Source organism: Roseobacter sp. AzwK-3b, from assembly GCF_000170875.1.
GTDB lineage: Bacteria > Pseudomonadota > Alphaproteobacteria > Rhodobacterales > Rhodobacteraceae > Roseovarius > Roseovarius litoreus.
Genome location: NZ_ABCR01000003.1, coordinates 279,222 through 336,892 on the forward strand (window position 1 = coordinate 279,222; position 57,671 = coordinate 336,892).

A 57,671-nucleotide genomic window follows, 5' to 3' on the forward strand; every position below is an offset into this window, starting at 1 on the left:
TGTCGCGAATCTGGCCGATGTTCAGCGCGAACAAGATGGCCAGCAACACGGCAGTCCACAGCCCCACGCCGACAAAGGCGACGACGCTCCACCGGATCACAGGAAGCCTTTCTTCGACGCGCGCGCCACGGCTTCCATATTGGTGCTCACCTCGAGCTTGCGATAGATCGACGTGATGTGATTGCCCACCGTCCCGGCGCTGATGCCCAGGTGTTGCGCGATCTCGTGGCGCTTGTATCCCCTTGCCACCGCCTGCAAAATTTCGGCCTCGCGCTCGGTCAGGGGGGACAGACCCGGTTCCACAGAGCCCGTGCCCCCATCCTTGACCACCGCCAGAAGATGGCGGGCGATACCGGGGCTGATCGGGCTGCCACCGTCCAGAACAGACAGGATATCGGTGCCGATCTGGCCAAGATCAGCGCCTTTGAGAAGATATCCCTTCGCCCCGGCCTGAATCGCCTCCAGAACCCGGGCCTCGTCCCCGAAGATCGACACGACCACCGCATCGACCAGCCAGTCGGCGGCAGCACAGGCGTGCACGGCCTCCACCCCCGACCCGTCGGGCAATCCGATATCCACCAGCAGGATACGCGGCTTTAGATCGAACAGCAGGTTGAGCCCCTGATCCAGCGTCGAGGCGCAGCCCACAAGGGTCAGCCCCTCCGTCACGTTGATCGCATCGCTCAGACGGGCGACGATATCGGCCCGATCCTCGATGATAAGAACGGAATGGTCGGTCACGGACAACTCTTGCACACCACTACCCACATCACTCTAAACAAGCGGCTTATTTCTCATATGTGTGAATCCACACATTCCTACAAGGAAATCATGATTCTAAGGTTCACGTGGGACGAAGGTGAGAACAGGTATTTCAATAGCAGTTTATTTTAACGGAAGCCGCAAGTGAGTGGCGCGGCCGAGGTCAAGCAAATTGCAGTGTATTGGTAGTTTGCCGGGCTTCTCGTCACCTTCGTCCCACCTGCATCGCAGATGACAGGCGCAACCGGACCCGCAACCGGCCCCAAGGCCGAGATCGATACCTCCGGCGGGTCTCCCCATGCGCAGGGGCGGGATACAGATACGCCTATGTCGGACACCGCGAAGTCCGAACTTCAATCCCGGCACCCCCGACAGACCTGGACCTGCCACAAGGCAAGTGATTCGGATGGCGTCCATTTTGTGTCAATATATTGGTGCGATCCGGCCAATTGTGACCACACGAAATCGCTCAAATGTTGGGAGTGCAGCCGGATTGTGATGCTGGAATTTCGACCCGTCGGAACGCCGAGTCGTTTAGGCCACATCTCAAATTTGACATGTTTTGCCGGGCATGGCACCCACTCCTCCGAGACCCCCAATTTTCCGTATTTTTCTGTTTTAATTCATATGCTTAAAGCTATGCACTACTTTTGAATAGCCCCTCTAAATCGCACTGAAATCTCCCTTGAATTTAGCTACTTCCGGCTTGGTTTTTTCGAAAATCGAAACCCCTTGGATGGACTATCGAAGCACTCGGGAGCATCCATTGAGCGTGATGTGGCGTCAGGCCGCCGGACCGATCCGGACAGCCTGACGCAGACGCTAAATGTTGTGTGCAGGTGACCGTTGCAGCTCTGTGAAGGGCTGTTCGGCGCCTTCGGAGGAATGGTATGGCGTTCGCGACTTGCGATATGGAACTTGTCTGTCAAGCCCAAACCCGGTGCTATTGGCGCCGGCGTATCTGTGCGCCCGGCAAAGGTAGTCTGCCGGACAACTCTCGCCATGCGTCCCTGTCCCGGCTCTCGGCCGCACACAGGCTGGCTCATGCCCGCACCCTGGCCCTGCTCGGCCTGACGGCAGCGGTCCGCCCGTCCTTGCGCGGGGGGGTCTGACATGGCGTCGATCAACGGCCGCATCGTCTCGGACAGCAACCTCGACAATACCGAAAACGACGGTTTCGGTGGCTTCGACCTCGGCATCGCCGGTCAGACCATCCAGCTTCTGGATTCCGGCGGGACCGTCATTGCGACAACCACAACCGATCCCAATGGCACCTACAGCTTCACGGGCCTCGCCGCCGGCGACTACCGTGTCGTCTTCCCCACCACCGCAGAAAGCCAGCGTCTTGCAACCGCAAATGTCGGGGATGCCGCCGCCGACAGCGATCCCGATCCGACCACAGGCACCACCCCGGTCCTGACACTGACGGATACCCAGGATCTGTTCGAGATCGACGCGGTTTACGGCAACTACATCGTGGACGGTGCCGAAACGGGCGAGTCGATGCCCCTGGGCTACTCGGATGCCCAGGGCGATCTGATCACCGACAATGCGGACACGATCTTTGGCAATGGCGGCGACGACACCATAGACGCCGCCGGCGGCGATGATTTCGTGTCGGGCGGTACCGGGAATGACGTGGTCGCAGGCGGCACGGGCAACGACAATCTCAATGGCGACGACGGCAATGACAGCCTCAGCGGAAACGCGGGCAACGATCAGCTGTTCGGCGGCAGCGGCTTTGATGCGCTGAGCGGCGGGGACGGCAACGACCTGCTGGCCGGGGGCGGGGACAATGACACGCTTTTTGGCGATGCGGGCAATGACGACCTGCGCGGCGAGAGCGGCGACGACTTCCTGTCGGGCGGCATCGGCGACGACTTCCTCGAAGGCGGCACGGGCAATGACAACGTCAACGGCGACGACGGCAATGATGACCTGCGCGGCGATGCGGGCGACGACCAGATGTTCGGCGGTGCCGGTATCGACACCCTGTTCGGCGGCGATGGCAACGACCTGCTGGCCGGTGGCTTCGATAATGACGTGCTCTTTGGTGATGCGGGCAATGACGACCTGCGCGGCGAGGATGGCGACGACTTCTTGTCGGGGGGCATCGGCGATGACTTCCTCGACGGCGGCACGGGCAATGACAACGTCAATGGTGACGACGGCAATGACGACCTGCGCGGCGATGCCGGCGACGATCAGCTGTTCGGCGGTGCCGGTATCGACACCCTGTTCGGCGGGGACGGCAACGACCAGCTATCCGGTGGCTTCGATAATGACGTGCTGCTTGGGGACGCTGGTAATGACGACCTGCGCGGCGAGGATGGAGATGACTTCATCTCAGGCGGCACAGGCGACGACTTTGCCGAAGGCGGTGCGGGCAATGACACGATCAACGGCGATGAGGGCAATGACGACCTGCGCGGCGGTGCCGGCAACGACCAGATCTTCGGTGGCGATGGCAACGACACGCTTGCGGGTGGCGAAGGCGCGGATTCCCTCGTCGGCGGCGCGGGCGCGGATTCTTTCGCGTTAGGCGCGGATGACACGGCCAGCGGCGGCGATGGCGACGACATCTTCCTTGTCGACCCGAGCCTGCCCACGGGCGGCAACGCCACGATCACCGGCGGCGAAACCGGCGAGACGGCTGGCGATACGCTGGACCTGCGGGGGCTGGGGCCGGTCGACGTGGTCTACAACAGCAGTGATCCGACCTTCAATCCTGTCACCGGCATCAGCGAAAGCGGCACGGCGACCTATACCAACACGGGCGGCGATCCGGTCACCATCGCCTTCTCCGAGATCGAGACGGTCCTGACCGACGCAGACGGCACTGTGGATGGCACATCCTCGGCAGACACCATCAATGTCGGGTTCATCGACGCGCAGGGCGACCGGGTCACCGAAGGCGCCGATACGATCGTGACCGTCGACGGCAATGACAGCGTCGCGGCGGGCGGTGGCGATGACAGCGTTGATGCCGGCACAGGCGATGATTTCGTCGAGGGCGGCGCGGGCAATGACACGCTGATCGGCGGAGACGGCAACGACGCGTTGCGCGGCGATGACGGGAACGATGTCCTCTCCGGCGACGCGGGCAATGACGACCTGCTGGGCGGCGCGGGCGACGACCAGATGTTCGGCGGCGCCGGTGACGACTTCATGGGCGGCCAGGACGGCAACGACACGCTCGATGGTGGCGACGGCGCGGATTTCGTCGCTGGCGACGACGGCAACGACCTTGTTCAGGGTGGCGCGGGCAGCGACACGCTGGTCGGCGGTGCCGGCGCGGATACGCTGGTGGGCGGTCTTGGCAATGATTTCTTCACCGCCGACAACAATTTCGTCACGACCGACGACCCCACCGCCGATGCGGCAGGCGATGTGGTCTTCGGCGGCGCCGAAGGGACAACGGATCTCGACACGCTCGATCTGCGCGGCGCCGATGTCGTGCAGATCCAGAAAGAGGACGACCCGAACGATCCCGGCGCCGTGCGCGGTGTCGTTACCTTCTCCACGGGGGAAACCCTGACCTTCGAAGGCATCGAACTGATCCTCACCGACGCGGTGGACGGCACCGAAGCCGGTCAGTTCATGCCGGTTGGCTTTGCCGACGCCGAAGGGGACGCGATCACCGAAGGCGCCGATACGATCCTCGGCAATGGCGGCGATGATGACATCCGCGCAGGTGGCGGCAATGACGTTGTCGACGGCGGCGCGGGCAATGATTTCGTCGATGCCGGCGCCGGCGACGACACCGTCACCGGCGGCACCGGCAATGATGATCTGCGCGGCGGCGACGGCAATGACAGTCTCGAAGGTGGCCTCGGGGATGATTTTCTCGATGGGGACACAGGCGATGACCTCGTCTTCGGCGGCGACGGCAACGACGACATGCGGGGCAGCGAAGGCAACGACCTGCTGCAAGGCGGCGCCGGCAATGACACCCTGTTGGGCGAGATGGACAATGACACGCTCGATGGGGGGGCTGGCGCTGACTTGCTCGAGGGCGACATAGGCAACGACAGCCTGATCGTCTCGGCCAATGACACCGCCTCGGGCGGCGACGGCGACGACATTTTCACCATCGATCAATCGATCACCGACGGCCCCGGCACCATCACCATCACCGGCGGCGAAGGCGGCGAGACCGCAGGCGACACCCTTGTCCTGACCGGGCTGGGGCCGGTGGACATCACCTATACCGGCGACGATCCTGCCAGCGAAAGCGGCACAGCCACCTATTTCGACGCCAATGGCGACCTCGTCACCATCAATTTCTCCGAGATCGAGAATTTCGTCGTCTGTTTCACGCGCGGCACCTTGATCGCGACAGACCGCGGCGAAGTTCCCGTCGAAGAGCTGACCACCTCGGATCGTGCCATCACGATGGATGACGGCTATCAGCCCATCCGCTGGATCGGCTCGCGCAAGCTCAGCGGGGCGGAACTGACCGCCAATCCCAAGCTCCGGCCGATCCGCATTCGCGAAGGCGCGCTGAGCCCGAACTTGCCGGTCCGCGATCTGGTGGTCTCACCTCAGCATCGGGTGCTCATGCGCTCCAAGGTGACGCGCCGCATGTTCCAGACCGACGAGGTGCTCGTGCCAGCCAAGGCGCTTGTGGCGCTGCATGGTGTCGAGGTCGATGAGGCCCCGGATGGCGTCGAATACTGGCACATCCTGTTCGACCGTCATCAGGTGATCTTCTCCGAAGGCGCCCCGACCGAGTCGCTGTTCACAGGCCCCGAGGCGCTCAAGTCCGTGTCTCCCGCCGCGCGCGAGGAAATCTTCACGCTGTTCCCCGAACTGGCCGATCCCGACACCTACGGCGCCCCCCTGCCCGCGCGGCCCCTGATCCCGGTGCGCCGTGGGCTCAAAATGGCCGAACGCCTGTCGATGAACGGCAAGACGCCCCTGGAAAACCGGGTCTGACCGCCCGGTCACCGCTTGGATGCCAGCGGCTACACGGACTTGGCGCGTTTTGTCATCTGAACGAAGACAACCGGCGCCCATAGCAGAAGACCCACCGCCATCGTGGTCAGGCCCGGCGCGATGAAGAGCAGCGACACGAGCCCGACCCACCAGCGTTCCAGCCGCGACATATGCGTGAGGAAAAACCCCGAGAACGCCACGCCAAGCCCGGCGATCCCGATCATCGCCCCCGCCAGCGTCACCGTGAACGCAGCCCAGGTGAACCCGTCCGTGACGATCAACAGCGCCGGGGAATAGACGAAGACGAAAGGCACCAGCGCCTTTGCGATGCCCAGCCGGAACGCGGTGTTGCCGGTCTTGAACGGGTTGGCCCCCGCGATCCCCGCCGCCGCATAGGCCGCAAGGGCCACGGGCGGCGTGATATCGGCCAGCACACCGTAATAGAACACGAAGAAATGCGCGACGATCGGCTCCACCTGCAGCAGGCCAAGCGCCGGGGCCGCCACCGCCACAAGGATGATATAGGTGGCCGTGGTCGGGATGCCCGCGCCCATGATGATGCAGGCCACCGCAATCAGGATCAGCGAAAAGAACAGCGTCCACTGACCGATCGTGAACAGGCTCAGCGGCCAGACGCTCCCGGCGACATTGCCGATATCGGTCGCCGTCTGCACCACCACATAGCCCAGCCTGAAGCCCACACCCGTCAGCGTGACGACACCCACGACGATGCCCACCGTCGCCGCCGCCGCCCCCACGGCAAGCGTGTTGCGCGCGCCATCCGCCAGCGCCGTCCACAGATCATGCAGGGTCAGCCGGTTGACCGGGTTCAGAAACCCGATCACGACACAGGCGATGATGCCATAGACCGCCGCGAAATCCGGGGTCTTGCCGCTCAGGATCATGTAGACCAGAACGATCAGCGGAATGACCGACAGCCAATGCTGGCGCAGCACGATCCCCATCTTGGGCAGCTCATCCGCCCTCAGCCCGCGCAGGCCCAGCTTGCGGGCTTCCAGATGCACCATGATGAAGATGCCGAAATAATGCAGCAAGGCCGGGAACAGGGCGGCTGCCAAAACATCGCGCAGCGGAATTTCCAGGTATTCCACCATGATGAAGGCCGCAGCCCCCAGAATGGGCGGCGTGATCTGCCCGCCGGTGGATGAGGTCGCCTCGACCGCGCCCGAGAAATGCGGCGGATATCCCACCTTTTTCATCGCCGGGATGGTCAGCGCGCCGGTCGTCACCGTGTTGGCGATGCTCGATCCGGATATGGTGCCCATGAAGGCCGACGAGAAGATCGCCACCTTGGCCGGCCCACCCGCATAGCGCCCCGCCACCACCATGGCCAGATCGATGAACAGCTGCCCCAGCCCGATCCGAGTGGCCAGCACGCCGAACAGAATGAACAGGAACACATATTGCGCCATCACCCCGATGGCGATGCCATAGATCCCCTGATTGGTCATGTAGAGATGGTTGATCAGCCCCTCCCAGGCCACCCCCCCATGCTTGAGCGCCCCCGGCGCCCATGGCCCGAAAAGCGCAAAGGCCACGAAGACCAGCGCGATCAGAGGCAGCGTCGAGCCGACCGAGCGCCGCGTGGCCTCGAGCGTCAGCAGCAGCAGGGCCGTGCCCATCACCACATCAAAGGACGACGGATTGCCAACCCGCACCGACACGATCTCGGGCGGCAGCAGCGGCAGATACAGCGACGCCCCCACCGCCAGACAGGCCAGCAGGATATCCACGACAGGCACCCCGTTGATCCTGTACCACGCAGGTTTCGGCAGATCGGTGCTCAGGGATCGCCGCCATGCAAACAGCAGGAACACCAGCCCCAGCACGAAAGACAAATGGATCCCGCGATGCAGCAACTCGCGCACCAGCGCAAAGCCCGAGGCATAGAAATGATAGACCGACATCGCCACAAGCGCGGCGCTGATGGCGATCCCGATGACCTTGCCCGTGGGCCTGAAGGCCAGTTCGGGATCGAACTTGCGCTCGATCTCGTGAAGCTCTTCGGGCGTCAATTCATGGTCGGGATCATACTGAGACATGGTCGGGTCCGTCAGGGCTTGAGATCATCGCAATATCAAAGACAAAACCCGGCCGCCCATGGGCGACCGGGTCGGGAACATACCGTCCGAAGGCTTATTCCAGCAGGCCGGCCTCACGATAGAAGCGCTCGGCGCCTGCGTGCAGCGGAACGCCGACGCCGCTCAGGGCGGTATCGGGCGTGATTGTCTTGCCCTTGGCGTGACCCACATCCAGCAGCTTGCGCGAGTTGTCGTTCCAAAGCGCCTTGGTGATCTGGTAGATCAGCTCGTCATCCTCTTCCGCCGAGGTGAACCACTGCGCCCCGACCGCGACGGTCGATGTCGCCTCGACACCCTCATAGGTGCCCGCGGGGATCTCGCTCTGCGCGAAGAAGCCGTATTTGTCGGTGAGCGCCTTGGCGCCCTCTCCTGCGATCGGAACCAGCTTGATATCCTCAGCCGAGGCCAGCTCGACCAGCGATCCCGTGGGATAACCCGCCACCACGAAAAACGCGTCGATCCGCCCGTTGCGCAGCGCGTCGGATGCCGCATTGCCCTTCAGCGCCTCGGCGGTGAGATCGTCGACGCCCAGACCGTTGGCCTCGAGGATCAGCAACGCATCGACATAGGTGCCCGAGCCCGGCTCATCCAGCGACACGCGCTTGCCCGCCAGATCGGCGACACTGTCGATACCGCTGTCGGCCTTGGCGACAAGGTGGATATGCTCTTCGAACAGCGCCGCGATCGTGCGCAGGTTCTCGGCGGGGGGCTGGCCCTCCATCGTGCCGGTGCCGGTATAGGCCCAATAGGCCACGTCCGACTGGGCAAAGCCCGAATTGCGCAAGCCCGAGACGATGGCATTGATGTTGTCGACCGACCCGCGCGACGACACCGCCGACGCAATCAGACCGTCCACACCACAGCTGCCGCCCTCTTCGCAAGGGCGCGATCCGGGCGGTTTCGAGATGGCATTGGCGATCACGCCACCAACCGGATAATAGGTATAGGCCGTTCCACCCGTACCGATGGTGAAGAACTTCAACTCCTGTGCAACAGACGCACCTGCCAGACCAAGGCTCAGAACGGCCCCCGCGACAAATGTCCGTGCGATTTTTACCATAGTATTCACTGGGTTCTCCCTGCAGTTTTGTGAAACATTTTCAGCCACCCTACCGGGCCGATCCTGCGCTTACAACGCATCTCTTGCGCTCTTTCGTTGCTGCGCATGCGTCAGTTCGGGCTTTCCTTCGGTCAGTCCTGCGATTGCAGCCCCCATCGCTGCGCCAGCCGCGCGGTGACGTCGATGATCGAACTGGCAAAAGGCAGGATGATGAAAATACGCACCACGTGAAAGGCCGTGACCACCGCCAGACCATCTTCGAGGATCTTCGCGGTCAGGGCCATTTCCGTCACGCTGCCCGGCGCCGTCGACAGCATCATCACCTGCCATTTCTCACCTGTGATCCAAGTCAGAGCCATTCCCATGCAGGTGCAAAGCGCGATCAGCAGCAGCGACGCCATCACCGCCCCCGGGATGAACCCGCGCGCGTGTCGCACCAGATCACGGTCGAACACCGCCCCCAGCCAGACGCCCAGAAACACCTGCGCCAGCACCAGCACCGGATAGGGATAGGCAGTGATCGGCAGGCTGAACGCCGCCGCCAGCGCCGCCCCGCCAAGCGATCCCACGAAAAACGGATTGGCCAGCCGCACCGCGCGCGCCGCATAGGCCCCCGCCACGCCCGCAAGCGCCAGAAGCATGGCCCCCGATGCCGTCCACTCCATCCGGCTCAGCGCCGCGACCGGGTCTTTCACCGTGCCGTCAAGCGCCACGATGGCTGGCGGAATCAGCAGCACCAGCAACATGATCCGCAACGTCTGCGCAAAGACCACCGGGCCGGGCCGCACCTTGTGCTTGACCGCCAGCGTCGCGCTTTCCACCGGCCCCATCGGGATCGAGGCCAGAACCGCAGTGATGATATCGGCCCGAGTGACCCGCATCAGGAATGCCGCCACCACGAAGCCCAGCCCGATGGTCAGGATCGCCGCCCCCACCATCGGAATGAGCAACGACACCATCGCCCCCACCGCCTCGGGCGTGAACGATAGCCCCACGGATGTCGCGACAAGAACCTGCCCGATCTGGCGGGTCTGCCCCGGCACCGGCAGCGGTCGATCGAGCATCCGCACGCTCGAGGCAAAGACCATTGCCCCGATCATCCAGGGCAGCGGAAAACGCAGCCAATGCGCCACCAGCCCGAAAAGCAGCGCCCCCGCATAGATCGCCACCAGATGCACAAGGCGTCTGAGCGACCAGTCCGGTGTCATCTCGGGCATCTGCCAGCCGCCTCAGTCCAGCGGCACAAGGCCGGGACCAGAACGACGCGCGGGGCCTGAGCGCATCGCCCCAGCCTGCCCACCCTGCCGTGTCTGCCGCCCCCGCGCCATGCGCCTGCGCCTCACTTCGGGCACTCCCCCTCGCCGATGTCCCAGAACAGGCCCGCCATCAAGCGCAGCGCATCCCGGCAGACCGGCTTGAGAACATGCTCATCCGGCGCATGTTGCGAACAACCCCGATAGGAATGCGGCACCCAGACGGTGGGCAATCCAAGAATATCCGCGAAGACGTCATTGGGCAACGAGCCTGCCAGATTGGGCAGGATATGCGGCGCCTGCCCGGCGGTCTTTTCCAGCGACGCCGCGACGAAGGTGACCCACGGGTGATCCGGCGACAGCCGGGTGGCGCGGAAAAAGCCGCGCTCATGCGGCACGATCTGCACCTTTTCGAACCCCTTTGCATCCAGATGCCGGCGCAGCGCGGGCACGATATCCTCGGGGGTCGTGCCCACCACGTAGCGCAGCTGGCACGTGGCGCGCGCATGGGCCGAAATCGCGTTGACCGGCGCCTCTGGCACGCCGCTCTTCATCGCCAGCACCGCAAAACTGTTCCAGCCATAGGCGCGCTCGGCCGGGCTCAGGCTTTCCTCGCCCCAATCCTCGTCGATCGACGGCCCGTCGCCCCCTGCGATCGGCAGATCGCGCAGCGCCGCACGCACATCATCGCTCAGGCTGTCGGGCCGCCATTCGGGGATCCGGATCTGGCCGCGCGCATCGGTGATCGTGGACAGCGCCTGCGCAAGGATCATCGCCGGATCCGCCAGAAGCCCGCCCCAATTGCCCGAATGATGCGCACCCTCGCGCAGATCCACCACCAGATCGAAGGTCACGCCCCCGCGCGAGCCCATGAACATCGTCGGTGTCTCGGGCTGCAGGCGCGGCCCGTCCGAGGCGATCAGCACATCCGCCGACAAATCCGCCTTGTGCACCTCGAAAAACTCCGCCAGCCCCGGCGAGCCGGTCTCTTCGCCGGTCTCGATCACCATGCGGCAGTTGAAACCAAGCTGCCCGCGCGTCTGCAGCACCGCCTCCAGCGCCGCGATATTGATCAGATGCTGGCCCTTGTTGTCCGCGCTGCCCCGCCCATAAAGCCGCTCGCCCTCTTCGATCAGGCGAAAGGGATGCAGCCCCTCGCGCCACTGGTCGGCCTGGGCGCGGATCACATCGCCATGCCCATAGCTCAGCACGGTGGGCAGATCTTCGCCCTCGTGGCGCTCGGCCACAAGGATCGGCCCCGCGCCCTGCACCGGATTGGGATGGATCTTGCAGCGAAAGCCCATGCCGGTCAGCCGCTCGGTCATCGCCTCTTCAAGATAGCGCGCCAGTTCAGCCGCCTGCGCGGGGTTCTGGCTTTCGGTCTCATAAGCCACGAGATCGGAAAGGTCGGCCTGAAAGCGGCCCTCGTCGAAATAACTGGATACGGTTTCGATTGCGGAATTGCGTGTCATTTCGTGTCTGTCAGGTTGTCTTCGCAAATGGCGTCGCCCCAGGGCGACAGGATTTCGGTGCAGCCGCTGTTCCGACCCTTGCCGCGCATCACGCCCACCGGTGGCCATTAATTGCCTGTCGGAACAAACAGCAATGTCAGAACAGCCATAGTTATGCCAACCACACAACCGGGAATCGAAAAAAATCAATAGAATCAACACCTGAAATTTTATGATCTCAAAATCGGCGAGACTATTTGTCCAAGCAGTCCAGTAATGTTTTGCCAAACAAATTCAGGATTAGCCTTGCCAAACAGGCATCAGGCAACAAAAAAGCCGCCCGGTTGGGCGGCTTCATTCAGCAAGATGAATCGCCCCGGTTTCACCGGAGACCTTTAGCTTCATTTTACGCGACCATATCGAGTGGCTCGCGCTGCGCATAGAAGTACTCTTCGACCTCTGCTGGCGGGATGTTCCCGATGGGGCCAAGCAGGCGTCTGTTGTTGAAGCAATCGACCCAGCCGAGGGTGGCCATTTCCAGATCCTGCATGTTGCGCCACGGTCCCTGGCGGTGGACCAGCTCGGTTTTGTAGAGGCCGTTTATGGTTTCCGCGAGGGCGTTGTCGTAGCTGTCACCAACGCTGCCGACCGATGGTTCGATGCCAGTTTCGGCCAATCGCTCGGTATAGCGAATGGACAAATATTGCCCGCCGCGATCCGAGTGGTGAACCAATCCGCTCTTTTGAACTGGCCGTCGATCATGCAGGACTTGTTCAAGAGCATCGAGGACAAAGTCTGTCTTGGCTGACCGCGAGACCCGCCATCCGACGATGCGATCAGCGAATGTGTCGATGACGAAGGCTACATACACAAAGCCCTGCCATGTCGACCCACGGTGCAGCGCGCAACTTCAAAGCCCTCGCGCTTCATCTGGTGGCATACCTTGCGAACACCATAGACCTGATAGTTCTCATCCCAGACCCGTTTGATCTCCGGCCGCAATTCTGCATCCCGCTGATGTCGCGCCGATGCTTTGGAAGGATCGGCACGACACGCGAGGCGATGATAAAATGTTGACGGCGTAATCGGCAGACCCCTGCAGATCGACTCGACGCCGTAAACAACGCACTGATCTTCAATGAAGGCGATCATCGCTTCTGTGGGCGGTCGAGTTCCGTCCCGCTGCGCGGCAACACATGCTTGCATGTGTGAGAGCGGGCGCAAAATACGCTGACGCCTTGCGCAGGATCTCATTCGCCTGGCGCAGCTCGCGGACCTCACGTCCAGGGCCTTGATCCGATCCCGTTCCTCGGTCGTGACACCGTCGCGCATACCGCTGTCTTTCTCGGCCTGCTTGACCCATTCGCGCAGGGTATGAGGAATAGAGCCGATTTTGGGTGCAATGGCCGCGATCGCGCCCGCCTGCGTTTCGTAAGAGCCTTGATACTCAAAGATCATCCGAACAGCACGTGCGCGGACTTCAGGCGAGTAGCGATTTGCCATTTTGCTTTTTGTCATAACCATCATCCTTACTTAAGTTGACGGTCTCCGGCGAAACCGGGGCGATTCAGATAGACCCGTTCGACATTCCTCAACTAGCCCATGTTCTGAGAACTTGCCAAACGTCGACGACATTGAGCGAGGCGGGCCGGAAACTTTATGCGGTCTCTCGCAAACAGCGCAGCGGCGTGAACGACTCGGACCGTGTCCGAAAGTATCTGCCCCGGTTCGACCTGTCTTGGGATGATATTATGGATCGGTGACGGCCCTTACCGGCCCAGAGCCGCCGACCGGTCTGTCGTCCAGTGTTCACGGAAGCGGCCATTCATAGACGGCGCAGCCTATGACCGCAGCCAGCCTCTATGCCGTCCTTGGAACGGGGCTCAGTATGCTATATTTGGTTCCGGGTTGAATAGAGCAAACGAAAGACACCGCAATGACATTGCTGATTATCTTCGTGGTGCTTGCGATCGGGGTGTCGTTTCTTTGCTCGATCCTCGAAGCGGTCCTGTTATCGATCACGCCATCCTTTGTCGAAGCCGCCGAGGAAAATCAGCCGCGACTTGCCAAGAAGCTCAGGATGTTGCGGGCCGATATCGAACGCCCTCTCGCTGCGATCCTGTCGCTCAACACGATTGCACATACCGTTGGCGCCACTGGAGCAGGCGCGCAGGCAGCCGTCGTGTTTGATGATGCTGGCGTGGGCATTTTCTCTGCCGTTTTGACGTTCGGTATTCTTATCCTGTCCGAAATCATTCCCAAGACCCTCGGCGCAACCTATTGGCGTGGTCTTGCGCCCTTCGCGGTTCTGGTGCTGCCCTGGCTGATCATCATTCAGTTGCCCTTGGTTTGGATGAGCCAGGCGATAACGCAGCTGCTGACAGGCGGCAAGCGTCACGCAGAGGTGTCGCGTCACGAGATCACGGCATTGACCACCGCGGGCCAGCGTCTCGGGGTGGTCGAGGAAGATGAAACGCGCGTTGTGACCAATCTGTTTCGCCTGTCGGAGATATTCGCCAACGAAATCATGACGCCGCGCACGGTCATCGAGCATCTCGGCGCTGATGAAACAGTCAGTGCCGTAACACCTTCGGAATGATGCTGATTATGAGGCTATGACCGCCTGCGCAGCCCCCAAATAGCGCAGCAGGTGGTCATAGCCGGGTCTCGGGTCCCTACAGTGGTTTTGCACAAACCACACCGCAAAGGAGACCGACTATGACCAAGATTATTGTTGCACAAGATGCCCCTGTTTTGGTGGCTATCGACATCGCCAAGGCCCGGCATGAAGTTTTGATCGCTATGCCAGATAAGAAACGGCGACGTCGCTTAACCGTTTTGAACGAACTCGCCGACTTCAACCGCCTCGTCACAGTACTGAAGGAATACGGACGGCCAGTTCGTGTAGCCTTTGAGGCGACTGGCAATTATCACCGTGCCTTGGCGTACCATCTGGCAACTGCTGGCTTTGAGGTAAAGCTGGTTTCCTCAGTAGCTTTGGCGCGTACGCGCGAAGCCCTCAACAACAGCTGGGATAAGAATGACCCAAAGGATGCGCAAGTTATCCTGCATATGATGGAGATTGGGTGCGAGCAATATTACCACGACCCTCTGGTATGCGGCACGAATGACATTCAAGAGCTGTCCAAAACCCACGATATCGTCTCCAAGTCGAAGACTGAACTTTGGCACCGGGTCTTGACCCATTATCTGCCGCTGTACTTCCCTGAAGTGGATCGATTTCACCGCAGCTCGCGCAGTGATTGGTTCTTTGCATTCCTTGAGCGTTATCCATCACCACATTTTATCACGGCAATGGGCAAAGACGCTTTCACCGCTGATGCTTGGGACGTCATTGGGCGCAAGGTCGCGAAAGAGCGTTTGCTTGCAGATATTTACGAGACAGCCAAGTCTTCAGTGGGACTGCCGGTTGCCCCAGATTCTGATGCGATCAGAATGTTCCGCTTGGTACTTGGAGAAGGCCGCAGTCTCATTGCGCAACGCAATCAAATTGAAGATCGCGCCATCGCGCTTCTCAAAGATCTACCTGACTATCAGTTGCTGACATCAATACCTGGGATTGGCCCGATCAACGCTCTGACCATCCTCGCAGAAGCTGGCGACTTGCGCCGCTTTGGACACCACCGGCAGTTCTTGAAGTTTTGTGGCATGGACCTTGCAACTATCCAGTCCGGTACATTCCGGGGCCAAACCAAGCTGTCAAAATACGGGAATGCCCGCTTGCGCCGCACCCTGTGGATGGCTGGTCAGGTTGCCATTCTGCAGCGGACCAACAGCTTCCGGGATAAGTTCGAGCGCTACATCGCTAAGGACCGCCACAACACACATTTGCGCCGAAAGGCGTATACCGCAATCGCCGCCAAGATGGCCCGAACAGTTCACGGGATCATTAAACATGGCGAGCCCTATCGCCCCTTCTTTGAGGGGTGATCGATCGCAGAAGGACCTTTCTCTGTAAGGGCCGTGGAGGCAGACATCTGACCTCGTAGATAATGTTCAGGCCTTCTGTGTTAGCGACCCAATGATCTCGTCTTAAGGACGGTGAGAGCCGCAACAGCGTACTCTGTGTTTGTTATGGGAGAGACTGTCGTTGACCAAATCGCCGAACTGAGCCAGTTTATGTACGTGTCGAGGCACCTCGATACGACAATGACCTGATGCCAAATCAGCCAATTATTCCGCGCATAGGACGTTGTCGGATCCAGAGACACCTTTCCGGTGTCTCGCTATATTGTCACGGACGAAAACATCGACGACGTTAAAGGATTCGTGCTGACGCGCGAGCTTTTTCTGGCAGGTTTGCGCGACGGCAAGGACAAGACCGTTTCAGACTACACGCGCGACATTCAACGCGTTCCGGAAACGACAGACCTCGATACGCTGTTCGATCTGCTCATGGAGAATGAGGCACATATCGCGCTGGTCGAAGATGAATATGGTGGAACGGCCGGCCTTGTGACCATGGAGGACGTCATAGAAACATTGCTCGGGACCGAAATCGTCGATGAGAATGATGAGGTCGAGGATTTGCAGAGGGTCGCAAGGTCACGCGCTATCCTCCGGCGGGACGCACGCAAGACATCAGCCAAGTGACACCCGAAAAGATGGCCCGGGTCAGGCCGAATGGTCCCGCGGTATCTGCCAACTGCTGCCTGTCAAGGCAGACATGGCGACCGGCAGCTTTTGTCATTTGCCGCGGATGCCTTGCTGCAAGGTCACAGTCCGCTGTCCGCCCTACTTGCCATTCTGATCCTGTCTGAAGACCCTTTAAGTCCCCTTGACCTCTTCGAAGACCAGTTCGGGCACAACGACTTCCCAATTGGCGCGTTTCAGCAGATGATAAAAACGCTCATCGGCGTCTTCTTTACGCCAATGAATGATGGCCGCGATCTCGCCCGTGACAAACTTCGTGCCAATCGGTGGCGCAAATGCTTTTGACATCCGCCCGAGGGCCCGTCCTCGAACATCCTCGATCTGCCAGCGATCCCCGACCCTCGAGAGCCGTACTTGCGCGCCGACCTGCGCTTCGCCAATCGCCTGATGAACAACATGTCGATCGCCTTGACGTCCTGCGAATGACAGGTCGACCATCTTCATTTCGGGCGATTGAAAGAACCGGCGTGGGCCGGGGACTGTCGCCAAGTCGGGCACAACATGCCGCGTGACCACGGAAGGCGACGCGGTGGGAAGGTATTCGTGATTGTCGTTGCTCATGACAATCAAATTGCGCCGCGCGCGTGTCATAGCGACATAGAACAATCGTCTCGGCGCGTCCTGATCTTCGTTTCGCGAGGGCCGTTCCCAACCGCCATCCATGATCACGACATCATCGAACTCGAGTCCCTTAGAGCGGTGTGCTGTCAACAATTTCAGGCCGCGCTGCTCGCCCCATGAGTCCTTCGACCATTCAGCAAACCATTCAATAACGTCAGGGGTCGGGAGCGATTTGCCATCAACTTCACGCGCGAGTTGACCAAGCCCCTCGCCGATCCGGTCAGTCCAACGGCTTGCCGGTATCGCGTTCAGGTTCTCGGTCAGGTCGCCCAAGCCGACCATGGCCCCGTGCCTCTTGCGCAGGCCACCGATAAACCTTTGCATCTCACGGGTGCGCCACACACTTGGCAAGTTCTCGTTCGCCATTTCGACGGGAATTCCATGCGCCTCGGCAAAGTCTCGGACCGGCAGAAGCTTGCGCCAATCACGAGAAATGATTGCCGCCCTCTTCCAACTCCAATCCGGGATCAGGTTTGACAGGCGGATCATCTCGTTGACCGCCGCAAGGGCCTGCGCGTCATTTCCGGCCGGGCAGCCAAGGATTTGGACCCGTCCCCGTGCAACCGTGTCGAGGTCTTCCATGACACCCCCAGCCGGCTCTTTTTGCCGCGCTTGGTCTACTGTAATCCCGTGCGCTGTTTTCATACGTTCCCGAGAACCTTCGATCACGGCGTTCGCTGCGCTGATGATGTTTTTCGACGAGCGGTAATTGTCGGTCAGAAAGACCGGCTTGGCTGAATAATCCTGTTCGAATTGCCGAATGTGGCGCACCGATGCGCCAGCAAACGCATAGATATTCTGATCGTCATCGCCAACCGCGAACAGGCTGATCCGTTGATCGGGATCATCGATGCTGCGACCGGCCACCGCAGCGATCAAGGCGTATTCCTCGGGGCCCACGTCCTGATATTCGTCCACGAGAATCCAGCGGAATCCCTGGATCAAGGTCTCTCGCAAGGCTTCGGCCTCGACTTTGTCCAGCCCGTCGCCACGCAAAAGACGCGCCGCATCGGTCAGAAGCGTCTCAAAATCAGGGTCATCGGCCGCTTCCCGTCCGGCGAAACTCGCGCCAACCAAGCGCATGGCCAAGGCATGAATGGTCAAGACCGTCACGAAGCGCGCGTCTTCACCAATTAACAGCCGGAGGCGTTCCCGGATTTCGGCGGCCGCGTGACGATTGTAGGCGAGCACCAGTATCCCGTTTGGATCTTCGCGCTTGATCCTGACCAGATAGGCAACACGATGGACCAGCACGCGCGTCTTGCCTGATCCCGGCCCCGCGAGCACGAGAACATTGGTCTTTTCCCGATCGTCGCGCACGATCTGTTCTTGTGTCGAGTTCCCCAGATTATCGACGATCTCGGCATAGGACTGGGGCGTTGCCTGCCGTCTGAACTCCGAAATTTTCCCCGGCATCCAAGCTTTCATGAAGTCGGACTGCTCCATTGCGAAATAGTCATGCGCGAGCCTTTGGGCCTGATCGATATCGTCGATGCCTTTGGTCGCATAAGCCGACATCACGTGGGTCTGGACGGTCTGTTCGCTATAGTGGTCTTCGAGCGGCGCAAAATGCTGGGTGGTAAAGCCGCCGCCTTTCGGATTGATGTGCAGCGTCATGGCGGAGCGGAACACGGACAATCCCTTGCCGAGAGTGACCACCTGCTGTTCGTGCAGCCATAGAAGCGCGCGGTCCATCAGTTTCGACGGATCATTGACAGACGCCCTCAACAGCGCATCGCTGTTGATCGCCGCCAGAAGGTCACCAAGCGTGGTCTCGACAGGAACATCCTTGCCACGCAGACCGGCCTGAACCTTGTCGATCAAGTATGAAACCAACCGCTCTGCGGCTTGCCTGCGAAGTTGAGCGGTCTGCTCGATTACAGCCCATGATCTTTGCATCCGGACCATCAGACTGCCTTTGGACACCTTGCGCAGGCCAATATTGCCCTTGCCGCCTTCCATGTCGCGGCCATCCTGCGCAATTCCACGGAGCAATCCCTCGACAATATCGGGCCGCACGGAGGCGTGTCCCTGTTCTCGCAGTGCCTGCGCCACCGAGGCCAGGTGGCAAGGCCAAGCCTCGTTGATATCCGTGTCTGGCGCTTGCTCTCTAAGGATCGCAATCAGGTCGGCTTCCAACCGGGATGCCGCTTCGAACCGCTTCGGCGAGGCATTCTCGACACGCACATGCACGAAAATGGTGATGTTTGTATCATCCTTTGCAATCCCCAGAGCCTCGAGATCCGCCAAGGCCTTGCGCACGCCAGACACCGTCAGGCCACTGACCCCGCAAAGCTCGTCCGTGGTGATGCCCTCTTCCTGCGGCGCGTTGATGATATGCTGCACGATGGCGGCAAGATCCTTGCGCCGCCGCTCGGTGATCTCGGCGGATGCAAGGATGTCACGGACCTCCTGCATGCTCCTTACCCGGAGCGAGGACGGAAACACCTGGACCCGGTTTTCTTCGCGGTTCAGAAGATGCGCCTCTTCCAACCACGCGACGGCCGTCTTCACTCGCGTATCGTCGGTATTACTGTCCCGCTGGAAATCCCGCTCTTTCTCTTCGTGAACAATCTCACCGGGTGTGGCGACAATTTCACCGCCTTTTCCAGTTCGAGTATCAAGACGCCGAAGCGCCTTCAGGATCGCGCCTATTTCGTGCCGCGCGAGTCGAGACCGCGCACTGAGACTGAACTGACGATCAACGTCTTCGGTATTGAACAGAAGAACGCAGTTTGCAGACTCGCGATCCCGCCCGGCGCGCCCTGCCTCTTGCAGATAGTTTTCCAGCGATCCTGGCACGTCAGCGTGAACCACAAGACGGATGTCCGGCTTGTCGACCCCCATCCCAAAGGCATTGGTGGCCGCGATCACGCGCAGATTGCCAACGCGAAAGTCCTCTTGGATCTCTCGCTTGTCATCGGCGCTAAGACCCGCATGATAACGCTCCGCGGCGATGCCCTGTTGTTTTAAGAACTCCGCCACGCGCTCGGTGGCGTTTCGCGTCGCACAATAAACAACAGCCCCAGACACGCCCTCGCTCGGAAGCTGGGCCTCTATCGCGTCGAGTATATCGGCCATCTTGGTTGCGCGCTGCGTTGGCAGAACCTGGAAGCTCAGGTTCGACCGCGATGCGCCACCGTCGATCAACACCAACTCGGCCCCCAACCGCTCTTTGAAATGACTGCGGATGTCCTGCACGACGTCCGGCTTTGCCGTTGCAGTCAAGCAAAGCACCGGGGCCGGTTCGTCGCCTGAGCTTTCCTTGATAAACCGCGAAACGTAGCGATAGTCGGGTCGGAAATCGTGACCCCATTTGGACACACAGTGTGCCTCGTCCAGCACCCACAGCCCCACCTCGCGCTGTGCCAGAACGGACCGAACTGTTGTGCTGCGCAATTGTTCGGGGGAGATCAAAAGGATCGCTGCATCCCCGAGCCGCACCTTGTTGAGCGCATCCTGACGCTCGGGCAAAGACAATAGCCCGTTAATCGTAACCGCCGAGGAAATTCCGGCACGCACCAAGCCCTGCACCTGGTCTGCCATCAGCGCCACAAGCGGCGATATGACGACGGTCAAGGCCCCGGTCTTATCGAACCGAGACAGCGCGGGGATCTGATAGCAGATGGATTTGCCAGTGCCCGTCGGCAGGATGCCCAACAGGTTTTCGCCTTCCATGGCCGCGGCCACGATCTTTTCCTGAAGCGGGCGCCCGTCCTCATCGACCGGTTCCGGGCGGAAACTTGGAAAGCCGAACCAGCGTTCGAGGGCACGTGTGGGATCATTGTGCTCCGCGCAATAGGCACAGTGCGGATCACGACAATTCGTATCCCTCAGGTCTTTGACGAGCCGTGCTGCGTCACGGAACTGCGCACGCACCCAAGGCGGCATGACAGACTCCCCACCAGCCACCGAAATCCAGGCAAGGGCATATGCCATCGGCCAGCTCAGACCCGTGTCGGCCAGCCGCTCGAGCAAAGCCTCTAGCTGGGCATTGCAGACCGCCCCTTGCAGCAGCGTCTGAATGGCCGCGTGCGCTTCCGCTTCAGTCGGGATAGGCGCCCCGCGCACGTCGCTGAACAACCGATCAAAACCGTTGCTACCGGGTCCTCGGCAGCAAAGCCAGTGATAGGCCATCATCGTCTCTGACGACACCGTGTTCAGCAATGCGAACGCGTCGATCTGGTTCCGAAGAACGTCGAACACAAGACGCGCGTCGAATTCGGGATCGTTGACATGACCACTTTGAAGCCGCCCATCGCGGTAGTGTTTGACTAAATGATGATATGGATTGCGTGGGAAAGCCAAGGGGTTGAGCCAAAGCGTGTCAATCGGTCCGTCCGCAAGCTTTGCGAAGCGCGGCGAGACCGCCATGAGATGCGGCAGGTCGTGGCGCAAAATATTATGCCCGATGACATGTGCGAAACCGGCGCAAAACAGGTCAAGTTTTTCGAGCGCGGCTTTCGGGTTCCCTTTCCGATGAACAACCCCCTCTCCCTCGCCTTCCGGCACCGCTGCAAAGGCGAATATCCGGGCGTCCTTGGGATCGACCTCCAGATCAATCGACAGACAGCGCGACAAGATTTTGGAGTGTTCCCGCGGCATTTGAATACTGCTCATTCCCGGCAAATCAGCTTTTGGCTTTTCGGGCTGCTTGGATCGGCTACGACCAAGCGCTTTCGATATGCCGCGGGAAATTATGTTTTTCATAATGCCAGATTAGTTTTTATTTCCAAGGAGCGGACCCCTCGTTGACCATTTGACCAAAAATGTTCACCCGATGCCATGCCAGATTTGCGAGGTATGTCCAGTTTATTTTGCCCTCAGACTTCCAGATCTTTGCATCCGGACCTGACAGTCGGTCGACGACATTACCCGGCACCTTGTTGCGAGACACGAGACCTGTTTCGGTGTCATCGGCGACCAAGATCAGCGCATGATCAAACATCCAATTCACTGTGCCTGACAGCGCCAGCCCGTTTCTTCCTGACCTGCCGTCGTTTTTGGTCCTTTCAACACCTTCCCCAAGTTGGTCAGAGTGTTGGTCAATCCGGTTGGATGAAACCCACGGGGTCACCAAGAAGGCACCGCAAGAGATTGACGGGGCCTGTAAAATCGTAGCGCATTATGGAAGCCACACTTCCAAACCAGAGAAACCGTCAGGGAGGGTCTGAGAACCCGGCGGCATTCTTTCGCATCATCGGACCTGTATGTGTGCCGAGCCTCTTGCTGGGTCTGGGATTTTTCGCCGCGTCGCTGACAACCTCGCTGGTGCCTCGCGGCCCGCTTGTGCAGGGCATACTCGGTGGCCTGGTAACCGCACTCGGTTATCTGGTTGGGCGGGTATTTGCTCTTTTCTGGCGCGCCGCAGATTTGCCCCGCCTGTCGGGCTAACTGGCGCTGATATTCAAATGGGCCCTCGCCATCGCCACTCTTACCCTGTTCGTTTGGATGCTCGGGTCCAGCCTGACGTGGCAGAACGACCTGCGACAGAAGATGGGCTTTGAGCCTGCGGACGCCCTGCATTTATGGCAGATCCTGATGCTGGCAGTCGCCGTTTTCGCTGTTGCCTTCCTTATCGGGCGCCTCGTTGCGACCCTTTTGCGCTTGATGCGGGCGCGGTTTTATCGCGTCATGCCGCCGCGCCGTGCCAATGTGCTCGGCTTTGTCACCATTGCAGCGTTTCTTGTCATCGTGACGCGCGATGGACTATTTGACCGCGTGGTGCTGATCGTGGCCAGCCCGACGGGGACTGGCTGGCTGGACCCAGGATCGCATGACCCGGTCGAATACATGCATGGCGGCGACATCGCGACTGTCGCCGCGCAGTATTCCTACCTTCAATCCCCCCTTGCGCTCATCCTCGAGACCCGGACCGGGCTGGAACAGGCGACCGCCTTGCAAGAGGCCGTGCATGGCTACTGGAAGACGCTGCCACCGGATGCCCGACCGCGTCTTTACGTGCATGGGCTCAGCCTCGGGGCATGATCGTCGATGTATGCAAGCAACCTCTTTCGCTTGCTGGACGATCCGATCAACGGCGCGTTCCGGGCCGGGCCACCCTTCCCTTCGACTTTCTGGAACTATGTCCAGCGGCAACAGGCGCCGGGTAGCCCTTGGGTTCTTCCAAGGATTGGGGACGGATCGTTGGTGCGCGATGCATCGCATACGGCAGATGCCTCGGAGGCCGAGGCGTCGTGGGGGTGAGGCGGTCACAACCGGACGGCGCGATTTAGACATCGCTTGGCCAGGATTTTCGAAAATCCTGGTTCCCTGCTGGATGGGGTTGGGGTTTTGGGTGGGATGGGCTGGGAGGCCGATTGGGTCTTGGGTCAGTTGGGTTTGATTGGTGTAAGCGGCCCAGAGCCGCCGTTCGACGGTGTGACGGATGCCGCGCTGCAACAATAGCAGACCGGTCATTGGGCCATCCCGCAGCATTTTCGAGAAACGTATGCCGGCAGTGCGAACTTTTCAGACCTTGGCTTGCTCGAACCCAACCGCCACTCTCAGGACATCGCCGCCGTTCGCTGCGCGGCAACCAATCGCCGATTTTCAGCGTTTTTTCAATCTGCTCAGAATCACGGGAAAACCGCTAGCGGCCTGCAGAATTGCCTCTGTACGATCAGCAGGATTTAACCGAGTAGGCAGTGTTGGTCAGCCGCCTCATCAGGTTATGTGCTGATCCAGATTGTCTTGGTCTGCATGTATTGCTCCAGGGCTTCGGTCCCGTTGTCGCGCGAAAGTGAGCCTGACTGCTTGTAGCCTCCAAAGGGTGTTTTGATGTCGCCTTCGGAGAAGCCGTTAACCGAAACGGTGCCGCAAGGAAGCGCGCGGGCCATGTGTATCGCACGGTCGATATCGCGAGTGAACAGGGTTGCATGCAGGCCATAATCCGTGTCGCAAGCTATCGACAAAGCCTCTTCTGCCGATTTCACGGGAATGATTCCCAAAACTGGACCAAAGATCTCTTCACCGGCTATTTTCATCCCGGGTGTGACGTTTTGAAAGACTGTGGGCGCAATGAAATGGCCGGGCATATCGACATCTCCGCCTGCGATCATCTGCGCACCCTCGTCGCGGCCGCTTTGGATATAATCCATCACTATCGTCTTATGATCCTGAGTGATCATTGATCCGATATCAGTGGCCGGATCCAGCGGATCACCCAGACGGAACGCTTTGACACGCTCGACTATGCGCACTGAGAATTCCTCGACCAGTGGTGCGGCGATGAGCTGCCGCATGTTAGCCGAGCAGTTTTGCCCTCCGTTCCAGAAGGCCGACATCGCCGAATGCTCAATCAGATCATCGGTGATCGGCGCATCGTCCAGAACGATGAACGGGCTTTTCCCGCCCATCTCCAGCCCGATGCCCTTCAGATTGCTATCACCTGAGTAGCGCATGAACATGCGACCTACCTCAGTCGATCCAGTGAAGGACACGATATCGATATCGTTGTGAAGCCCAATGGCCTGGCCGGCTGTATCGCCATAGCCAGGCACGATATTGACGACCCCGTCCGGCACGCCCGCATCGCGCATCAACTCCGCCAGACGAATGGCTGTAAGCGGCGTCTGCTCGGCCGGTTTGACGACGATGGAGCAGCCAACAGCTAGCGCAGGTGCGATCTTCCATGCCGCCATGACCAGCGGGAAATTCCATGGCAGGATCGCACCAGCGACGCCCGCTGGCTCCTTGAGGATCAACGCCAGGGCGCTTGGACCGGTTGGGGCAATCTTGCCGAAGGTCTTGTCAGCCAGCTCGGCATACCATTGAAAGAAGGCGGGGACGTCCTTGCCAATCTCGTGCAGGCAGTCGGTGATCGTCTTGCCAGTGTCGAGGCTTTCCAGAACCGCCAGCTCATCGGTGTGTTCGCGAACCAATGCGGCGACCTTGAGCAAGACGTCCTTGCGATGCTCGGGCTCTGCCCGTGACCAGCTGCCCTCGTCAAATACGCGGCGCGCGGCAGCAACAGCGCGATCCACATCGGCGGATTTGCAATGCGCGACGCTGGCCAGAACTTGCCCTGTCGCTGGATTGGAGGTCTCGAATTTTTGACCATCAGCAGCATCGCAGAACGTGCCGTCTATAAAGGCCTGCCCGCTTGGCTTCAGCCTGCCTGCGATGGCCTGATACTGATCATGGGAAAGTGTCATATGGTGATCTCCGTTGCCTTAGTCGCGCAGCGTTCGCGCAAATTTCCGAATGTCGTCCATCAGCAATTCGGGCTCTTCCATCGCTGCAAAATGGCCGCCTCGGGGCATCTCGGTCCATTGCTGGATGTTATAGATCCGGTCCGCATACGAGCGCGGCGGCCAACGCAGCATCTCGGCGGGGAAGACGGCGCAGCCTACCGGCACCTCGACGCGCCGTCCTTCCGGGGACAAGACGCGCCCGCCTTCCTCACGCCGGCCATAGTAGATCCAGGAGGCGGTATTGAACGTCTTCGTAGTGATGTAGATCATGATATTCGTCAGAAGCTCATCCTTGGAATGAGCCGCTTCGATATTGTCATTCTCGATGTCAGACCAAGAATGAAATTTCTCGACCAGCCACGCAGCGATGCCCACTGGACTGTCCATCATCGCATAGCTCAGCGTCTGGGGCCGGGTGGCCTGCTGCGTGCGATATCCGTCCTGCATGATCTGGTCGCGGTCAAACTGCGCGGCCCATTCGGTCTCCTTCGGTGTTTGTGGGCCATCGGGGTGGCGCATGGTCAACACATTGATATGGATCGCTGAACAAGCAGGCGCATGATCGTAACCCAGCCAAGAGCAGATCGCACCGCCCCAATCGCCACCTTGGGCCAGATACTTCTGATATCCCAAAGTATCCGTCATCAGCATGTTGATGACGCCTGCCATCTTGCGGGGGCCGTAAGGCCGAGGCGGGCGCCCAGAAAAACCAAAACCCGGCAGAGATGGCGCAATTACGGTAAAGGCGTCCTCAACATTGCCCCCGAAGCGTTCAGGATGCGCAAGCGGCTCGATCAGCGCGTAGAATTCGGCCACCGACCCAGGCCAGCCATGAGAGATCATCAGCGGCATCGGGTTCGGGCCGCTTCCCTGCTCAAGGATGAAATGCATGTCGATCCCGTCGACCTTCGCCGTGTAGTTTGCAAAGCTGTTGATCCGGGCCTCTTGCGCACGCCAGTCAAAGCCGCCTGTCCAATAGGCGCACAGGTCCTTGAGGTAGGTCATGTTGGTCCCGTAATCCCAGCCACCATCGTCGGGCATCTCATGCCACGGATAGGAGACGACGCGCTCGCGGATATGCACCAGCGTCTCATCCGGGACGTGGAAGGAGAACGGGGCAATGTTCTGATTGGAGCTTATGCAGCCTTTCAATGGCGAGGTCCTCATTTGAATGGTGGCGCACCCACTAAGGTTGCTGAGGGTTGTGCCCGTTCTAAGTAGCCAGACATCGTTCATCCACACGAGAGACAGGCCGCGTGTTTCGAAGGGACAGTTGTGCTAGCGAAGGGATCAGGCCGATCTCTGCGAGGGGCGCGATCACCGGCAATGGTCTTAGCGCGACACGCTCAGGGCTTTCCATCGTTACAAAAGCCGCTCGACTTCTTCAGCAACAATCTGAACGCCTGCTTCCAACTTTGACACCGGGACATAAGCAAAGCCGAGGCGGAAGCTTCGGTTATCGTCATAGTTCAGATAATAATCGCGCCCCCGGTCGATCAACACACCCCTACCGCGCAAGCAAATTGCTAGCTCCGAGGCGTCGAAGCCATCCGGTCCGGTCATCCAGAACGATGTACCACCTTCGGACGCCGTATGCCGTAACATGCCAAGGTGGCTGGTCAGCGCGGTATACATCGTGTGCCAGCGCTTTTTGTAACGCCGCTCGATATTCGCAAGATGTGAATCATAGTGCCCCAACTGGAAAAACAGCGCCACGATTTCTTGCACAATGGTCGGCGGATGCCGCATCATCACCCCACGCGCGATCCGCGCTTCGCGGATGATGTCCTTATGCGCAACGACAAAGCCCAGCCTGATACCCGGCGAAACGGTCTTGGACAAGCTGCCGACGTAAATCACGCGTCCTGTCCTGTCCATCGACCGCAGGGACGCCGAGGATTTTGCAACGTAATTCATCTCGGCCTCGTAATCGTCTTCTATAATCAGAAAATCCTTTTCCACCGCAGTCGCAAGAAGCTCTTTCCGGCGCGTCAGGCTCATTGTGACCATGCTGGGGAATTGGTGACTGGGCGTGGTAAAGACCAGTTGGCAGCCAGTCGGTATGCTTGAGGGTATCAGACCTTCGTTGTCGATCGGCACGCCAATCAGCTCATTGCCGGACATGCGGAAGGCATTGCGGGCGCCAAAAAAACCTGGGTCTTCTAGCGCGATAGGTCGGCCGGACTGCGCGAAAATAGTTCCCAGAATAAATAGGGCGTTCTGGGATCCAAGGGTGATTAGGATCTCGTCTTCGTCGGCGTAGATGCCGCGCGTGTTCAGCAATCTTTGTCGCAGCTGATGGACAAGCTGCGGGCTATCGCTTTCGACCGAGTCGTTGGCCCAAAGCGGGGTTTGCTTGCGCCCCAGGGCCTGCCTCGTGCATTCACGCCAGCTGTCCACCGGAAACAGATCCGGGTCAATCTGATTGTAGATGAAAGGATAGGGATAGCTGTTCCAATCCAGCGGATTTATTACCGGCATCAGATCGTTCGGCTGAAAGCTGACGGGACAGGGTACCGCATTTTGGCCTCTGGCATCGGCGTCCACCGATTTTTGCGCCCCCACCATCTGCGGATTGACGAAATAACCAGAGCGGTCACGCGACACCAGAAGCTCCAGATCGACAAGGCGGTTGTAAGCCGCGAAAACAGTGTTCCGCGATACGCCGAATTCCGTCGCAAGCGCGCGGCAGGACGGCAATGGTCGATCAGGCGCTAGTGACCGCGATGTTATAGCAGCGCTTACAGCTTCACAAATTTGGTCGCGCAGGCTGAGGTGCGAGTGTTCGGGAAGTTTCAGAAATCGCGGAGATGTGGAATTCAACTTGGCACTCCCAATGCAAGGCAGCCAACCGGGCCGTATCTTATTCTAGCAAAACTTCCCGGCCTGTCCCGCGTCCTGAACGTTCTGTCCCGCTGTTTCGCATAATCTGTCACTTTAACTGGGACCATGTCCTGTCAAAGATAGCATAAGAAAAAAATCAACAGGAGATAGCTATGAGACTGACCTCAATAGGCAAGACGGTGTGCATTGCCGCCGCCGTGGCGCTATTTGCACAGACCGCTGCCGCAGAAAAAGTGCTGAAGCTGGGCACGGTGGGCCGTTTGGGCATGCCGATCGGCGATGCCATCGATCAGGCGCTCATCCCGACGCTGGAGAAGGTATCCGGCGGTCAGATGACAGTCGAACCCCATTATCGCGGCTCGCTATGCGGTGAGCAGACCTGCGGCGAACAGGCCAACCAATCGCTTTTGCAGCTTTGGACAAGCTCAACTGCGAATTTTGGCAGCTTCAGCACGGCCCTGTCCATCTTCGATCTGCCCTACATCTTCAGCAGCATCGAGAACGCTGACAGAATTTCGTCGGAATGGCTGGCCAAGAAGCAGTGTGAGATCGCTGCCGAGGAAGCGGGTCACATCTGCCTGACCGTCTATTCCAGTGGCGGCTTCCGCCAGCTGGGTAATGCCATTCGCCCCGTTCGTGTGCCCGCGGACATGGAAGGCATCAAGTGGCGCGTCACCAAAAGCCCGATCGAATATACGCTTATCAAAAACTGGGGCGCGGTCCCGGTGCCCTATGACTGGACACAGCTATATCAGGGCCTTCAGACTGGAGTGGTATCAGGACAGTATGTCGCCACACCATGGCAGGAAATCGCCAAGCTCTACGAGGTCGCAAAATATTACACCGAAATTAACGGTTCGTGGTCCGGCAACCAGCTATCGATGGACAAGCGCCAGTATGACGCGCTGAGCGATGAAGAGCGCGAGTGGGTCCATGCGGCTGCCGACGCTTTTGGCCAGCGCGTGCGGGAGCTGGACCGTCAGTGGGTTTTGGACGGCGAGGCCGCCATCAAGGCAGAAATCGAGGAATGGTATGTGCCTTCCGATGACGAGATCAAGCTGTGGCGCTCGGGCGCAATCGACGCCTGGGTCAACGCCAAGGGAACCTTCGATCCCGAAACCGCCATCCGCGTTCTGCAAGAGCAGGGCATGGACGATTTCATCGCCGAGTTAAAAGAGGCAGGCGCGCTTTGATGTGGGCCTGAGTTAGCCGAAAACAAGAGGGGCGCGGCCATCTACGCCGCGCCTCTTGCGTCATCATAGTCTTTTTCCCGACCCTCACGCCGCAACAGGACGAATATCTCAATGGAAAGCATCATACTTCTGATTGTCCTCGTGGTGCTGATCCTGCTGGGTGCACCTGTGGGCTTCACGCTGATCCTGATTCCGGTGGCCTACATCATGATCACCGATGCAGCGCCAATGATTCTGATCCCCAGCCAGATGTTCAGTGCCATAGACTCGGTGCCACTGACCGCAATCCCGTTCTTCATGCTCACCGGCGAGCTTATGACAAGCGCCACGATCACCGACCGTCTGGTTGAGCTCAGCAGACGTCTGATCGGCCGGATGCGCGGAAGCATGGCTCAGGTGAACGTGCTCGTCAGCATGTTCTTCGCCGGCATGAATGGATCGGTCGTGGCCGATACGGCAACTGTGGGATCGCTGATGATCCCGGCCATGAATCGCTCGGGTTATCCGCCAGCCTTCACCGCTGCCATCACCGCTGTCAGCTCTACCATTGGCGGCATCATACCGCCGTCGATCATGATGATCATCCTTGCAAATGCGGGCGGCATCTCCGTTGGCGCATTGTTCGCTGCGGGGATCGTTCCGGGCATCATGATTGGCGCGCTCTTGATGGGCATCAATTACATCATCGCCAGACGCAACAATTTCGAGCGGAGCGATGAGCCCTTCAGCCTGAAGGAAGTCGCAATCGTCGGATACAAGTCCTCCTTCGCTTTGCTGATCCCAGTCGTGCTGGTCGGCTCGGTCGTGTTCGGCATCGCCGGCGTGGTCGAGGCCGGAGCTTTGACCGCGACGATCGCTCTGTTTGTCGGGCTGTTCGTATACCGGACCATAACATGGACCAACTGTAAGGGGGCATTTGTCCGCGCATTCCGCAATTCAGCCATGGTGTTCATCATCATCGCGGCCTCGGGCCCGTTTAGCTGGCTGTTAACCTCGCTGGGCGCGATCAGCCAGCTGGAGGAATGGCTGCTAAGTTATACGCACAACCAATTCCTCTTCGCGCTGGTGCTGGTTTTGTTCATCTGCCTGTTGGGCATGGTCATGGATTCCGCGGTGAACATCATCGTGGCCGGTCCAGTTCTGGTCGATGTGATGGTCAAGGCTGGCTATCCCGATGTGCAGGCGGCGCTGGTCATCATCGTCGGCTTCCTCATAGGCTCCGTGACGCCACCGGTGGGAGTGGCCTTCTTCACGGCAAGCGCCATCGCAAATGTCCGGCTGGAGAAGGTGGCAGTGGCGATGCTGCCATACCTCGTCGCCCTCTTCGCACTGCTGTTCGTGCTGATCATGGTCCCGGGTTTCTCGATGTATCTGCCCGCTGCCTTTGGCTTCGTAAAATGATGCGACCGCGCCAGTTTCATTCTTGCGGCGACTTACCGCTCGCCCCCACTATTCAATTGGGAGTAGCCCGATGATCGCAGTCACCAGGATAATTGATACCGCCGTCAAGAAGATACTGACCGGCGTCTGTTCTATGCTTCTGCTCTTGATGGTAGCATTTACAGTCTACTCGGTCGTCATGCGCTATGTATTTGAAAATCCGCCGGTCTGGGGGGATCTCCTGACCGTCCTCAGCAATATCTGGCTGGTGTTCCTCGCCCTGGCGCTGACGGTGCGTGAAAAGGACCATATCGCGCTGGACCTGCTTTACTCATGGTTGCCCCTCAAGTCCGTCTTTATGATCCAGCAATTCTGGGCGTTGGTTATATTCAGTCTCGGAGTAATCATGATGATTTATGGCTGGGAAGCTGTCACTACCATGGGCGGTAAGTACTGGGAAATGTGGTATTTTGCCTGGGAAGACGGTCAAATCGTATTCAAGCCGAACTATATGCCTAAGAAATACGCGATTGCCATCGTGCCTATTTCTGGTTTCTTGGTCAGCGTTGCCGCTCTCGCCTCCATTGTTGAAGACTCTCTGCTATTGAAGGCAGGCGCTTTCAAACGCCAAAAAGATGTCGATATGCATACCGAGGCAGATCGGATTTAGGCGCGGAGCCAGAGGATAATTTCAAAAGATTCAATTTCTGCAAGAAGATAGGCAAGAAAACATCCGCCCTCCTCCCCTCGCCAATCAAACAATAAGAGGTTTTCACCTCATTGACTGCCAGTTCTCAGCCGTTTGAGTTCGAATGATTGGCCTGACTCACGATATTCAGAGGCGACATTCATAGCCAACGATCGTTCCCCGACAAGCCTTTTTGATGACCAACACCGAGGAAAGCGATGGTGCCAGCTTTCGCAGCCTCGACGACAGCGCGAGCCCGAGCGGCCCATTTGCGTCCGCCCAGCAGCTCGGCCGAGGCGACAAGGCTGTCACCCTCTGCGCGCAGCCAGCACATGAAATCGCTGGCCTTGTTCATGTGCCGGAGCAGGGCACGGATATCGGGAATGTGTTTCATGGGATCACCTTTCCTGGTGGAATGCGCGGGCCCGCCATGGGCCGCGTCAGAAGATCCCTGCTCCGGTCAGATGATTTCGTTTCTGGTGTCCGCATTACTGCCGGCACGCGGTTTCCCGGCGCGGCCTCATCAAGAGGGCCGTGCCGGGCAATCCGTGCCGGTGTTGGCGTACAAACTCAGTCTGAAGAGACAGATTTTGGATGCCAAAATATGCTTCCGAAAAAGTCTATATTTTACAAATCCTTAAGGTCGCCGGCAAAACGTTCGCCGACGCGTGGCAGTAAAATCGGCCGATTTGGCATAACTACGCCCTCAACGACAACACCCTGCCTCACCCCCGGCTCACCCGCATTTCGAATGTCCGCAGCTGGCGCAGGTCATGCAGCCTTCGATCATCCGCATGTCATAGCCGCCGCAGGACGGGCAGCTTGGTCCGCGCGGCGCGTCGAAATTCACCACCGTCTGCGTCGGGTCAGACTTCAGCCCAAGCCCCTCGCCTTCCAGGAACCCGATCGAGATCATGTGCTGCTCGAGGATCCCCCCGATCGCCGCAAGGATCGACGGGATGTACTTGCCCTGCATCCACGCGCCGCCGCGCGGATCGAACACCGCTTTCAGCTCCTCGACCACGAAACTCACATCGCCGCCGCGCCGGAACACCGCCGAGATCATCCGCGTCAGCGCCACGGTCCAGGCGAAATGCTCCATGTTCTTCGAGTTGATGAACACCTCGAAGGGCCGCCGGTGCCCGTGCAGCACGATATCGTTCACCGTAATATAGATCGCATGGTTGCTGTCGGGCCATTTCAGCTTGTAGGTCGCCCCCTCAAGCTCCGTGGGCCGGTCCAGCGGCTCTGACATATAGACGATCTCGCCGCCCTCATGGGGCATTTGCGCGCCCGCCTCTCCGGGGGCCGCGTCGCTGGCCTCCGACACGCTCAGCACGCTGCCCGTCACGTCATTGGGCCGATAGGTGGTGCAGCCCTTGCAGCCCGTCTCATAGGCCTGCATGTAGACATCCTTGAACGCCTCGAACCCGATATCGGCGGGGCAATTGATCGTCTTGGAGATACTGCTGTCCACCCAACGCTGTGCGGCGGCCTGCATCTTGACGTGATCCTGGGGCGCCAACGTCTGCGCATTCACGAAATAGTCGGGCAAGTCGGCATCGCCGAACTTTTCGCGCCACATCTGCACGGCGTAATCCACCACCTCTTCCTCGGTGCGGCTGCCATCCTTCTGCAACACCTTGCGGGTGTAGGAATAGGCAAAGACCGGCTCGATCCCCGAACTCACATTGCCCGCGTAAAGGCTGATGGTCCCCGTCGGTGCGATCGAGGTCAACAGAGCGTTGCGAATGCCGTGCTCGGCGATCGCCTCGCGCACATCCGCATCCATCCCGCGCATATTCCCCGACGCCAGGAACGCCCCCGCATCGAACAGCGGAAACGGCCCCTTCTCGCGCGCCAGATCCACACTCGCCAGATAGGCCGCGCGCGCGATCTGATGCAGCCACGCCTCGGTCTGCGCCACCGCCTCGTCGCTGCCATAGCGCAAGCCCACCATCAACAGCGCATCCGCAAGCCCGGTGACCCCCAGCCCGATCCGCCGCTTGGCCTCCGCCTCGCGGGCCTGCGCCTCCAGCGGAAAGCGGCTGGCATCCACCACATTGTCCATCATCCGCACCGCGACGGCCACCAGATCGTCCAGCGCATCCTCATCCAGCGCGGCCTCCGGCCCGAACGGGTCCGTCACCAGCCGCGCCATGTTGATCGACCCCAGCAGACAGGCGCCATAAGGCGGCAGCGGCTGCTCGCCGCACGGGTTGGTGGCCGAAATCGTCTCGCAGTAATTGAGGTTGTTGGCCGCATTGATCCGGTCGATGAAGATCACCCCCGGTTCAGCGTAATCATAGGTCGCCTGCATGATCCGGTTCCACAGGTCGCGCGCCTCTACCGTGCGATAGACCTTGCCGCCGAACTCCAGCTCCCACGGCCCATCCGCCTTGACCGCCTCCATGAAATCATCCGTCACCAGCACCGACAGGTTGAACATCCGCAGCCGTGCGGCATCCGCCTTGGCGGCGATGAAATCCTCGATATCGGGATGGTCGCAGCGCATCGTCGCCATCATCGCACCGCGCCGACTGCCCGCGCTCATGATGGTGCGGCACATCGCATCCCACACATCCATGAAGCTGAGCGGCCCGCTGGCATCGGCGGCCACGCTTTTCACCTCGGCGCCCTTGGGCCGGATCGTGCTGAAATCATAGCCGATCCCGCCACCCTGCTGCATGGTCAGCGCGGCCTCCTTCAGCATCTCGAAGATCCCGCCCATGTCATCCGGGATCGTGCCCATCACGAAACAGTTGAACAACGTGACGCTCCGCCCGGTGCCCGCACCCGCGGTGATCCGCCCCGCCGGCAGGTATTTGAAATCCTCCAGCGCCGCATAGAATTTCTGCTCCCAGAGCTTGGGATCATCCTCGACCGCCGCCAGCGCCCTTGCGATTCGCCGCCATGTATCCTCGACACTCTGGTCGATGGGCGTGCCATCCGCCTCTTTCAGGCGATACTTCATGTCCCAGATGGATTGGGCGATGGGGGCGGTGAAACGGGACATGGCGCGACTCCTCGGCAGCTCGGGAAGGAACACAATAGCTTGAAGCCCTCCGCATTTCCACTACCCTATGTGGCTTGTTCGGGGGGAATCGCACCACATGGCCAAACTGCATCTCATCAAGCTCAGCGTCGGCTCCGACAGCGTCGAAAGCCTGATGCGCTGGCAGTCCTCTGCACAGGCGCGCGGCCCCGACGGCCAGCCGCGCCACATCACCCGAATGTGGCCCAAACGCGCCGACGAGGTGCTGGACGGCGGCTCGATCTATTGGGTGGTGCAGGGCCTCGTCCAATGCCGCCAGCGCATCCTGCGCTTCGACGAGGTCACCGGCGCCGATGGTATCCGTCGTTGCGCCTTTGTCCTCGACCCCGAGATCGTGCGCACAACCACCGCCCCCAAGCGCCCGTTTCAGGGTTGGCGCTACCTGCAGCCCTCCGATGCGCCCGCCGATCTGGCCGCCCACCGCCAGAACGAAGACAGCCTCCCGCCAGCGCTTTCGGCGGCCTTGGCCGATATCGGCGTGATCTGACGCGCGCCTCACGGGGTTTTGACCGCTCACCCGGTTTTTGGGTTAATTTCCTCAGAAAACCGGCACTTTTCAGCGCATCACCTTGCGTAAACGGGCAGGAACATGCTGCCCGCGCGCGCTTCGGTTGATCGTGCCGCGCAACCGGCCCACCTCTGTCTCACCCAAGCAGGCACATCCTGCATCCGGGCATCTTTCGGCCCTTCCCGGCCCGAAGGTTTCCACAAGGTCCATCCGCATCACCGCGCGGAGATCGACATGACAAGAAAGAGGTTTGAGCGATGTTGAAACAAGGTTCCACTCTAGTGGCCGCACTGGCCCTCGCCACGGGTCCGGCCCTTGCCGGCTCGGCCACGCCCCCAGAACCAGACCCGGTAATCTCCACACCGGCGCCGCCGCCCGCCCCCTCCAGCCCCGACTGGACCGGGCCGTATGTCGGCGGTCAGATCGGCTGGGGCAATGTCGACACCAATCTGCCCGGCGTCAGCGGCGACGATGTGATCGGCGGCCTGATCGCGGGCTATGATTACGATTTCGGCCAATGGGTCGTCGGCGGCGGTCTGGATTACGACTGGGCCGATATCGGTCTTGGCGCGGGCAATCCCACGCTCGAGAACGTGTTCCGCGTCAAGGCGCGCGGCGGCTACAAGATCGGCAACGGCTTGCTCTATGGCACAGGTGGCTGGGCGCAGGCCGACACCAGCACGCTCGGTGACGATGACGGCTATTTCATTGGCGCGGGCTACGAGCACATGGTCACCCCGAATGTCTCGCTCGGTGGCGAAGTGCTCTATCACGAGTTCGACAATTTCAACTCGACAACGACCGATGTGGATGCCACCACCGTTCAGCTGCGTGGGGCGTTCCGCTTCTGATCCGGGTCCCTGACCCGTGATGGTCCCTCCCTCCGGACCCTGACGGGCGTGCCCTCGCCGGCGCGCCCGTTTTGCCGTCATCTTCCGTTATACTGTAACGATTGCGTACAGGATGGACACAAATCCGGCGATCGGGTCCCGGTTTCGTCCCAAAGGCGCGTAGGGTTCGTACGGATCGTACGACATCGTGTCAGTCGAGCGACAGGCTCTTGAGCAGCTCCGCCAGGGTGCTGCGATCCATGTCACTCAACGGCACGCACCGCGCCCGAAACAGCGTCGCCTGACTGCGCAGGATCAGCCCATCTTCCAATATTTTCAAATGGTTGGCGCGCAAGGTGTCGCCGGTCGAGGTGATATCGGCTATCGCCTCGGCGGTCTCGTTCTTCACCGTGCCTTCCGTGGCGCCCTGACTGTCCACAAGCTGGTAATCCGCCACCCCGTTCTCGCGCAGGAACTCCCGCACAAGCCGGTGATACTTCGTAGCAATTCTCAAACGAAATCCGTGGGTTGCGCGGAATGCTGAAGCCACTGCATCAAGATCGTCCAGCGTGTTCACATCGACCCACGCCCCCGGCACCGCCAGCACCAGATCGGCCTGACCAAAGCCCAGCTCCGCGATTTCCTCGACCCGATTGTCCCATCGGCCCAGTTTCTCGCGCACCAGATCGGTGCCCGTCACCCCAAGATGGATGCGCCCAGCGGCCAGCTCTCTTGGGATTTCCCCCGCAGACAACAGAACAAGGTCAACATTATCAATACCTTGGACATAGCCCGCATATTCGCGATCCGATCCCGCACGGCCCAGTTCGATGCCGCGCTTGCCGAACCATTCAAAGGTTTTTTCCATCAGCCGCCCCTTGGACGGCACCCCCAGCTTGAGGCTCATGACAGCCCCCCCAGATCCACCACCAGCCCCGGCCGCACCACCCCGCCGACCGCCGGTATCTCTCGTCCGCGACCCAGCTGCCGGGTCAGCGCGTCATAGCGCCCGCCGGTCGCCACAGGCGGCAGGTCAGGCCGTTTTTCTGCATAGAATCCAAAGACAAAGCCGTCATAGTATTCCATGTTGGTGCGCCCGTAACTGGCCTCGAAATCAAGCGTAGTGATGTCCAGACCGCGTCCCGCCATGGCCTCCAGACGCCGCGCCAGCCGGTCCACCGCAGGTTGGATCGCGCCCATGTCCACTGCAATATCTCGCAATCTTTCCAAGGCGTTATCAGACGTTTCTCGCACAGCGAGAATGGCATCGATCAGCGCCACCTCGTCATCCGAGATCGGCGCAACCTGAGCATCCTCTTGCAATGCATTGATCCGGCTCAGTATTTCCGCCTCGCTGCGCATCCCTATCATCGGCCCTGCCTCGGCCATCGGCTCCGCCTTTGCCAGCAGCGCCGCCCGGCTCTCCGGCACCGGCACCCGGCCAGAATAGCGATCCATCAATGCCCGAAACCGTCTCGGCCTCCAGATATGCCGCAACAACGCCTTCTTGCGCGCCTCGGTGGTCCGCAAGCCGCCCACCGCCGCCATCAAGAGGCCGATATCACCGGTCGCCGCGCGCAGGTCCAGAGGCTCCAAAGCTTTGAAAATCATGCAGAAAACACGTGCGTCCGCCGCCTCTGGCGCCGTGCGGTCAAACAATTCGAAGCCGACCTGCATATATTCGTTGGCCCGGTCGGGATCGTCCTCCTGCCGCCGAAAAACCTCCCCGGAATAGGTGTAACAGGCCGGCTCTGCCCCATGCGCCATATGCATCTGCACCACCGGCACCGTGAAATCCGGCCTGAGCATCTGCTCCCCGCGCAACGCATCCGAGGTCACATAGGCCCGCGCCCGCATATCCTCGCCATAGAGATCAAGCAGAACCTCGGCGGGTTGCAGCACAGTCGTTTCCACCGGCTGTGCGCCCTCGGCCTCGAAGACCGCGCGCAGCCGCGCCGCCTCGGCCCGGATCGCGGCGCGATCGGTCATTGCGCCTGTCCGTCCAGAATTTCACGGACCTTTTCAACAAGTTGCGCGCGCGGAACCTCGAACTGGCTGGGCCGTTCCTTCCACTCTTCAAGGGTCGCATTCTCGGCCATCTGCGCGCCAAGGATCAGGTCCTTGATCTGGATGACGCCGCGCTCTTTCTCGTCGCCGCCCTCGATCACCGCGATGGGCGCACCGCGCCGGTCGGCGTATTTCATCTGGTTTCCGAAGTTCTTCGGATTGCCCAGATACACCTCGGCCCGAATGCCCGCGCGCCGCAATTCACCCACCATATGTTGATAATCGGCCATCCGGTCGCGGTCCATCACGGTCACCACCACCGGACCTTCCACCGTCCCGCCGATCCGGCCCTTTTCGCGCAGCGCCGCCAGCAGCCGGTCCACCCCGATGGACACACCCGTCGCCGGCACCGCCTGCCCGGTGAAACGCTTGACCAGATCGTCATAACGCCCGCCCCCCGCAACCGAGCCAAATTGCCGCTTGCGGCCTTTTTCATCAAGGATTTCAAAGGTCAACTCGGCCTCGAACACAGGCCCGGTGTAATATCCAAGCCCCCGCACGACCGATGGATCGATCACGATCCGGTCCGTGTCGTAGCCTTGGGCCTCCAGAAGATCGGCAATGGTTTCAAGCTCTTGCACACCCTCAAGACCAATCGCGCTTTCCCTTACGGCGGCGCGCAGATTGTCCAGCGTCTGCGCGGCAGTCTCAGCCTTTGACGTGAGGAACGCCAGCACCGGCTCCGCCTGATCGTCGCTCAGCCCGACCCCGTCGATATAGGCACCCGAGGCATCCAGCCGCCCCTTGCCCAGCAACTCGCGCACGCCGCTTTCGCCCACCTTGTCGAACTTGTCGATGGTGCGCAGGACGGCATCGCGCTGCGCGCCCTCGTCCAGCCCCATGACCTCGAGCACACCATTGAGAACCTTGCGGTTGTTCACCCGCACGATGTAGTCGCCGCGCGGGATGCCCACCTGTTCCAGGGTGTCTGCCAGCATCGCGCAGATCTCGGCGTCAGCCGCCACCGAAGGCGCGCCAACCGTATCCGCATCGCATTGATAAAACTGACGAAACCGCCCCGGCCCCGGCTTTTCATTGCGCCAGACAGGCCCCATCGCATAGCGCCTGTAGGGCGTCGGCAGATCGTTGCGGTGCTGCGCATAGACCCGTGCCAGCGGTGCCGTGAGATCATAGCGCAGCGCCAGCCAATCGCCCTCGTCCTCCTGCCAGGCGAACACGCCTTCATTCGGGCGGTCCACATCCGGCAGGAACTTCCCCAACGCCTCGACGGTTTCCACCGCGCTCGATTCAAGCGCCTCGAACCCATAAAGATGATACACGCCCGCAATCTTGCGCAACATCTCGGCGCGCTCGGTCACTTCGGTGCCGAAGTAATCGCGAAAGCCCTTGGGCGTCTCGGCCTTGGGGCGGGGCTGTTTCTTTTCCTTGGCCATCTGGGGGATCCACCGGGGTTTGCTGCGTGTCGCAGCGTCTAGCCGAAGGGGCACGCGGGGGCAAGCCGGGGTAACAAGGCGATTGACGTCGACAGCCCAAAACCGCTAGCTCGGCGCATGGATACGCTTGAAGAACAAATCGCCCACCTGACCCGCACGCTTGACGATCTGTCGGATGTCGTGACCCGGCAAGAGCGCGAGATCGCCCTGTTGACGCGCCGGGTGCAATTGCTGCTCGAGCGTGAGGCAGAACGCGAAAGCGATCTGGGCGGTGGTATCACCCTTGGCGATGAACGCCCGCCGCACTGGTAAGTGCGTGGCCCTGCGGTCACCGGCGCGCTACATCTCTTCAACGGCCAGAACGCCGCTCAGGCTTTTGATCGCGCCCTTGATCTGCGGGGTAACAGGGTAGTCCTGCCCTGTGTCGATCTCGATCTCACCCGGAAGGCTCGGCCCCATCAGGCAGAACCGGATCGGCCCGCGCCCCCCGGATTTGACCGATGTGACCGCGTTCTGCAACACTGAGGCCACCGAGGGAATCGCCTCTTGGGTTTCGACGAAGATACGCAGCCCCATGGCGCCCGCATCCGCCACGACCCCGTCGATCGGTGACACCGCCCGACCAAGCAGTTTCAGCTGATCGCTTTCCATCGTCGCCTCGACCGTAATCACGACCTGCGCGCCGGTCTCCAGATGATCGCGGGATTTCTCGAGCGTTTCGGAAAACAGCGTCACCTCGAAGCCGCCGGTGGTGTCCGACAATTGCACAAAGGCAAACCGGTTGCCGCGCGCCGATTTGCGCTCCTGCCTGCCCGACACGACACCGGCCATCTTGGCCACCAGCGCGCCCTTTTGCTCGGCCATTGCGGTGACCTCGTCGAGGGTCTTGACGTCCTTGCGGCGCAGCGCGCCCATGTAGTCGTCGAGTGGATGGCCCGACAGGTAAAAGCCGATCGCCTTGAATTCCTCGGTCAGGCGCTCGGCGGGCAGCCAATCCTCCACCGGGCTGAGGCGCGGCTCGGGCAGATCGTCGCCCGCCTCGCCAAAGAGCGACACCTGGCTCGAGGTCTTCTGATCGAAAATCGCCGCCGAATAGTTCATCAGCGGCTCGATGCTGTCGAACACGCGGCGCCGGTTGCGATCAAGCTCATCAAAGGCCCCGGCGCGCGCCAGCATCTCAAGCGGCCGCTTGCCGATCCGTTTCAGATCGACGCGCCGCGCGACATCGTAAAGTGTCGCAAAGGGCTTGTCGCCGCGCCCCTCCACGATCAGGCGCATCGCCTCGACGCCGACGTTCTTGAGTGCGCCAAGCGCGTAATGCAGCACCCCGCCGCGCACCTGAAACACCGCATCCGACCGGTTCACGCAAGGCGGCGCATAGGGCAGTTGCAGCCCCTTCTTCACTTCCTGGAAATAGACCGCCAGCTTGTCGGTCAGGTGGATATCGCAATTCATCACCCCGGCCATGAATTCAACCGGGTGATTGGCCTTGAGCCACGCCGTCTGATAGCTGACCACCGCATAGGCCGCCGCGTGCGATTTGTTGAAGCCGTAATTGGCGAACTTGTCGAGCAGGTTCCACACTTCCAGCGCCTTGGCGTCATCCACCCCGTTGGCCTTGGCCCCGGCGATGAACTTGGGCCGTTCGGCATCCATCGCGGCCTGGATCTTCTTGCCCATGGCGCGGCGCAAAAGATCGGCACCGCCAAGCGTGTAGCCCGCCATCTCCTGCGCGATCTGCATCACCTGTTCCTGATAGACGATGATGCCCTGCGTCTCGTCGAGGATATGGTCGATCAGCGGATGCAGCCTGTCACGCTCGCTCAGCGCGTTCTTGACCTCGCAATATTTGGGGATGTTCTCCATCGGGCCAGGACGATAGAGCGCCACAAGCGCCACGATGTCCTCGATGCAGGTGGGTTTCATCCGCTTGAGTGCATCCATCATCCCTGAGCTTTCCACCTGGAACACCGCCACCGTCCGGGCGCGCGCATAAAGCTCATAGGTCTTGGCATCATCCAGTGGGATCTGGCCGATATCGTTCTCGGCGCCCTCGAACGGCTCATAGATGGGGCTGCCATCGGCAGCGATATGCAGGTCGCGCCCTTCGGCATGGATCTGCCCGATCGCGTTCTGGATCACCGTCAACGTCTTGAGACCCAGAAAGTCGAACTTGACCAGCCCTGCCTGCTCGACCCATTTCATGTTGAACTGCGTGGCCGGCATGTCCGAGCGCGGATCCTGATAGAGCGGCACCAGCGCATCCAGCGGCCTGTCCCCGATCACCACCCCCGCCGCGTGGGTCGAGGCATTGCGCAACAGCCCTTCGACCTTCATGCCGTAATTCAGCAGCCGGTCCACGACCTCTTCGCTGCGCGCCGCCTCTCGCAGGCGGTCCTCCTGTGCCAAGGCCTGCTGGATCGACACCGGCTTGACCCCTTCCACGGGGATCATCTTCGACAGCTTGTCGACCTGACCATAAGGCATCTGCAGCACCCGGCCGATATCGCGCACCGCGGCCTTGGACAAAAGCGCACCGAAGGTGATTATCTGCCCCACCTTGTCGCGCCCGTATTTGCGCTGCACATACTGGATCACCTCCTCTCGGCGATCCATGCAGAAATCGATGTCGAAGTCGGGCATGCTGACCCGTTCGGGGTTCAGGAAGCGTTCGAACAGCAGGCTGTAGCGCAGCGGATCGAGATCGGTGATGGTCAAGGCATAGGCCACCAGACTGCCCGCCCCCGAGCCGCGCCCCGGTCCCACCGGAATATCCTGTTCCTTGGCCCATTTGATGAAATCAGCAACGATCAGGAAATAGCCCGGAAAGCCCATTCCCTCGATGATGCCCAGTTCGAACTCCAGCCGCTTGTGATACTCCTCCACCGAGGCGGCATGCGGGATCACCGCCAGCCGCGCCTCCAGCCCCTCCTTGGCCTGCCGGCGCAGCTCGTCCACCTCGTCATCGGCAAAGCGCGGCAGGATCGGATCGCGCCTGTAGGCGCCAAAGGCACAGCGCCGCGCGATCTCGACGGTATTCTCCAGCGCCTCGGGCAGATCGGCGAAAAGCGTCGCCATCTCCTGCGGTGTCTTGAAGTAATGCTGCGCGGTCAGCCTCCGGCGCGGCTCGGCCTGATCGACATAGGTGCCCTCGGCCACACATAACAGCGCATCATGCGCCTCGTACATGCCCGCATCGGGGAAATAGACGTCATTGGTGGCCACCAGCGGAAGGCCCATCGCATAGGCCATCTCGACAAAGCCCCGCTCGGTCAGCCGTTCGGCCTCGGGCGCGCCATCCTCGCCCGGGTGGCGCTGCAGCTCGACATAAAGCCGGTCTGCGAAAGCGGCCAGCAACTGGCCCATCAGCGCCTTGGCCGCCGGGCGCTGCCCGGCCTGCAACAAGCGCCCCACCGGCCCATCCGGCCCACCCGTCAGGCAGATCACCCCCTGGGCATGCGCCTCGAGCTCGGCCAGCGTGACATGCGGCAGCTGCCCGTCGCCGCGCAGATAGAGACACGAGTTGAGCTTCATCAGGTTCTCGTAGCCCGCCTCGTTCTGCGCCAGCAGAACCAGCGGCGCAGGCGGCTTGGCCCGCTCGCCCGGCTGCGTCTCGAGATAATCCAGATCGACCTGACAGCCCATGATCGGCTGGATGCCCGCCCCGCTCGCGGTGACGGAAAACTCCAGTGCGGCGAACATGTTGTTGGTGTCGGTCACCGCCACCGCCGGCATCCCCGCCTTCTCGCACAGGCCCGCCAGCGACTTGAGCCGCACAGCACCCTCCAGCAGGGAATATTCGGTATGGACGCGAAGGTGGATGAATCGGGGGGAACTGCTCATGCCCCGCAGATTAGCCGCCCGCGCGCCCCGGCAAAAGCCACGATCCCGCAAGGCGCGCGTTTTTTGCCCAAGCCGCAGTCAAAGCTGCCGGCTTTGGCCCGGAAAAGCGCCCCGGACCATTGCCCATCCCGGCATGCCTGCGCTAGTCATCGGTCAGCCGCCCATCACAACGCATCAGGGGACCGCGTGACAGCCAGCCTTCTTGCCATCTCGGGACTGACCAAGGCCTATCCCGGCGTCATCGCCAATGACGACGTGTCCTTCGACATAGGCCCCGGCGAGGTGCATGCGCTTCTGGGCGAAAACGGCGCCGGCAAATCCACGCTGGTCAAGATGATCTACGGGCTGGTCAAACCTGACAGCGGCACCATGACCCTGCACGGTGCGCCCTATGCCCCCGCCGAGCCGCGCGCCGCCCGGGCCTGCGGTGTGGCCATGGTGTTTCAGCACTTCTCGCTCTTCGACGCGCTCAGCGTCGCAGAGAACATCGCCCTCGGGATGGAAACCCCGCCGCCCATGGGGGATCTGGCGCGCCGCATCCGCGCGGTCAGCGAAACCTACGGCCTGCCGCTCGATCCCGACCGGGTGGTGGGCGATCTGTCAGCCGGCGAACGCCAACGGGTCGAGATCCTGCGCTGCCTTCTGCAGGACCCCCGCCTTCTGATCATGGACGAGCCCACCTCGGTGCTGACCCCGCAAGAGGTCGAGATCCTCTTTTCGACCTTGCGCAAACTAACCGCCGAAGGCGTGGCCATCCTCTACATCTCCCACAAGCTCGAGGAAATCCGCGCGCTGTGCGACCGCGCCACGATCCTGCGGCAGGGGCGCAATGTCGGCACCTGCCTGCCTGCCGAGACAACCGCCCGCGAGATGGCGCAGATGATGGTCGGCACGGCGATCACCCCGCCGACCCGCGCCGCCCGCCCCCTTGGCGACGTCGCGCTCGAGGTCACCGGCCTCTCGCTCCGCTCGCCCAGCCCTTTCGGCACCGCTCTGAAAGACATCCGCTTCTCCCTCCGCTCAGGGGAAATCATCGGCATCGGCGGTGTCGCCGGCAACGGTCAGGACGAACTCCTCGCCGCCCTTTCGGGCGAGCTGCGCAGCCCCTCGGACGCGATCCGCCTGCATGGCACGCCCATCGGCCGGCTGCGCCCCGATGCACGGCGCCGTCTGGGCCTTCTCGCCGCCCCCGAGGAACGGCTGGGCCATGCCGCCGCCCCGGACATGAGCCTCACGGAAAACGCCTTTCTCACCGGCGCGGGCCGCGAGGGGCTGGTGACGCGCGGCTTCATCCGCTGGCCCGAGACCGAAGATTTCGCGCGCCGCATCATCGCGCGTTTCGACGTGCGCACCCCCGGCCCCGGCACCGCTGCGCGCGCGCTGTCGGGCGGCAACCTGCAGAAATTCGTGATCGGCCGCGAGGTGCTGCAACGCCCCGAGGTGCTGATCGTCAACCAGCCCACATGGGGCGTCGATGCCGCCGCCGCTGCCGCGATCCGTCAGGCTCTGCTCGATCTCGCAGCCCAAGGCGCCGCGATCCTGTGCATCAGCCAGGATCTGGACGAGCTGATGGAAATCGCCGACCGTTTCGGCGCGCTCAACGAAGGCCGCCTGTCCGAGATCCGCCCCACCGCCCAACTCGGCCTCGACCAGATCGGGCTGATGATGGGCGGCGCGCATGACATGGAGGTGGCTCATGTCTGACAGCCCCGCTGTTTCTTCTGGCCTCAAATATCCCGGGGGAGGCGTTGAAAATCCTCGGATTTTCAATGTCGGGGGCAGAGCCCCCTGCAGCCCCACCACCAAGACAGCCGCCCGCCCATGAGGCTCCGGCTGGAAAGGCGCCCGCAGCCCGCGCGGCACTGGATCTACCTCTCGCCGGTCCTCGCGGTGCTGGTCACCATGCTGGCGGGTGGCGCACTCTTTGCCGCCTTGGGCAAGAACCCGGTCGCGGCGATCTCCACCATCTTCTGGGAGCCGCTGTTCGGTGAATTCGCCTTCTACTACCGCCCCAGCTTCTGGTGAAAGGCGCGCCACTCGTGCTGATCGCCATTGGCCTCGCCCTCGGCTTCCGGGCGGGGATCTGGAATATCGGCGCCGAGGGGCAATATATCGTCGGCGCGCTCACCGGCGCAGGCGTGGCGCTGGCCTTCTACCCTCTCGATGCGTCGTTTCTCTTCGGGCTGATGATCCTTGCGGGCGCGCTTGGCGGGCTGGCCTGGGGGATGATCCCGGCGCTTCTCAAATTGCGCTTCGGCACCAATGAAATCCTCGTGTCGCTGATGCTGGTCTATGTGGCCGAGCAATTGCTCGCCGCCATGGCCCTCGGGCCGATGCGCAACCCCGAGGGCATGGGCTTTCCCGGCAGCCGCAACCTGCAGGACTATCCTGCGGCCCATAATGCCGAACTGATCGCGGGATCGGGCATGCATTGGGGTGTGGTTGCGGCGCTGATCGCGGTGATCTTCGCGCATATCCTGCTGGGCCGGCATATCCTGGGCTACCAGATCCGTCTGACCGGTCAGGCACCGCGCGCCGCGCGCTTCGCAGGCGTTAACCCGGCCCGGCTGATCCTCTTTTGCCTTGGCACATCCGGGGCGCTGGCGGGCATGGCGGGCCTGTTCGAAGTCTCAGGCCCCGCCGGACAGGTCAGCATCGATTTCAATGTGGGCTACGGCTTCACCGCGATCATCGTCGCCTTTCTGGGCCGGTTGCACCCTTTGGGCATTCTGGCCGCGGGGCTGCTGATGGCGCTGACCTATATCGGCGGCGAGATCGCCCAGTCCGACCTGGGCCTGCCCGCCGCTGCGATCCAGGTCTTTCAGGGGATGCTGCTGTTCTTCCTGCTGGCGGTGGATGTGCTGACCAACTACCGCTTGCGCCTGTTGTCGCGTGCCCCCGATCCCAGCCGGAGCCTGTGATGGATCTTTCTTCGATCAACCCCGTGCTTCTGCTGGCCTCGCTCATTGCGGCCTCCACCCCGATCCTTCTTGCCGCCATCGGCGAGCTGGTGGTGGAACGCGCAGGCGTTCTCAACCTCGGGGTCGAGGGGATGATGATCACCGGCGCGATCTGCGGCTTCGCCATCGCGGTCAATACCGGCTCGCCTTTCGCGGGCTTCGTGATGGCGGCCCTGGGAGGTGCTGCGCTGTCGCTGCTGTTTGCCGCCCTGACCCAGATCGCGCTTGCCAATCACGTGGCCTCGGGTCTGGCGCTCACGCTGTTCGGCCTTGGGCTGAGCTCGCTGCTCGGACAAGGCTATGTGGGCATCAAGCCACCGCCGACCCCCAAGCTGGACATCCCCCTGCTCAGCGATATCCCGATCCTCGGCCCGGTGCTCTTTTCGCATGACCTGATGGTGTATCTCGCGCTGGCGCTGGTGGCGGCGGTCTGGGGTATGCTCAAATACACCCGCGCCGGGCTGATCCTGCGGGCGGTGGGCGAAAATCACGACGCCGCCCATGCGCTTGGCTATAAGGTGGTGCGCGTCCGGGTGCTGGCCATCGCCTTCGGCGGCGCCTGCGCCGGTCTGGGCGGCGCCTATCTCAGCCTCGTGCGGGTGCCGCAATGGACCGAAGGCATGACCGCAGGCGTCGGCTGGATCGCACTGGCGCTGGTGGTCTTCGCCTCCTGGAAGGCCGGGCGCGTGCTGCTCGGCGCCTGGCTCTTCGGCGGTGTCAGCGTCCTGCAGCTCAACCTTCAGGCGGCGGGCGTCGCGGTGCCGGTCGAATACCTGTCGATGTCGCCTTATCTGGTGACCATACTGGTGCTGGTCATCATGTCCGCCGACAAATCCCGCGCGCCCGGCTCTTTGGGCCGCATCTTCCATGCCTCGCAATGAGGCGCTGCCATCCACTTTCAATCCAACAGGGAGTAGTCCACATGACCCTAAAGACCCTTCTCACAGGCGCAGCACTGGCGCTTGGCCTGACCAGCACGATCGCGCTGGCGCAAGACGACAAGACCAAGGTCGGCTTCATCTATGTCGGCCCGATCGGCGATGGCGGCTGGACCTACGAGCATGACAAGGGCCGGCTCGCGATCGAAGAGCATTTCGGCGACCAGGTCGAAACCATCTACCGCGAAAGCGTGTCCGAAGGCGCCGATGCCAGCCGGGCGATCACCCAGATGGCGCTCAGCGGCGCCGATCTGATCTTCACCACCTCCTTCGGCTTCATGGACGCCACCCTCAGCGTGGCCGAGAAATTCCCCGACGTGAAATTCGAACATGCCACCGGCTACAAGACCGCGCCGAACCTCGCGACCTACTCGGCCCGCTTCTACGAGGGCCGCGCGATCCAGGGCCACATCGCCGGCAAAATGACCAAATCCAACATCGTGGGCTACATCGCCTCCTACCCGATCCCCGAGGTCATCCGCGGCATCAACGCCGCCTTCATCCATGCCCGCAAGGTCAATCCCGATGTGCAGTTCAAGATCATCTGGGCCTATACATGGTTCGACCCCGCCAAAGAGGCCGACGCCGCCACCGCGCTGATCGAACAGGGCGCCGACGTGATCCTGCAGCACACCGACTCGACCGCACCTCAGGCGGCCGCCGAAAAGGCGGGTGGCGTGGTGACCTTCGGACAGGCGTCCGACATGGCCGAATACAAGCCCTTCCCGCGCGTCAGCTCCATCATCGACAATTGGGCGCCCTATTACATCGCCCGCACACAAGCGGTGATCGACGGCACATGGGAAACCCAACAGGTCTGGCACGGCATCACGGAAGGCATGGTCGAGATCGGCGAGATCACCGACGCCGTGCCCGCCGATGTCCGCGAAGAGGCACTGGCCATGCAAGCCGCCATCGCCGCGGGTGAATATCACCCCTTCACCGGCCCGCTGAAAAAGCAGGACGGCTCGGATTGGCTGGCCGAAGGCGAAACCGCCGATGACGGCACGCTTCTGGGCATGGATTTCTATGTCGAAGGGCTGGAAGGCGAGATTCCGCAATAAGGCGGGCGCTGCCCGTCCGACCGATCCGGTCACCAAAGCCAAGGCGCGCGCCGGTCGCAGGATCGGCGCGCAGCCCCTCTCGCGCCTTACCGGCCCGTGCCTTACCGGTTGCGCGGCTTTTCCTTTGTCGCCTGACGCACCACCTTGCCAAAGGCGCGATCCTTTGAGCGCCGCTGGTTCAGGCTGAGCGAATTATGCGCATCCTCCTCCTGCAGCTTGCGCCAGCGCGCCAGCCGCTCGCGGTCAAGCCTGCCCTCGGCAACCGCCTGTTGCACCGCACAGCCCGGCTCGGTGTCATGCGCGCAATCGCGGAACCGGCAATCGCCCGTCAGCGCCTCGATATCCTCGAACACATCCGCGATCCCCGACGCCGCATCCGCCAATTGCAACTCGCGCATCCCCGGCGTGTCCAGCACGATGCTGCCACCGGGCACCATATAAAGCTGGCGGCGCGTCGTGGTGTGCCGGCCTCGTGCATCGGCCTCGCGCACCGCTTGCGTGGCGATATCCTCGGTGCCGGCAAGCGCATTTGTCAGGGTGGATTTCCCCACCCCGGACGAGCCGAGAAACGCCACCGTCCGCCCCGGCCTGCACCACTCGGCCAAAGCCTTTCCGGGCTCTTCGGCGCGGGCATCCAGCGCCACCACCGCTACCCGGTCCGAGACACCGCGCGCGGCCTCCACAAAACCCGCCACATCCGTGGCAAGATCGGTCTTGGTCAGCACGATTACAGGCTCGGCCCCGGACTCGAAGGTCAGCGCCACATAGCGCTCCAGCCGGGCAATGTTGAAATCCTCGTTGCACGAGGTGACGATGAACACCGTGTCGATATTGGCCGCGATCAGCTGCACCTGCCGGTCATGGCCCGGCGCACGGCGTTTGAGCAGACTGCTGCGCTCCAACGTGCGGCTGGCCGCAGGAGTGTCGCGGTCCAAAAGCAGCCAGTCGCCCACGGTCACATCGGCGCGCGGCGGCACCTTGGCCTCGATCCCCTCACCCAACACCCGAAAGCCGCTGCGATGCACCGTGACAACCCGCACCGGGGGCGTGGCGACCACCTCATCGGCATCGACCTGCGCGGCAAAGAACGGACCCCAGCCCAATTGCTCCAGCGTCACGGGGACAGTATCCGGCTCACCTGCCATCACCCCGCCTACCAGATCGCCGGATCGGAGAGGGCGCTGACGCAGGTGCATGGCCCATGCAGCGGCATGATCTCGTCCCCGGTCAGGGATTGCCCGATCCAGCCTTCGGGCTGGCTGAGGGGCAGCGGCGCGGGCACCACATCCTGCGCCACGGGCTCAAAGCCCACCTTGCCATAGAAAGCCGGGTCGCCATAGGTCATCGCCACGTCGACACCCGCCGCACGCAGCGTCGCGAGGGCCTCGGTCAAAAGGCGCTGGCCGATCCCCTGCCCCTGCCGGTCGCTGGCCACCGCCATCGGCGACAGGATCATCACATGGCGCGGGTCCGTGCCATAGCGCAGCCGCGAAAAGATCGCACCCGCCACGATCCGCCCCTCGTCTTCGGCGACAAAGACCACGACATCGCCCTGCGCCATCTCGGCCAGAAGCGCGCGCACCAACCCGCCGACCATCGCGCCCTCCTCGGCGCCATCGGAGGCGGTGAATGTCTGCACGAATAGCTCGGCAATCTGGGCCTGCCGTCCGTCAACATCCGATGTGACTATCAAAATCCGCTCCTGTCCGCGCTGCGTCAAAACCATATAAGACGGCACACCGCAGGCAATGCCAAGGGGGCAGCGGGAAAATACGCGTCATGGTCTTGGGTGGCGCCTTGCGGCGACGCGCAGAACCGACAGGCGCGCAACCGCCTCCGGGCAACCGGCACATCGCACTCCCGCGCCTTGCCCTCTTCCCCCCGGCGCGAACACGTGCCATCTTCGCGCCATGACACAGATCGCATCCCCCGCCGGTCTCCCGGCCAGCCGTTTCGCCTTTGGCACCATGCAATTTGGCGGCGCCGCCGATGAGGCCGCCAGCCGCGCCATGTTCGACGCCTGCATCGAGGCTGGCATCACGCATTTCGACACCGCCCATCTTTACACCGACGGCGCCTCCGAAGAGTTGCTGGGCCGCTTCGCAGCCCCCCTCCGAGACCGGCTGGTGATCGCCACCAAGGCGGGCTATGCGGGAGGTGCGGGGCGCGATAACATATTGGCGCAGTTCGATATATCGCGCCGCAGGCTCGGCATGGACCATGTCGAGATCCTTTATCTGCACCGCTTCGATGCCGACACCGACCTGCGCGAGACCCTTGAGACCTTCGCCAGCCTGCGAGACGCGGGAAAAATCGGCCATGTGGGCCTGTCGAACTTCGCCGCATGGCAGGTGATGAAGGCCGCCTGCATCGCGCAGGACTTCGACCTTCGCGTGTCGATCCTGCAACCGATGTACAACCTCGTGAAACGGCAGGCCGAGGTCGAGATCCTGCCCATGTGCCAGTCCGAAGGCATCGCCATAGCCCCCTATTCGCCGCTGGCGGGCGGGCTTCTGACCGGCAAATACGCGCAGGGCGGCACGGGCCGCCTGACCGATAACGACCGCTACGCCGCGCGCTACGGTCAGGACTGGATGCACCAGACCGCCCGCGACCTCACGCTCACCGCCGACGAGCTTGGCATCCACCCCGCCACGCTCGCCGCGGCATGGGCCGCGCGCCATCCGGCAGGCCCCACACCGATCCTGTCGGGCCGCTCTGCCGAGCAGCTGAAGCCCTCGCTGGACGCGGTCTCCTTCCACATGGATGACGCGCTCTATGCCCGGCTTTGCGCCCTCAGCCCCACGCCGCCCCCCGCCACCGACCGGCTGGAAGAGGCCTGACATGCCCCGCCGCGACAGACTGCCCGACACGGCCTCGGTCGCCTCCCCGGGCGAGGATGGCCGCCTGCACGCCCCCTCCGCCGAACGCAACACCGGCCCGATCCTGTCGCTGATCCGCCATCACGGCCCCGCTGCGGGCCGTGTGCTGGAACTCGCCTCGGGCACAGGCCAGCATGCCGCAGCCTTTGCAGCCGCTCTGCCCGGTCTTGACTGGCAACCGACCGAGATCGACCCCACCCGCCGCGCCAGCATCGACGCGTGGGCCGCCAGCGCACAGGTGCCCAATCTGCGCCCCGCCACCACCCTCGATGCCACCGCCCCCGGCTGGGGCGCGGCGCATCCCGGACAGAACATGATCTTGACGGTCAATCTCCTGCACCTCATCAGCACGCCCGAGGCCCGCATCCTGATCGTTGAGGCCGCACAAGCCCTGGCCCCGGATGGCCGCCTGATCGTCTACGGCCCCTTCCTGCGCGCGGGCGAGGCGACATCCGAAGGCGATGCCAGCTTCGATGCCAGCCTGCGCGCCCAGGACCCCGAGATCGGCTACAAGGACGATTTCGACGTGATCGACTGGATGCACGAGGCAGGGCTGATCCTTGTCGACGTGGTCGAAATGCCCGCCAACAATCTCGGCATCGTGGCGCGGCGCCCGGCCTGATCCGGCCTGCGTCCCGCGCGGAACGAAAAAAGGGCAGGCTCTTGCGCCTGCCCTTTCATGTCATGGGTCGGATGCCTCTGGCCGAAGGGCTTAGCCCGCAGCACCCCAACGGTCAGCGAAATCGAAGGCGTGGTCATAGCCGAACAGCGCCGCCGCACCCCCGGTATGCAGGAACACAATCCGCTCGCCCTTCTTGAAATGACCCTTGCGGATCAGATCGATCAGGCCCGCAGCCCCCTTGGCCGAATAGACCGGATCGAGCAGGATCGCTTCCAGTTCGGCAAACATGCGGATCGCTTCCAGCCCGCTTTCCGTCGGAATGCCATAGCCGTCGCCGACATAATCGGTATTGGCAACCACATCCTCGCGCTGAACCACACCCGCGCAGCCCAGCTTTTTGGCGGTGGCGCAGGCCAGGTTATAGACATTCTCTTCCTGCTTGGGCTTGGGCGCGCGCACCCCGATCCCCAGAAGCGGGATCTGCGCATTCATCGCCTTGAGGCCCGAGATCAGACCCGCCTGCGTGCCCGCGCTGCCGGTGGCATGCACGATATGGTCGATCTTGAGACCCGTGCCATTGACCTGGCTCAGCATCTCGAACGCGCAGTTGACATAGCCAAGCGCCCCTGTCGGGTTCGATCCGCCGCCGGGGATGGTATAGACCTTCTTGCCATCGGCGCGCAGCTTGTCCGCCACGGCTTCCATCTCGGCATTCATGTCACCGCCGGCGGGGCGTTTTTCGGTGGTCGCGCCATGCAGGTGATCGAGCAGCACGTTGCCGTTGTAATTGTAGTTCGGATCGTTCGAGCCGGTGCGGTCTTCCAGCAGGATATGGCACTTCATCCCCAGCTTGGCGGCAAAGGCGGCGGTCTGGCGGGCGTGGTTCGACTGGGTAGCGCCTTGCGTCATCACCATCTCGGCGCCCTGCGCCTCGGCCTCGGCCATCAGGAATTCCAGCTTGCGGGTCTTGTTGCCCCCCGTGGAGAGGCCCGTGCAATCGTCGCGCTTGATCCAGATTTCCGGACCGCCCAACTCGGCGCTCAGACGGTCCATGCGTTCCAGCGGGGTGGGCAGATGGGCCAGGAAATGACGTGGGAATCGGGCGAGATGCATGCGGATACCTCCTTATGATGCGATACCGAGCAGATAACGCAGGGGCCGCCCCTTCTGCAAATGCGAAACGCGCAAGCCATCTTGCACATCTTGCAAGTTAATGCGCCCTGGCCTATCCCATGAGCCATGCGACTGGATTGGCTCGAAGATATCCTCGCCGTGCTCGACACAGGCTCTTTCGCCCGCGCCGCCGAAGCGCGCAACCTGACGCAATCGGCCTTCACCCGCCGCATCCGCAGCATCGAGGACGGGATCGGCACGCCGCTTTTCGACCGCTCGCGCAAGCCCGTGCAACTGCTGGCCGCCGTCCGCACCCGCGAGGACGAGATGCGCCGCATGGCCGCCGATCTGCGCGCCCTGCGCGACGGGTTGCGCCGGTCCGCGGCCGGGGCCGGTCGCACGGTGGCCTTGGCCTGCCAACATGCGATCACCACCACCGTATCGCCGCGCCTTGTGCAGATCCTTGCCCGTGACCGCGCCGTGCGCGTCCGCTCGGGCAATCGCGATGACTGCCTCGGTCAGCTCATCACCGGCGAGGTGGATATCGCGGTGATCTACGATTCCACCCATGGCCCGCCCCGCCCCGACAGCCGCGCCTTCGAAGAGGTATCGATCGGGACCGAGCCGCTGGTCGCGGTCTGCGCCCCGGCCCTTGCGCCACTGTCCGGAACATCGCCCCTGCCGGTGATCACCTATCCCGGCGACGTGTTTCTTGGCCGGGTGGTGGAACGGGCGGTGTTCTCGCGCCTGCCCCCGGGCACCGAGCTTGACCGCAAGGCAGAAACCGCCCTGACGCTGGCCGCCTGCCAATATGCGCTCGACGGCATCGGCATCGCCTGGCTGCCCCTCTCGGTGGTCCACGACCCGCTGTCTCAGGGCCGCTTGGTGCGCCTGCCACAGGACGGCCTGGATCACATGCTTGATCTACGCATGATCCGGCTGGCTGAGCCGATCCGCCCCGCCGCACTCGAGTGTTGGGAGGCCCTTCTGGCCGCCCTGCCCCCGCAATGAAAAGGCCGGGCGCAAGGCCCGGCCAGTCCCTCAGCCATCCACGCGGATGGTCTTGTTTTCCGAATCATACGGGCTGTCCTGCACCACCTCGGCGGGCCACAGCTCGCCCAGGATACGCACCTGCAGCTTCTGGCCCACCTCGGCCTTGTCGGGACTGACATAGCCCATGCCGATCGACTTGCCGAACGCCACCGAATAGCCCCCCGAGGTCAGGCGCCCGACGCGCTCATCGCCATCATAAAGCGCCTCGGCGCCCCAAGGGTCGGCATCCTGCGGCCCGTCGATCAACACGGTCACGCATTTGAACCGCACGCCGATCGCGTTCATCGCATCCTTGCCCTGAAACGCCTTGGACTGATCCACGAAGCGCGGCAAGTCGGCCTCGAGCGGGGTGGCATCCCGGCCCAGTTCGTTGCCGAAAGCGCGATAGGATTTCTCCTGCCGCAGCCAGTTCTGCGCCCGTGCGCCCACCAGCTTCAGCCCGTGCTTTTCCCCGGCCTTTTCCAGCAGGTCGAACAGGTAGTTCTGCATCTCGATCGGATGGTGCAGCTCCCAGCCCAACTCCCCGGTATAGGCCACGCGGATCGCGCGCACCGGGCACATGCCCAACTCGATGTCGCGCTGGCTCAGCCACGGGAACCGCTTGTTGGACAGAACCGTGTCCGGCTCGGCATCCTTGACCACCTCTTTCAGCACATCGCGCGATTTCGGCCCGGCGATGGCGAAGACACCCCATTGGGTGGTCACATCCTCGATCGCGATATAGCCGAACTCGGCCGCCTTGTCCTCGGCGGCCTTGCGCAGGTAATCGCCGTCGTAATCGGTCAGCGCACCCGCCGAGACAAGGTAATAGCTGTCCTCGGCCAGCCGCACGATGGTGTATTCGGTGCGCGTCGTGCCAGCCGGCGTCAGCGCATAGGTCAGGTTGATCCGCCCGATCTTGGGCAGCTTGTTGCAGGTGAACCAATCCAGAAACGCCGTGGCGCCCGGTCCCTTCACCGTGTGCTTGGTAAAGGCCGACGCATCGATCAGGCCCACACCCTCGCGCACCGCCTTCGCCTCGTCGACGGCATATTGCCACCAGCCCCCCCGGCGGAAGCTGCGCGCGTCGTGATCGAAGCTTTCAGGCGCATCCAGCGGGCCGTAATAATTGGGCCGCTCGAACCCGTTGACGCAGCCGAACTGCGCGCCGCGCGCCTTGAGCCGGTCATAGCTCGGCGCCGTGCGCAGCGGGCGGCAGGCCTCGCGCTCTTCGTCGGGGTGATGCAGGATATAGACGTGGCTATAGGCTTCCTCGTCCTTGCGCGCGGCATATTCGGTGGTCATCCACGACCCGAAACGCTTGGGATCAAGCGACGCCATGTCGATCTCGGCCTCGCCCTCGACCATCATCTGCGCCATGTAATGCCCGGTGCCGCCCGCGGCGGTGATGCCAAAGCTGAAGCCCTCGGCCAGCCACATGTTGCGCAGCCCCGGCGCCGGACCGACCAGCGGGTTGCCATCCGGCGTGTAGCAGATCGGACCGTTGAAATCGTCCTTGAGACCCACCGTCTCCGAGCTGGGGATCCGGTGGATCATCGACATGTATTCTTCCTCTATCCGGTCCAGATCGAGCGGAAACAGATCGGCCCGAAAACTGTCGGGCACGCCATATTCGAACCGTGCCGGCGCGCCATGCTCGTAGGGGCCAAGAATCCAGCCGCCGCGCTCTTCGCGCACATACCACTTGGCATCGGCATCGCGCAGCACGGGATGCTCGGGGTTGGTCTTGCGATATTCCACCAGCGCGGGGTCCGGCTCGGTGACGATGAACTGATGCTCCACCGGGATCGCGGGCGTCTTGATGCCCAGAAGTCTCGCGGTGCGTTGCGCGTGGTTTCCGGTGGCGGTGACCACATGCTCGGCGGTAACGACAACCTGCTCTTCGGAGGGCACAAGATTGCCGCCCTTCTCCACCATCTTGGTGCAGGTCACTTCCCAAGCCTCGCCGTTCCAGTGATAGGCATCCGCCTGCCACTTGCGCTCGATCGTGACGCCGCGCTGACGCGCGCCCTTGGCCATCGCCATCGTCACGTCGGCCGGGTTGATATAGCCGTCGGTCGGATGATAGATCGCGCCCTTCAGGTCGTCGCATTTGACCAGCGGCCAGCGCTCCTTGATCTGTGCAGGCGTCATCCACTCGAACGGCACCCCCACCGTCTCGGCGGTCGAGGCATAGACCCGGTATTCGTCCATCCGCGCATCGGTCTGCGCCATGCGCAGGTTGCCCACCACCGAAAACCCGGCATTCAGCCCGGTCTCTTCTTCCAGCGTCTTGTAGAACTTCACCGAATAGTCGTGGATATGCGTGACCGCGTAGGACATGTTGAACAGCGGCAAAAGCCCCGCCGCGTGCCATGTCGATCCGCTGGTCAGCTCGTCGCGCTCCAGCAGCACCACATCGTCCCAACCGAACCGGGCCAGATGATAGGCGATCGACGTGCCGATGGCTCCGCCACCGACGATAAGGGCTTTGACGTGGGTCTTCATGAGCAGCGACTCCTTGGCTTACGGTTGCGCCCTGTTTAGCAGTCCTGTTGCGCCAAGGTGGGTCCAGCCGACACAAGAACGCGCAAAACCGACGCCTTCGCATTTCCCGATACCCCTCCAGAGAGGCCACTCAGGCCGAACCGGCTCACACCGATATCGCACCGACGCGATACCGACATTATACCGACGTGATACCGATGCCCGGTTTTGGCGCTTTTGGGCCGGTCTCAATCGCCCAAGGCGATGCCTTCGCGGCGCGGATCGGCCCCGCCGCGCACCCCCTCGCCAAGCGATATCGCATGCAGCCCCGACACCATCGGCGCAATCCTGACCTCATAGCCCAACGCCTCCAGATCCGGCGCAAGATCCGCCGCCCATGTGCCGGCCTCCAGATCGAAAACGCCGAACCTGTTGACCATGTTGGGCATGCTAACCGCTTGTTGCACATCCATTTTCCAGTCCAGATGCGCGATGATCGCCTTGACCACATAGCCGATGATCCGGCTGCCTCCGGGACTGCCGACGATCATCACCGGCGCGCCGTCTTTCAGCACGATGGTCGGCGCCATGGACGATCTGGGGCGCTTTCCCGGCTCGACCCGATTGGCAATCGGGACGCCCTCTTCATGAGATCGAAAGGAAAAATCGGTCAACTCGTTGTTCAGCAAAAACCCCCGTACCATCACCCGCGACCCGAACGCATTCTCGATGGTCGAGGTCATGGACAGTGCGTTGCCGTAACGATCCGTTATCGAAATATGCGTGGTCGACGGAAACTCGATCGAGATGTCATCGGCCAGGTTCAGACTGTGATCGAACTCGGGCCGCCCCGGCGCGACCTCGGGCAGCGCGTCATCGCCCTGCAAAAGCTGGCTGCGCTCCTCAAGATATTCCTTTGCAATCAACCCCTTGACCGGAACGGGGACGAAATCCTCATCGGCCATGTAGCGGCCCCTGTCGGCAAAAGCCAGACGGCTCGCATCCCCGATCAGCCGCCAGGCCTGCGCGCTTTTTGGTCCCATCGCCGCCAGATCGAAGGGCTCCAGCAGCCCGAGGATCTGCCCCACCGTCAGCCCCCCCGACGAGGGCGGCCCCATCCCGCACACTTCCCAGACCCGGTAAGGCACGCAGACCGCCGCGCGCTCCCTGACCTGATAGATCGCCAGATCAACCTCCGACAACCGCCCGGGATTGCCCTCTGCCCCCTGCACCGCCGCCACGATGTCGCGCGCGATATCACCTGCGTAAAAGGCCCCTGCTCCCTCCTGTGCAAGGGTCCGCAGCGTGTCCGCATAGGCCGGGTTGCGCAGCACCTCGCCCACCTCCAATAGACTGTTATCGCTCAGGAAATACTCTCGCGTCGCCTCGAAGCGCGACAGCCTCAGCGCATCCAGCGCCACCATGCCCGCGAGCCTCGGACTGACCTCGAACCCCTCTTCGGAAAGCTGGATCGCCTCGTCGAAAAGGCCCGCCCAGTCCGACCTTCCCCACCGCTCATGCGCCTCCTGCATCAGCGCCGGCGTGCCCGGCACGCCCACCGACAGACCGCCCACAACCGCATCGTAGAAGTCCAGAGGCTCTCCGTTTTTATCCTGAAATAACCGTGGGTTCGCCGCCAAAGGCGCGGTCTCTCGACCGTCCAGCGTGGTGATCTCGCCGGTCTCGCCATCCTGCCAGACCAGAAAGGCACCGCC

General features: G+C 61.8%; 38 protein-coding genes, 3 pseudogenes and 1 other annotated feature (2 of these 42 cut by a window edge). Of the genes and pseudogenes, 19 read left to right on the top strand and 22 right to left on the bottom strand.

Annotated features, from left to right (window positions below; all coding sequences use genetic code 11):
• A protein-coding gene (locus tag RAZWK3B_RS07640) for a sensor histidine kinase (RefSeq protein ID WP_007813819.1) crosses the window boundary here: on the bottom strand, positions 1 to 100 show its 5' portion. The gene continues 1,712 nt to the left of window position 1, outside the view; 100 of the gene's 1,812 nt are visible here — the first part of the coding sequence; its start codon is at positions 98 to 100; its stop codon lies off the left edge, out of view.
• Complete coding sequence (locus RAZWK3B_RS07645) at positions 97 to 741, bottom strand: LuxR C-terminal-related transcriptional regulator (RefSeq protein WP_007813821.1); 645 nt, start codon at positions 739 to 741, stop codon at positions 97 to 99. Before RAZWK3B_RS07645 ends, RAZWK3B_RS07640 begins: the two co-directional genes overlap by 4 nt.
• Positions 742 to 1,875: 1,134 nt before the next feature.
• On the opposite strand from RAZWK3B_RS07645, the gene RAZWK3B_RS07650 reads away from it, so the two are divergent.
• Positions 1,876 to 5,700 (top strand): Hint domain-containing protein, encoded by a 3,825-nt coding sequence (locus RAZWK3B_RS07650; RefSeq protein ID WP_007813822.1) that lies wholly within the window; start codon positions 1,876 to 1,878, stop codon positions 5,698 to 5,700.
• A 29-nt stretch (positions 5,701 to 5,729) separates the two neighbouring features.
• Here the strand turns inward: RAZWK3B_RS07650 and RAZWK3B_RS07655 are convergent, their stop codons facing one another.
• From RAZWK3B_RS07655 to RAZWK3B_RS07675, 5 genes and pseudogenes are all read right to left on the bottom strand, one after another.
• Complete coding sequence (locus RAZWK3B_RS07655; protein WP_007813823.1) at positions 5,730 to 7,763, bottom strand: TRAP transporter permease; 2,034 nt, start codon at positions 7,761 to 7,763, stop codon at positions 5,730 to 5,732.
• Positions 7,764 to 7,857: 94 nt separating this feature from the next.
• Positions 7,858 to 8,862, bottom strand: coding sequence for a TAXI family TRAP transporter solute-binding subunit (locus RAZWK3B_RS07660; protein ID WP_007813824.1), 1,005 nt, complete (start codon positions 8,860 to 8,862; stop codon positions 7,858 to 7,860).
• 131 nt (positions 8,863 to 8,993) lie between these two features.
• Complete coding sequence (locus RAZWK3B_RS07665; RefSeq protein WP_007813825.1) at positions 8,994 to 10,079, bottom strand: AbrB family transcriptional regulator; 1,086 nt, start codon at positions 10,077 to 10,079, stop codon at positions 8,994 to 8,996.
• A 122-nt stretch (positions 10,080 to 10,201) separates the two neighbouring features.
• A complete protein-coding gene (locus tag RAZWK3B_RS07670; protein ID WP_007813826.1) occupies positions 10,202 to 11,587 on the bottom strand; it encodes a M20 family metallopeptidase in 1,386 nt (461 codons plus the stop codon).
• Between the two features lie 385 nt (positions 11,588 to 11,972).
• Positions 11,973 to 13,084, bottom strand: a pseudogene (locus tag RAZWK3B_RS07675) (IS3 family transposase).
• Positions 12,644 to 12,767 (bottom strand) — a sequence feature (AL1L pseudoknot). Its footprint overlaps the pseudogene before it by 124 nt.
• 20 nt (positions 13,085 to 13,104) lie before the next feature.
• On the opposite strand from RAZWK3B_RS07675, the gene RAZWK3B_RS21990 reads away from it, so the two are divergent.
• The 4 genes from RAZWK3B_RS21990 (at position 13,105) to RAZWK3B_RS07695 (ending at position 16,180) form a co-directional block, all read left to right on the top strand.
• Positions 13,105 to 13,329, top strand: coding sequence for a hypothetical protein (locus tag RAZWK3B_RS21990; protein WP_502685143.1), 225 nt, complete (start codon positions 13,105 to 13,107; stop codon positions 13,327 to 13,329).
• Positions 13,330 to 13,502: 173 nt separating this feature from the next.
• Entirely contained in the window at positions 13,503 to 14,165 is a 663-nt protein-coding gene (locus RAZWK3B_RS07685; RefSeq protein WP_007813830.1) for a CNNM domain-containing protein, read from the top strand.
• A 119-nt stretch (positions 14,166 to 14,284) separates the two neighbouring features.
• Entirely contained in the window at positions 14,285 to 15,517 is a 1,233-nt protein-coding gene (locus RAZWK3B_RS07690) for an IS110 family RNA-guided transposase (protein WP_007811738.1), read from the top strand.
• 288 nt (positions 15,518 to 15,805) lie between these two features.
• On the top strand, positions 15,806 to 16,180 hold the full coding sequence (locus RAZWK3B_RS07695) for a CBS domain-containing protein (protein WP_007813831.1): 375 nt from the start codon (positions 15,806 to 15,808) through the stop codon (positions 16,178 to 16,180).
• 174 nt (positions 16,181 to 16,354) lie between these two features.
• Here RAZWK3B_RS07695 and RAZWK3B_RS07700 read toward each other — a convergent pair whose 3' ends face one another.
• A complete protein-coding gene (locus tag RAZWK3B_RS07700; protein WP_007813832.1) occupies positions 16,355 to 21,466 on the bottom strand; it encodes a RecQ family ATP-dependent DNA helicase in 5,112 nt (1,703 codons plus the stop codon).
• Between the two features lie 522 nt (positions 21,467 to 21,988).
• On the opposite strand from RAZWK3B_RS07700, the pseudogene RAZWK3B_RS20525 reads away from it, so the two are divergent.
• Positions 21,989 to 23,068 (top strand): annotated as a pseudogene (locus RAZWK3B_RS20525) (alpha/beta-hydrolase family protein).
• 464 nt (positions 23,069 to 23,532) lie between these two features.
• Here RAZWK3B_RS20525 and RAZWK3B_RS07715 read toward each other — a convergent pair.
• The 3 genes from RAZWK3B_RS07715 to pdxR form a co-directional block, all read right to left on the bottom strand.
• The gene (locus RAZWK3B_RS07715; protein ID WP_007813837.1) at positions 23,533 to 25,017 is read right to left on the bottom strand and encodes an aldehyde dehydrogenase; all 1,485 of its coding nucleotides are present in this window, start codon (positions 25,015 to 25,017) and stop codon (positions 23,533 to 23,535) included.
• A gap of 18 nt (positions 25,018 to 25,035) precedes the next feature.
• Entirely contained in the window at positions 25,036 to 26,208 is a 1,173-nt protein-coding gene (locus tag RAZWK3B_RS07720) for an epoxide hydrolase family protein (RefSeq protein ID WP_007813839.1), read from the bottom strand.
• A gap of 210 nt (positions 26,209 to 26,418) precedes the next feature.
• Positions 26,419 to 27,879, bottom strand: coding sequence for a MocR-like pyridoxine biosynthesis transcription factor PdxR (gene pdxR, locus RAZWK3B_RS07725; protein ID WP_050774198.1), 1,461 nt, complete (start codon positions 27,877 to 27,879; stop codon positions 26,419 to 26,421).
• A 200-nt stretch (positions 27,880 to 28,079) separates the two neighbouring features.
• Here pdxR and RAZWK3B_RS07730 point away from each other — a divergent pair, with 200 nt between their 5' ends.
• From RAZWK3B_RS07730 to RAZWK3B_RS07740, 3 genes are all read left to right on the top strand, one after another.
• Positions 28,080 to 29,093, top strand: a complete 1,014-nt coding sequence (locus RAZWK3B_RS07730; protein WP_232279491.1) for a TRAP transporter substrate-binding protein — start codon at positions 28,080 to 28,082, stop codon at positions 29,091 to 29,093.
• A 111-nt stretch (positions 29,094 to 29,204) separates the two neighbouring features.
• A complete protein-coding gene (locus tag RAZWK3B_RS07735) occupies positions 29,205 to 30,494 on the top strand; it encodes a TRAP transporter large permease (protein ID WP_007813845.1) in 1,290 nt (429 codons plus the stop codon).
• A gap of 70 nt (positions 30,495 to 30,564) precedes the next feature.
• The gene (locus tag RAZWK3B_RS07740; RefSeq protein WP_007813847.1) at positions 30,565 to 31,143 is read left to right on the top strand and encodes a TRAP transporter small permease; all 579 of its coding nucleotides are present in this window, start codon (positions 30,565 to 30,567) and stop codon (positions 31,141 to 31,143) included.
• A 178-nt stretch (positions 31,144 to 31,321) separates the two neighbouring features.
• On the opposite strand, the gene RAZWK3B_RS07745 is transcribed toward RAZWK3B_RS07740, so the two are convergent.
• On the bottom strand, positions 31,322 to 31,555 hold the full coding sequence (locus RAZWK3B_RS07745) for a hypothetical protein (RefSeq protein WP_007813849.1): 234 nt from the start codon (positions 31,553 to 31,555) through the stop codon (positions 31,322 to 31,324).
• A 342-nt stretch (positions 31,556 to 31,897) separates the two neighbouring features.
• Positions 31,898 to 34,177 carry an adenosylcobalamin-dependent ribonucleoside-diphosphate reductase gene (locus tag RAZWK3B_RS07750; RefSeq protein WP_007813851.1) on the bottom strand — a complete coding sequence of 760 codons (2,280 nt, stop codon included), beginning with the start codon at positions 34,175 to 34,177 and terminating at the stop codon, positions 31,898 to 31,900.
• Between the two features lie 97 nt (positions 34,178 to 34,274).
• Here RAZWK3B_RS07750 and RAZWK3B_RS07755 point away from each other — a divergent pair, with 97 nt between their 5' ends.
• Entirely contained in the window at positions 34,275 to 34,703 is a 429-nt protein-coding gene (locus RAZWK3B_RS07755) for a DUF1489 family protein (protein WP_007813854.1), read from the top strand.
• Between the two features lie 278 nt (positions 34,704 to 34,981).
• The gene (locus RAZWK3B_RS07760) at positions 34,982 to 35,575 is read left to right on the top strand and encodes an outer membrane protein (RefSeq protein WP_037295255.1); all 594 of its coding nucleotides are present in this window, start codon (positions 34,982 to 34,984) and stop codon (positions 35,573 to 35,575) included.
• A gap of 190 nt (positions 35,576 to 35,765) precedes the next feature.
• Here the strand turns inward: RAZWK3B_RS07760 and hisG are convergent, their stop codons facing one another.
• From hisG to hisS, 3 genes are read right to left on the bottom strand one after another with little or no spacing between them, the layout of a single operon-like run.
• Positions 35,766 to 36,461 (bottom strand): ATP phosphoribosyltransferase, encoded by a 696-nt coding sequence (hisG, locus tag RAZWK3B_RS07765; protein ID WP_007813859.1) that lies wholly within the window; start codon positions 36,459 to 36,461, stop codon positions 35,766 to 35,768.
• Positions 36,458 to 37,543, bottom strand: a complete 1,086-nt coding sequence (locus RAZWK3B_RS07770) for an ATP phosphoribosyltransferase regulatory subunit (protein WP_007813861.1) — start codon at positions 37,541 to 37,543, stop codon at positions 36,458 to 36,460. The genes hisG and RAZWK3B_RS07770 overlap by 4 nt, the downstream gene beginning before the upstream one ends.
• Positions 37,540 to 39,015 carry a histidine--tRNA ligase gene (gene hisS / locus RAZWK3B_RS07775; protein WP_007813863.1) on the bottom strand — a complete coding sequence of 492 codons (1,476 nt, stop codon included), beginning with the start codon at positions 39,013 to 39,015 and terminating at the stop codon, positions 37,540 to 37,542. The genes RAZWK3B_RS07770 and hisS overlap by 4 nt, the downstream gene beginning before the upstream one ends.
• A gap of 117 nt (positions 39,016 to 39,132) precedes the next feature.
• Here hisS and RAZWK3B_RS07780 point away from each other — a divergent pair, with 117 nt between their 5' ends.
• A complete protein-coding gene (locus tag RAZWK3B_RS07780; RefSeq protein ID WP_007813864.1) occupies positions 39,133 to 39,327 on the top strand; it encodes a SlyX family protein in 195 nt (64 codons plus the stop codon).
• Positions 39,328 to 39,354: 27 nt separating this feature from the next.
• Here the strand turns inward: RAZWK3B_RS07780 and dnaE are convergent, their stop codons facing one another.
• On the bottom strand, positions 39,355 to 42,858 hold the full coding sequence (dnaE, locus tag RAZWK3B_RS07785) for a DNA polymerase III subunit alpha (RefSeq protein WP_007813867.1): 3,504 nt from the start codon (positions 42,856 to 42,858) through the stop codon (positions 39,355 to 39,357).
• Positions 42,859 to 43,044: 186 nt separating this feature from the next.
• On the opposite strand from dnaE, the gene RAZWK3B_RS07790 reads away from it, so the two are divergent.
• The 4 genes and pseudogenes from RAZWK3B_RS07790 to RAZWK3B_RS07805 all read left to right on the top strand — a co-directional run bounded on the left by RAZWK3B_RS07790 (position 43,045) and on the right by RAZWK3B_RS07805 (position 47,820).
• Positions 43,045 to 44,562 carry an ABC transporter ATP-binding protein gene (locus tag RAZWK3B_RS07790; RefSeq protein WP_007813869.1) on the top strand — a complete coding sequence of 506 codons (1,518 nt, stop codon included), beginning with the start codon at positions 43,045 to 43,047 and terminating at the stop codon, positions 44,560 to 44,562.
• 117 nt (positions 44,563 to 44,679) lie between these two features.
• A pseudogene (locus RAZWK3B_RS07795) lies at positions 44,680 to 45,779 on the top strand (ABC transporter permease).
• On the top strand, positions 45,779 to 46,699 hold the full coding sequence (locus tag RAZWK3B_RS07800; RefSeq protein ID WP_007813874.1) for an ABC transporter permease: 921 nt from the start codon (positions 45,779 to 45,781) through the stop codon (positions 46,697 to 46,699). Before RAZWK3B_RS07795 ends, RAZWK3B_RS07800 begins: the two are co-directional and overlap by 1 nt.
• 41 nt (positions 46,700 to 46,740) lie before the next feature.
• Entirely contained in the window at positions 46,741 to 47,820 is a 1,080-nt protein-coding gene (locus RAZWK3B_RS07805; RefSeq protein ID WP_007813876.1) for a BMP family ABC transporter substrate-binding protein, read from the top strand.
• A 101-nt stretch (positions 47,821 to 47,921) separates the two neighbouring features.
• Here the strand turns inward: RAZWK3B_RS07805 and rsgA are convergent, their stop codons facing one another.
• Both rsgA and RAZWK3B_RS07815 read right to left on the bottom strand, forming a co-directional pair.
• A complete protein-coding gene (gene rsgA / locus RAZWK3B_RS07810) occupies positions 47,922 to 48,965 on the bottom strand; it encodes a ribosome small subunit-dependent GTPase A (RefSeq protein WP_050774206.1) in 1,044 nt (347 codons plus the stop codon).
• A gap of 8 nt (positions 48,966 to 48,973) precedes the next feature.
• Positions 48,974 to 49,513 (bottom strand): GNAT family N-acetyltransferase, encoded by a 540-nt coding sequence (locus RAZWK3B_RS07815; RefSeq protein ID WP_007813879.1) that lies wholly within the window; start codon positions 49,511 to 49,513, stop codon positions 48,974 to 48,976.
• Positions 49,514 to 49,730: 217 nt separating this feature from the next.
• On the opposite strand from RAZWK3B_RS07815, the gene RAZWK3B_RS07820 reads away from it, so the two are divergent.
• A complete protein-coding gene (locus tag RAZWK3B_RS07820) occupies positions 49,731 to 50,663 on the top strand; it encodes an aldo/keto reductase (RefSeq protein ID WP_007813882.1) in 933 nt (310 codons plus the stop codon).
• A 1-nt stretch (position 50,664) separates the two neighbouring features.
• Positions 50,665 to 51,324, top strand: coding sequence for a DUF938 domain-containing protein (locus RAZWK3B_RS07825; RefSeq protein ID WP_007813883.1), 660 nt, complete (start codon positions 50,665 to 50,667; stop codon positions 51,322 to 51,324).
• A gap of 90 nt (positions 51,325 to 51,414) precedes the next feature.
• On the opposite strand, the gene cuyA is transcribed toward RAZWK3B_RS07825, so the two are convergent.
• Positions 51,415 to 52,437 carry a D-cysteate sulfo-lyase gene (cuyA, locus tag RAZWK3B_RS07830; protein WP_007813885.1) on the bottom strand — a complete coding sequence of 341 codons (1,023 nt, stop codon included), beginning with the start codon at positions 52,435 to 52,437 and terminating at the stop codon, positions 51,415 to 51,417.
• A gap of 126 nt (positions 52,438 to 52,563) precedes the next feature.
• On the opposite strand from cuyA, the gene RAZWK3B_RS07835 reads away from it, so the two are divergent.
• Complete coding sequence (locus RAZWK3B_RS07835; RefSeq protein WP_007813886.1) at positions 52,564 to 53,448, top strand: LysR family transcriptional regulator; 885 nt, start codon at positions 52,564 to 52,566, stop codon at positions 53,446 to 53,448.
• A gap of 30 nt (positions 53,449 to 53,478) precedes the next feature.
• On the opposite strand, the gene RAZWK3B_RS07840 is transcribed toward RAZWK3B_RS07835, so the two are convergent.
• Entirely contained in the window at positions 53,479 to 55,977 is a 2,499-nt protein-coding gene (locus RAZWK3B_RS07840) for a GcvT family protein (protein WP_007813888.1), read from the bottom strand.
• Positions 55,978 to 56,204: 227 nt separating this feature from the next.
• On the bottom strand, positions 56,205 to 57,671 hold the 3' portion of the coding sequence (ggt, locus tag RAZWK3B_RS07845; RefSeq protein WP_007813890.1) for a gamma-glutamyltransferase. It continues 315 nt past the right edge of the window; 1,467 of the gene's 1,782 nt are visible here — the last part of the coding sequence; the start codon falls outside the window, past its right edge — the gene reads right to left on this strand; the stop codon is at positions 56,205 to 56,207.

Coding starts and splice junctions, on each gene's coding strand:
- RAZWK3B_RS07685 (WP_007813830.1), top strand. CDS start 13,503: ATGACATTGCTGATTATCTTCGTGGTGCTTGCGATCGGGGTGTCGTTT.
- RAZWK3B_RS07745 (WP_007813849.1), bottom strand. CDS start 31,555: ATGAAACACATTCCCGATATCCGTGCCCTGCTCCGGCACATGAACAAG.
- RAZWK3B_RS07750 (WP_007813851.1), bottom strand. CDS start 34,177: ATGTCCCGTTTCACCGCCCCCATCGCCCAATCCATCTGGGACATGAAG.
- RAZWK3B_RS07700 (WP_007813832.1), bottom strand. CDS start 21,466: ATGCCGCGGGAACACTCCAAAATCTTGTCGCGCTGTCTGTCGATTGAT.
- hisG (WP_007813859.1), bottom strand. CDS start 36,461: ATGAGCCTCAAGCTGGGGGTGCCGTCCAAGGGGCGGCTGATGGAAAAA.
- RAZWK3B_RS07755 (WP_007813854.1), top strand. CDS start 34,275: ATGGCCAAACTGCATCTCATCAAGCTCAGCGTCGGCTCCGACAGCGTC.
- RAZWK3B_RS07820 (WP_007813882.1), top strand. CDS start 49,731: ATGACACAGATCGCATCCCCCGCCGGTCTCCCGGCCAGCCGTTTCGCC.
- RAZWK3B_RS07740 (WP_007813847.1), top strand. CDS start 30,565: ATGATCGCAGTCACCAGGATAATTGATACCGCCGTCAAGAAGATACTG.
- RAZWK3B_RS07650 (WP_007813822.1), top strand. CDS start 1,876: ATGGCGTCGATCAACGGCCGCATCGTCTCGGACAGCAACCTCGACAAT.
- RAZWK3B_RS07840 (WP_007813888.1), bottom strand. CDS start 55,977: ATGAAGACCCACGTCAAAGCCCTTATCGTCGGTGGCGGAGCCATCGGC.
- RAZWK3B_RS07760 (WP_037295255.1), top strand. CDS start 34,982: ATGTTGAAACAAGGTTCCACTCTAGTGGCCGCACTGGCCCTCGCCACG.
- RAZWK3B_RS07690 (WP_007811738.1), top strand. CDS start 14,285: ATGACCAAGATTATTGTTGCACAAGATGCCCCTGTTTTGGTGGCTATC.
- RAZWK3B_RS07715 (WP_007813837.1), bottom strand. CDS start 25,017: ATGACACTTTCCCATGATCAGTATCAGGCCATCGCAGGCAGGCTGAAG.
- dnaE (WP_007813867.1), bottom strand. CDS start 42,858: ATGAGCAGTTCCCCCCGATTCATCCACCTTCGCGTCCATACCGAATAT.
- RAZWK3B_RS07825 (WP_007813883.1), top strand. CDS start 50,665: ATGCCCCGCCGCGACAGACTGCCCGACACGGCCTCGGTCGCCTCCCCG.
- RAZWK3B_RS07770 (WP_007813861.1), bottom strand. CDS start 37,543: ATGACCGATCGCGCCGCGATCCGGGCCGAGGCGGCGCGGCTGCGCGCG.
- rsgA (WP_050774206.1), bottom strand. CDS start 48,965: ATGGCAGGTGAGCCGGATACTGTCCCCGTGACGCTGGAGCAATTGGGC.
- RAZWK3B_RS07735 (WP_007813845.1), top strand. CDS start 29,205: ATGGAAAGCATCATACTTCTGATTGTCCTCGTGGTGCTGATCCTGCTG.
- RAZWK3B_RS07835 (WP_007813886.1), top strand. CDS start 52,564: ATGCGACTGGATTGGCTCGAAGATATCCTCGCCGTGCTCGACACAGGC.
- RAZWK3B_RS07665 (WP_007813825.1), bottom strand. CDS start 10,079: ATGCCCGAGATGACACCGGACTGGTCGCTCAGACGCCTTGTGCATCTG.
- RAZWK3B_RS07780 (WP_007813864.1), top strand. CDS start 39,133: ATGGATACGCTTGAAGAACAAATCGCCCACCTGACCCGCACGCTTGAC.
- RAZWK3B_RS07660 (WP_007813824.1), bottom strand. CDS start 8,862: ATGGTAAAAATCGCACGGACATTTGTCGCGGGGGCCGTTCTGAGCCTT.
- cuyA (WP_007813885.1), bottom strand. CDS start 52,437: ATGCATCTCGCCCGATTCCCACGTCATTTCCTGGCCCATCTGCCCACC.
- RAZWK3B_RS07805 (WP_007813876.1), top strand. CDS start 46,741: ATGACCCTAAAGACCCTTCTCACAGGCGCAGCACTGGCGCTTGGCCTG.
- hisS (WP_007813863.1), bottom strand. CDS start 39,015: ATGGCCAAGGAAAAGAAACAGCCCCGCCCCAAGGCCGAGACGCCCAAG.
- RAZWK3B_RS07655 (WP_007813823.1), bottom strand. CDS start 7,763: ATGTCTCAGTATGATCCCGACCATGAATTGACGCCCGAAGAGCTTCAC.
- RAZWK3B_RS07800 (WP_007813874.1), top strand. CDS start 45,779: ATGGATCTTTCTTCGATCAACCCCGTGCTTCTGCTGGCCTCGCTCATT.
- RAZWK3B_RS07670 (WP_007813826.1), bottom strand. CDS start 11,587: ATGACACGCAATTCCGCAATCGAAACCGTATCCAGTTATTTCGACGAG.